Here is a 57671-nt window from a genome sequence, read left to right as displayed (position 1 = left end):
CTCCGAATTTCACGATCAAATTTAGCACATATCACATATCATGCCAAGTCTGATTGCGGAACGTCGGCTTTTTCAGACATTATCTTATCGATCACCTGAAAGGGGTGCGGCAGGCGCTTGTTGTCGATTTCCTTCACCTGCGAGCGGCATGAATATCCGGTGGCCATGAGGTTCTCGGTGTCGCCGGCGGCATCGACCTCCGGCTTCCAACTCATCGCATAGAGGCGCTCGGAGATCTGCCGATTGCGGGCCTCGTGGCCGAAGGTACCGGCCATTCCGCAACAACCCGTTTGGGCCGTTTGCAGGTCGATGCCGAGGCTCGCGAATACTTGTTTCCATTGCGCAACGGAGGCCGGCGCATTGGTGCGTTCGGTACAATGGGCCATCAATCGGAAGCTCTTGCCTTTGATGGCGGAGGGTGAAGCGGCAAGGCGGCCGAGGTTGGCGGCCAGCCATTCCTGCGGAAGGAGGATGCTCGCCTTCAGCACCCCCTTGTATTCGCTGCGGAACGCAAGCGTCATCGAGGGATCGAGCCCGACAAGCGCCACGCCCGCATCATCCAGCCGCTGAAGATAGTGCGCGGTCCGCCCGGCGGCAGCCTCGAAACGTCCGAGATAGCCATGCACGTGCAGGGCTTTGCCGTTGACGTGGGATGCGGCGAGGAAGGGCGATAGCCCCATTTTCCGCGCAAGCCCGATCGCGGCGAGGGCGACCTCAGGATCGAAATAGGCGGTAAACGCATCGGCGACGAAGATGACGCTCTGCTCCCTCTCACGCGGCGACAAGGCCTCGATCCGCCGAGGGGTCGCAAGCGGCACGCCAAGGCGGGCGACTTCCTTCGCCAGAGAGATCTGCGGCAGGCGAGGCAGGGACGTCAGCCCGGCAACGCGCATCAGCATCCTGCCGGCTCGCGTGCCGACGACCAGGTTGTAGGCAGGTCGTATCCGGTGGACCAGGGGCAGGGTGGTCTCGATGGCTGCGACCAGCGGATCCTTCAGCGGGCGGAGGTAGCGTCCGTAATAAAGTTCCAGGAATTTGGAGCGGAAGGCCGGGACGCTGACTTTCACGGGACATTGTCCCGCGCAGGCCTTGCACGCCAGACAGGTGTCCATCGAAGCGCGGACCTCGTGGGAAAAGTCATCCCGATTTTGAGGGTTCAGCGAGTTGAAGACGCGCCGAGCGAAGCTCGCGAGAGGAACGCTCTGCCGCAGGCGTTTTGCCTCCTGGCGGGGATCGATGCCTTTCTCGGCAAGCAGCCTCAGCCATTCCCGCATCAAGGCGGCGCGGCCCTTGGGCGAAAAACGCCGGTCGCGTGTCGCCTTGTAGGAGGGGCACATGGGGCTCGTTTCGTCGAAATCGAAACAGGCGCCGTTGCCGTTGCAATAGGCAGCGTTGTCGAAGGCTGCGCGGATCTCGTTGCCGATGATGCGGTCGATATCTCCCCGCAGCGGAACCTCGTCGATCTTCAGCAGCGCTTGGCCGCCGGAAGGGGTTGCGATCTTGCCCGGGTTGAGACGGTTTTCCGGATCGAAAGCCCGTTTGATCTCCTGCAGGCTGGGATAGAGGTCGCCGAAAAAATCAGGCACATATTCGGAACGCACTCCCTTGCCGTGCTCCCCCCAGAGCACGCCGCCATATCTGCGCGTCAGCGCCACGACGGCGTCGCTGACCTCCCGGACCAGCCGGACATGGTCATTGCGGGTGAGATCGAGGGCAGGCCGCACGTGCAGGACGCCGGCATCGACATGGCCGAACATGCCGTAGGAAAGGCCCGCGCCATCAAGCAATGCGCGGAACTCGCGGATATAGGCCGCGAGGTTTTCCGGCGGCACGGCGGTGTCCTCGACGAAGGCGACAGGCCTGACCGGTCCGTCCACATTGCCGAGCAGGCCGACCGCCCGTTTGCGCATCGACCAGATCGCCTCGACATCGGCATGATCCCGCGCGATCGTATAACCCAGGTGACGGGCATTCGCGCCCGCGGCAAGCGCGGCGGTCACCTCGGCCAGTTTGCGTTCGAGTTCGGCTTCATCGTCGGCGAGCACTTCGGCGATATTGATGCCATTCGTGGTTCGGCCGGCATCGTCGGGAAAAAAGCGGGCAATGCCCATCCAGACAATGTCGCCCCTGGCGAGCCCGAGAACTTTTTCATCGACCGTTTCCACCGAGGCGACCTTCAGCGCCACGAGCGTGCGGGCATCCTCCAGTGCGGTGTTGAAGTCCCCGTAGCGAATATTGATCAGTGCCGCATGGGCGGGGATCGGCAAAAGGTTGAGCTCGGCTTCGGCGATCATCGCCAGCGTTCCCTCCGAGCCGCAGAGGATGGCATTGAGGTCAAAGCGTCCGTCGTCCCGCCGGATGTGAGCGAGGTCGTACCCGGTCATATAGCGGTTGAGTTTCGGAAAAATCTCGGTGATCCGATCGCGTTTTTCGCGCGCGATGCGGTCGATCGTCCTATGGATTTCGCCGACGCGGTCCCGACGCGCGGTGATCTCCTTGAGTGCCTCCGCATCGAGCGGGCGCGACCACCAGTCGGTCCCATCCGCAAGCACGATGCGCAATCCCAGCACATGGTTGCTGGTCTTGCCGTAGAGGCATGAACCCTGGCCGCAGGCATCGGTGGAGACCATGCCGCCGATGGTGGCGCGATTGGAGGTGGAGAGTTCAGGCGCAAAAAACAGGCCGTAGGGCTTCAACGCCTGGTTCAACTGATCCTTGACCACACCCGCCTGGACCCGCGCAATTCTCCTGATCGGGTCGATCTCGAGAATGGAATTCATGTGTCGCGAGCAGTCGACGACAATGCCTGAGGTGAGGGATTGACCGTTCGTGCCGGTTCCGCCGCCGCGCGGCGCGACGGTGATCCCGCGAAAGGCCCGTTCCGACAGCACGGCCGCCGTAATCTGCAGGTCTTCGATGCCCTTGGGGAAGAGGATACCGGTCGGCTCGATCTGATAGATGGAATTGTCGGTCGAAAAAACGGTCCGGCTCGCCGCGCCGGTTTCGATGTCGCCGTCGAACCCTGCCTCGATGAGCCGCGGGAAGAATCCCACAGCGGGAAGGGGGATTGAACCGTTCGGCCGGAGGCGTGGAATCATTTCGAGACCTTCAGAATGCACTTGAGCTTTGTCGAAGTTGGCATATAAGTGATAACATACAATGCTAGCGGCGTAACTGAAAATACTGAGGTGGAACTTTGAAGAACCAGACCGCAATCATCGTCGGCGGCGCTTCCGGGCTCGGATTGACGACGGCCAAGCTGATGATCTCGCATGGGGCGACCAGGATCGGGCTGATCGATCGCAATGAGCATCTGCTTACATCGTCGGCCGAGGCGCTTCGCGCTCTCGGCGCCGAGGTGGCAACGGCCGTTGCCGACATCTCCCGGGCCGAAACGGCTCATCGCGGGTTCAACGAAATCGCCGGCAAGCTCGGTCGGATCCACGTGCTCGTCAACAGCGCCGCCATCTATCCGAGACGCCCTATCCTCGAGATCACCGACGAGGAATGGGACCTCGAAAATGCGATCAACGTGAAGGGCACCTATCATATGATGGTGGCCGCCGTTCTTCATATGCGCCAGCACGTGAACGCGCCTGCGGTTACCGGGCGGATTGTCAACGTGACCTCGGTCGATGCTTTCAAGGCTCATCCCCAGAATGCGCATTATGCCGCAACCAAGGCGGCTGTCGTCAGTCTGACGAAATCCTTTGCCCAGGAATGCGCCAAGGACCAGATCCTTGTCAATTCCGTCGCCCCTGCCGGTTTCGCGACGGATCGCGCCAAGGAGCTGGGGTTCCTTCCGGAGCTGGCCAAGGCCAGCGCGCTTGGCCGTGCAGCCGAGCCGGTCGAAATGGCGGAGTGGATCGTCATGATGGCATCGAGCCGCAACACCTATGCCACCGGCGAAAACGTCGTCGTCAGCGGAGGCTACATCTATGTCTGAGCCGCTGCCCTATCAGGTCGCCGTGGTCACCGGTGCGACGAGCGGCATCGGTCGCGCCACCGTCGGCAAACTACGCGAGATGGGGCTGACGGTTTATGCCGTTGGCCGAAACGCCGAGGCGCTCGAGGAACTCGAGCGGGAAAGCGGGGCGAAGCCCGTCCGTGCCGATGTGCGCGATACCGCCGAAATCGTCAAGCAGCTTCACGGAACAGACGTCGACATCCTGGTCAACAATGCCGGCATTCTCTCGACACGGGCGACATTCAGCGAGATCGAACCGTCCGAGATCGATGCCATGATCGACATCAATCTCAAGGCGCCGATGCATCTGACCCGCGCATTCCTGCCTGCTATGGTCGAGCGAAAGCGCGGCCACCTGATCTATATCGGTTCGAGCGGCGGCCAGGCGGCGTATCCGAACATGGCGGTCTACGGCCCCACGAAGGCCGGGCTCAGCCTGTTTTGCGACAATCTGCGCTGCGACCTGCTCGGGACCTCGGTTCGTGTGACCGAGGTGGTGCCGGGCCGCGTCCAGACGGAGCTTTATCGAACCGCGATGGCGGGCAACCAGGCGCGGACCCTGCTCTATGACGGCTACCGTCCGATACAGCCCTCTCACATTGCTTCGATCATCTCGAACGCCATCGAGCTTCCCGTCTTCGTCGACGTCGCCCGAATTGAAGTCTTCCCGACGGACCAGGCAACCGGCGGCGGCAGCATGGTCAAATTCCCGGAGCAGTAGGCAGGTGCTCGCTCGTTTCGAGGAGGCCGCGGGCCGCCTCGACCATCGATTGCAGGTGATCGGGGTCGCGCACGCCCTGTCGGTAGAGCTCGATGATGATGCTCGCCATTCGTTCGGCTTCGTCGCTGTCCCTTGCCACCCGGTAATCGGCGCTGAGCTTGTCGAAGACGCGCTGGCAGGTTTCAAGATCGCGGGAGTCCAGCGGCACCTGCGATCGGTTTTTGATCGTTTGAACCATCTCTATTCCCTCGGATGAGGCCCGCCCGGCGGGGCCGGCGGGCCGGCAAGCGCCTTAGAAGTCCATGCCGTGGCCGGCGGGCAATGGTGGCGGCGCGTCCTTCTTGGGTTTCTCGGCGATCATGGCTTCCGTCGTGACGAGAAGGCCGGCGATGGAGGCCGCATCCTGCAGCGCGGTGCGAACCACCTTGGCTGGATCGATGACGCCCTGCGCATAAAGGTCGCCATATTCGCCCGTCTGAGCATTCCAGCCGTAGGAGAACTCGCTTTTCTCGCGCAGCTTGCCGACAATGACCGAGCCTTCTGCTCCGGCGTTTTCGGCGATCTGGCGAGCCGGCGCCTCGACCGCGCGGCGAACGATGTCGACGCCGACCCGCTGGTCACCATTGGCGGTCTTGACGGTGTCGAGCGCCTTGACGGCGCGCAACAACGCTACACCGCCGCCCGGCAGAATGCCTTCCTCAACCGCCGCTCGGGTTGCATGCAGCGCGTCGTCGACGCGATCCTTCTTCTCCTTCACCTCAACTTCCGTCGAGCCGCCGACGCGGATGACGGCAACGCCGCCGGCAAGCTTGGCAAGGCGCTCCTGCAGCTTCTCGCGGTCGTAGTCGGAGGTGGTTTCTTCGATCTGGGCCTTGATCTGGGCCACACGACCTTCGATGTCTGACTTGGCGCCCGAACCGTCGACGATCGTGGTGTTTTCCTTCTCGATCGAAACCTTCTTGGCTCGGCCGAGCATGTCGAGCGTGACGGATTCAAGCTTGATGCCGAGATCTTCGGAAATGACGGTGCCGGCGGTCAGGATGGCGATGTCTTCGAGCATGGCCTTGCGGCGGTCGCCGAAGCCGGGCGCCTTGACGGCGGCGATCTTGAGGCCACCACGCAGCTTGTTGACGACGAGCGTTGCGAGGGCCTCGCCTTCGACGTCTTCAGCGATGATCAGCAGCGGCTTGCTGGACTGGACGACGGCTTCGAGAACCGGCAGCATCGATTGCAGGTTCGAGAGCTTCTTCTCGTGGATGAGGATATAAGGGTCTTCGAACTCCACCCGCATCTTGTCGGCATCGGTGACGAAGTAGGGGCTGAGATAGCCGCGATCGAACTGCATGCCTTCGACGACTTCGAGCTCGGTCTCCGCAGTCTTTGCTTCTTCGACGGTGATGACGCCATCATTGCCGACCTTTTCCATGGCTTCCGCCAAAAAGCGGCCGATTTCGGCATCGCCATTGGCGGAGATGGTGCCGACCTGGGCGATTTCGGAATTGTTGGAGATCTTGCGGGCGTTGGCCTTCAGTTCCGCGACGATGGCGGCGACCGCAAGATCGATGCCGCGTTTCAGATCCATCGGGTTCATGCCTGAGGTAACCGCCTTGGCGCCCTCCTTGACGATCGCCTGGGCCAGCACCGTTGCCGTCGTGGTGCCGTCGCCGGCGACGTCGCTGGTCTTCGAAGCTACTTCGCGGACCATCTGGGCGCCCATGTTTTCGAACTTGTCTTCGAGTTCGATTTCCTTGGCGACCGATACGCCGTCCTTGGTGATGCGCGGGGCGCCGAAAGATCTTTCGATCACGACGTTGCGGCCTTTGGGGCCGAGGGTCGCTTTCACGGCGTTGGCTAGGATGTCGACGCCACGCAACATCTTCTCGCGGGCTTCGGTGCTGAATTTGATTTCTTTAGCAGCCATGTCCTCACTCCTTCATAGGCAGCCAGAGCAATTCCAGGAAAAGTACGAAGGGGTTTTCCCCAGGCAAAGCGCGAAGCGGTTTTACCGGAATTGCGTCAGAAATAAAATGTTGGAGCGGTTCTGCGTTTCCATGAAAAGCTGAAGCGCTCCAGCGTGGACGGATGTCAGCAGGGACCTTAGGCGGCCTGCTTCTTTTCGCCCCGGGTTTCGATGATGCCCATCACGTCGCTTTCCTTCATGATCAGCAGATCCTCGCCATTGATCTTGATCTCGGTGCCGGACCATTTGCCGAACAGGATGCGATCGCCGGGTTTGACGTCGAGCGCCTGGATCTGGCCGGCGTCGTTGCGTGCGCCGGGGCCGACGGCGAGGACCTCGCCTTCCTGCGGCTTCTCCTTGGCTGTGTCAGGAATGATGATGCCGCCCTTGGTCTTTTCCTCTGAATCGACCCGGCGGACGAGAATGCGGTCATGAAGCGGTCGGAACGACATGTCTTCCTCCATCGACAAACAATGATGACGTTGTTCCCTAGCCGGACCGGATGACCAATCCGGGCGGGTGCGCAGCGCTCGCGCCTTGCGAGAATGATTTGGTTCGACGGTTTTGCAATTCAAGAGGGGATGGAAGAAAAATTGGCACTCCCTGCCCGTGAGTGCTAACGCCTGGCAGGGAACAGAAAATCGCCTCCCGCGTTCGAATAACGAAGGCGACGGCGTGGTGCCGGAGGCGAGTTCGAGCAGGATTGAGGCTTGAATCCGGATTTCGGCATTCCCAACTCTTTTTTGATCGAGGCTCAAATGAGCTCGGTCATCGTCCCACGTCTTTTTGGAGTGAGTGACATGGAAGAGAAGACCAATATAATCAAAGACCTCAGTATCGAGGAACGCGAGGAAATCCTCGTCGATATCGCTCGTACGCTGGAGGACACGGCGCGTGAGGCCTATGTCGAAGGCAACACGCAGTTTGCTGCACTTTCCAACAACATGGCCGAAGCGATCCGCGTCAACGCCGATGAACTCGCCCGTGACGATCCAGAAAATGCCGAGCTCGTATTTCAGCAGGCGACGGCGATGATCTCGCAATTCGAGGCCGTGCACCCCTATCGAATGGTGAGTATGGCCGTCCATTGATCGCCGGATGCGTGGCCCCGCTTCGATCCCCCGCTCAGATCAATCGCCCGCCACGCGGAACTCTCACTGTTTGCGAAGGTTATTGGATCACAACATCGAAAGGTGATCCATGAAGACTTTCAAATCCAGCGTGCCGCCCGAGAGCGGCACCGACGACGCGCGGTCCGCCGATACTGAACGGGCCGAGACCGATCGCAAAAGGGCATTGGAAACTGCCCGACGCAACGCCAGCTCGGCATTAGATCGTGATAGCGGCACCGAAACCGAAACCCCAAGCCTGAAGCTTGCAAAGGAATATCTCAGCCTCGGCGGCCACCGCCGGTCCATGATCGACGACAATATCACCGATGTTCGCCAATGGGACGAGGATCCGCCGGAGGCCGAACGGTTCTGGAGGGAACGGGTGGAGACGCTTCCAAAGGATCAACGCAAGCAGGTGGAGGATTTTCTTCCAACCATCAACACGCCCTGAAAGGGCGGCCGAGCCGCTCTTCGGACGGCTCATTCCAATGCGCGGAGCAGATCATGGCTATAGACAAGCACGAGCAGATACGCCAGCGCGCCTACGAAATTTGGGAGGCCGAGGGCCGCCCGGATGGCGCCGACCAGCGCCATTGGCTTCAAGCCTGCGACGAACTTGCCGGCGAGGATGAGCATGAGACGCTGCAGAACCTGCTCGATGAAGACGACAGGGATGATGCAGCGCTGCTTCAAGGCGCCGGTGAGAGCGGCGATCTCGATCGGCGGCGGGCGAGGCCTGTCCAGGCCGCCGTGGCTCCCGTCCCTGACATCGAGATGACGACGGGCGAAAAGCCTTCTCGACGAAAGATCAGGAAGACCGAGGGACCGTGATCGCCATGCAGCATCTCGACCATGCCATCCAGATCGCTCTTACGGCCCATGAAGGTAAGGCGGACAAAACCGGTCGGCCGTTCTTCGAGCACTGCCAGCGGGTAGCCCTTCTGGTTTCCGGTGACGAGACGCGAACGGTCGCCTACCTTCATGACGTCGTCGAGAAGGGAAACGGCTGGACGCTCGACAGGCTGAGGGAAGAAGGCTTTCCGCCGGCGATCATCTCCGCGGTGAATGCGTTGACACGGCGGCCGGACGAGCCGGATGACGACTTCGTCAGACGTGCGGCATCAAACCCGCTGGCCTTGCCCGTCAAACGGGCCGATCTTGAAGATAATCTCCGGCAGGCCGAACAAGCTGGCAAGAAAACGGAAAAATACCAGCGCGGCCTGGATCTCCTGCGCGACATCAGGAACGGATAATAGAACTCGGACTAGAGCGGTTCAGCTTTTAACGGAAGCGCAGAACCGCTCTATCCTTTTGTTTTTACGCAATTCCGGACGGAAAACCGCTTCGCACTTTTCCTGGAATTGCTCTAATTTGCGCAGTTCGCCTGCAACTGCCACCAAGGTCGGCAATCGGCGCAGGGGCGCACTACTCGGCTTCCATGTCATGTGCCGAGCGCGACCGCAACCTGGCCTCCCGCTGTGCAGCGGCGGAGGCCGTTTGGCCTATTTCATGCTTTGTTGGTAAACCACACCGTCGGCGCGCCGAGCACGCCTCCCGTGCGCATCGCCGTCTTCAGCTCGTCCAGCTTGCTGAATGCCTGCGCCGCTTCAAGCGTGGCAAACTCGTGGGTGACGGTAATATCGTTCGGATTGTCGATGGCTCGATAAACGGCTTGCGCCGTCACCCCATTGGCCTTCTGCACCGGCGAAAAGCCATCATATATCTTGCGCCAGGCAGCATAATCGGAGACCTCGTGCCTCACGAATAATGTCGTCATGTCATCCTCCCGCGTTGTATTTCCAAGTCTCGTCGAGATCCGTGTTACGATTGAACGAGGAACGTCATGGTCTCGGGCAAGACGCCGTCACTCGCCATCGCATCGGCCGCTGCCTTGGTCTGCATGAAAGCCATCAACTTATCCATATCAGCAACGTCCATGACCAGGCCGACGCGGTTGGACGTCTGAGGGTCTGTAAACGTGCGAATGTTCGTGACGCCAACGGGTTCCAATACCTGCTTGCGAACAGGTGAAGCGAGCCAGTGTTTCGTGTCTTTTACGTCGTGATAGATCATTATGGTGGGCATTGCGTGCTCCTCTCAAGGCCTCAAATGAAACCCGAGTATACCACGACGTTTGCCTGGATCTTAGTTCAATAATATTGCATGGAATGGGTTTTATGATCCGCTGGTCGAGAATATAAATGTAATTATTATAAGTAATCCGAAAATATTATGTTCTTCATCTGGTTTTGACACGCCCTATTTTCGGGAATGGCTTTTGCTGTAGTTCCGGAAGTTTGCGTCCGCCATTGGAGTGTTTTCAATCGCCTCTATGATGCCTTTGGCGTCAAGCGACGCGGCCACGTTCGAGCCGTTGCCTTAGCTTGCGGACTCCCCAATATTGGTAATCCTACAATCGAACACGCCTCGGCGTGTGAGATGGCAGAGGTTTGGAATGATGGAACGCCAACCATTTGATCTCAACGCCTATGTGCACGACATCGGAACAAGGCCATGCTTTATCTGCGGCTTGGTCTCTAATGACCCTGACTTCTTTCATCATCGCGTTTTTGAAGACGACGAGACGATCATCTTCCTTAGCAAATATCCCACTCTGCCTGGCTATTGCCTTGTCTGTCCGAGGGAGCACCTCGAGGATCTCGCGCGAGACATGTCGACCGATGAATATCTTCGACTACAGGAGAAGGTGCATATTTTGTCTCGCGCGCTCAAAAGCGTGTTCGACGCCGAGCGAATTTATGTGCTTTCGCTCGGCAGCCAGCAAGCCAATAGCCACCTGCATTTTCATGTCGTTCCCTTGCCCTCTGGTGTACCCCTTGAAGAGCAGCAATACCACGCGCTGATGGCGGAGCACGGGGTTCTGCAGATACCCGACGATCAAATGGCACAGCTGGCGCACCGCATTGCCGAAGCATACCGTTCCGAACTGACCGCACGATAGTCAACCGCCTGGCCCGCAGTCGAACCCCGGAAGCCAATGCTCCAAGCTACGTCCCGAGGGCGAATGCCGGCACCCGTAGGCCGTTCTCACGAAAGCGCTGCTCGACTTCGTCGAGGCGGGGGCAGGCGGGCGGGTTATCGAGCGCTTTTGCCCAATTCTCGCGACTGGGCAGGGCCATCGCGGCGGTCACGAGCACGGTGGTTCCGGGGCCGATTTCGCCGCGCAGCTGCGGCAGCAGGGTCTTGGCGTGGATGAGATTTGTGTTTGGTATCGGGCTCATCGCATGACCGGCCCTCGGGTTGGGCGATAGATCGACGATGGCACTGACGTCGGTCTGTCCGTACCAGACGGCCCGGCCATCCCTCACATCGGAGCGGTCGGCATTCAAATCCGCACGCTCGATCGCAAAGCCGCCCTCGATGGTGCTGAGGGCACGCGGCGTAGCGATGCGGTGCATGCGGATGTGCCACGGATTTGCAGGAAGCAGCCAGGTTTCGACAACGGCATCGCTCCAGGGGCGCCAGCGCGAATAGAGCAGGTCGCCTGTTATCAGCGCCTCTTCGAGCTTTTCCCGCATGCGGAAATGGACGCCGTCTTCGGAGAGGCCGAGCATGCCGTCGAAGCTTGCGGCGGAAAAATTCCGGTCGTCGGCTTCGATGTTGAAGGCGTAGCGCGTGGAGTAGACGAATTTCGAATATTTCTCGTTTGCGCCGAGCATCTTGTCGTGCTGCTGCCCTGAGGAGAGCACGACCACGTTTCCCGGCGTGTGCATGGCGACCATTCCCGCCGGCTTCAAGGCAACCGGCTCCGGAAATTCCGGCTGCGGCGCCTCCTCGGCGGTCCAGAATGGATGATCCCCCGCAAGGGCGAGCGGCAGGAAGAATTTCAGCGCCCAATAGGGCGACCCGGGCGAGTTGTAGCTCTCGCTCATGAAGAGGTTCGGATAGCCGTAGCCGACGGAGAGAACGCCGTCGCGATCGGCAATCGGCATTGCCGACCACCAGCGGATATGGCGCATGTAATAGCCCTTGATCTCCGTCCAGGGCAGGGCTTCGACGCCGGCAAAGGCAAGCGCGCCCCAGAAACCGCCCGCCGCGAAGCGGTAGGTCTGGCTACGGCCGAAGGCGAGTGCCGCGCCATCGGGGCCGAACCAGTGGCGAATATCCCCGGCAAAGGTCTGGGCGCGACCCCGGAAGCGGTCCTTGCGCGCCTCGTCGCCCTTGGCCAGCACGGCATAGATCAGGCCGTAGAAATGCATGGCGAAGGGAATGTAATGATCGACCCGCCGGACTGGTCCGTCGCGATACCAGCCTTCCCCGAGGTCGAAAGTCTCCAACTCGTCGAGATAGGCGAGGGTTTTCCGGTGATCGAACGCCGCGCTCACGCGTTCCAGCCCGAGATCGATGAGCACACGGAAGAATTTCCAATTGTTGTCGATGAATTCCAGCTCGCGCGCGCAGAGAAGATAGGCAGCGACCGTCTTCTTCTCGCTGTCGCCAAGCGGTTCCCAGATGTGCTCGGGGACAAGCGCCAGGGCGAAGCCGACGGCGGCGAGCTCGACCAGCCGCTGATTGCGGTCGGCAAGATCGCCCCAATATTCGGGATGAGCAGGATTGGTGCCGTTTGCGAGCCCGCGCCGATAGAGCTCCCAATGCGGGAACGCACCGCCGCCCGCAGCAAGCGGAACAATTCCCCAGAGCGGCCGCGCAAATCCTTCCAGATCCGCTGCTGCCCGGTCGAAGATCGCGCCGGCTGCACCGAGGCGTACACGGGCGCCGCCTTCGGAAAAATACGGCAGCAGCGGCTCGAAGAGATCGATGACGGCCTTGGCGAGGTCGTCGCGTGTCTTCAGGGGATTGCCGAAAAGCGGATTGGCCCGGGCGGGATCATATATCATTGTCAGGCTCGAATTCATAAGAACAGGATCGGCCGCGGGCAGATGGTAGCCCGCGGCCGTCGATATCTCGTGGGCCTACTTGATGGCCTTCACGCCTTCGGTCATTTCCTTCAACCCGTCGTCGACGGAGGTGTTGTCGGTCATGATCGCGTCATGCACACGGTTGAGCACGACCTCGATCTTGGCGGCGTTCGGGTTGACCGCCATCTCAAGGAAGGTTTTCAACGGCTTCAGCGCCTCCTTGCTGGCCGCATCCTCAGGAAAGCCGGGCGTTGCCGCGATCTTGGCGCTGACGTCATCCGTCTTGAGCGCGGGGAAGGTGCCCGTCGACGCGATAACGGCCGCGCCCTCAGGACCGGTGACGAATTTGATGAAATCGAGAGCGGCATCCTTGTGGTCGGAATTGGCGTTGACCGCCAGGCCGGAAATCTGCGCGGCCGTCGTACCGGCCGCGACCCCGTCGGGATGCGGGAACTTCACGATGCCCCAGTTCTTGCTCTTCGATTCACCCGATTTCACCTTGGTGATCTGGGTGCCGACGAACCAGGTTCCCATTGGCAGCATGCCGATCGTGCCGTTGAAGAAGAGCGCCGAATAATGCGTGTTTGACGTCTTCAGGAAGGCGTAGGAAGGAATCGCGCCATCCTTCTGCAGGGTGAGCGCCCTCTCGTACCACGGCTTCAGGAACTCGTAGTCGCCGTCGACCAGCGTGTGTTTTCCGTCGAGGACGCCGGGCAGCTGAACGGTCGACCGCCAGGTATGCAGGAGCGCACCGTAAGTCTTGTTGGTGCCCATGCCGCCTGAAAGCTTCTCTGCGGTCGCGTCGAATTGCGACCAGGTCATGTCATTCGTGGGGTAGGGGACGCCTGCTTTGTCGAATATGTCTTTGTTGTAATAGACGATCCAGAAGTCGGAGCGGAACGGCAGCGAATAGATCTTGCCGTCGATGGTCAGTTCCTCGATCAGGCCGCCATAGGGAGCCGGGTCGATCTTCTGATCCTTCACGAAGCTGCTGAGATCGGCGATGTTGCCGGCGCGCACCAGATTGGTGTAGCCCGGCACGTCCTTGATGGTGACGATGTCGATATCCTTGGAGCCGCCGGTCAGCTGCGTCGAGATCATCTGCTGATAGTCCTGCGAGCCGAGGTCCATCGGCTCGAACTTCACATTGGGGTGTTTGGCCTGATAGGCCTCGATCAGCGGCTTGTAATAGGCGGTCTTGTCCCAGTCCCACAAAGCCCATTTGAGCGTCACGGCGTCCTCAGCAAGCGCTGCGCCGGCAGTCGTTGCGGCCAAGGTGAAACCTGCCAAGGCAAGTCTCATCGTCCTCCCGAATTTATCCAAATACATTCCCGTTCTCCTTCCCTGGATCATCTCTGGATCAGTTGTTTTATGAAGCGTCTCGTGCATGCGGTTCGCGGTGCGGCTGCGTTGCGTTTGGCAGGTCTAGAACCGTCACCGCCGCCCGATGGACGCCGAATGCGACGGCGAACATTCCGAGTGAAAAATTGAAGGTTGCCGGCATGAACACCGAAACCGGATAGAAGAGGATATGCGCCAGCCACAGGCAGGCGGCGAAGGCGAGCGCGGCAAGCGCCGGGAGCGGACGGATGACGGAGGCGAGCGCGGCGAGGCGCAGCAGCCTCAGAGCCGGCAGATCGCGCATCACCATGAGAACGATGAGATGGCAGGCGAGGACCGCGATGAAAGCGGTGGCGACGAGGGCGATCGTCAGTGGTGCGCTCAGCAACAGATTGTCGCGTGCGCCGGCGGCATAGGTGACGATCGCATGGATGCCGATTGCGAGCGCGCCGCACAACGCCAGGCCCCAGGCGGTGGCGCGCCAGAAGTAGCGCAGAAAGGCTTCCGTGAAGTCCCGCAGCAGATAGGTGTTGCGATCTTCCACCAAGGCGACCGAGACCCGGGCCATGGCGGCGAGGGCTGCCGGCAGGGTCACGACGAAGAGGCCGGCCAGGATGAAGAGGATGTTCAGCTTGACCATCTCCCACCATTCGCGGACGAGGATCTCGGCGAACAGAGCAAGGCCGGTCCTCTTCGGCGCATCCTTCGCAATGCCCGGTCCCTCCCTCGTCCACATGTCCCGCAACCACTGCATAGCCGTCTCCCGCACGCGCCTCAGTATAGAATCGAGCGTTCCGTTTCCTTGTCGAACAGCTGCGCATTGGTCATATCGGCGACCAGCGTCGCCTCCTCGCCGATATCAGGCCGGTAGCGCGGCGACACGCGGGCGATGAGATTGCGCCCGCCTGCCACCATGTTCAGGTGCACTTCCGAGCCCATGGGCTCGGCAAGTTCCACGACCGCCTTGAGGGGCGCCAGGTTCTCCGGTGCGATGTCGGCCGGCGGCAGCTCGTGGAAATTCTCCGGACGGATGCCGAGCACCAGTTCGCGGCCCTCGTAGGGGGCGATCCTGCTCTTGTCGAAATGGGCAGGCAGCGGCAGTTCCCGGCCGTCGAAGACGGCGACGTAGCCATCGCCCCGGCGCAAAATGGTCGAGGGCAGCATGTTCATCTGCGGCGCGCCGATGAAGCCGGCGACGAACATGTTGACGGGACGGTCGTAAAGGTTCTGGGGCGTATCCACCTGCTGGATATGCCCGTCCTTCATGACGACGATCCGGTCCGCCATGGTCATGGCCTCCACCTGGTCGTGAGTGACGTAGATGAAGGTGGCGTTGAGGCGCTTGTGGAGCTTGGTGATTTCGGAGCGCATCGTGCCGCGCAGCTTGGCATCGAGATTGGAAAGCGGCTCGTCGAGTAGGAAGACCGCCGGATTGCGCACCATGGCGCGGCCAAGCGCGACGCGCTGGCGCTGCCCGCCCGAAAGCGCCTTCGGCTTGCGGTTCAGGAGATGAGAGATGTCGAGGATCCTCGCGGCGTCCTGCACCTGGGCATCGATGAAGTCGCGCGATACCTTCCTGAGCTGCAGGCCGAACGCCATGTTCTTGTAGACGGTCATGTGCGGGTAGAGCGCATAGTTCTGGAAGACCATGGCGATATCCCGATCCTTGGAAGGGACGTCGTTCATGACGTCGCCACCGATCTTGAGCTCTCCTGCCGATATCTCCTCGAGGCCGGCGATCATCCGCAGCGTCGTCGATTTACCGCAGCCGGAGGGGCCGACCAGGATGATGAATTCCTTGTCAGCGATTTCGAGGTCGATGTCGTGGACGACGGTGAGCGCGCCGTAGGATTTGTTCAGCTCTTTAAGCGAAATGCTGGCCATCGGGTCCTCCTGAATTCACCAATAGGAAGACCAGCTGCGCGAAAGGCGCGTCAAAGCTTCCATGTAATAATAATCTCCCCAGGAGACGCATTCATCGACACCCTCGCCGCGGCAGGTGTTGAACGGCGATTTCTTCGAATAGGTGGCGTGCAGCACCAGGCCGTTGGAGACGGCGGGATCCTTGACCGCATAATGATCCGCAAGGCTCTTCATCATGCGGCGCGCCAGCGTGCGATAGCGTGCGGCCGGTTCCGGCTCGACGAGATCAGCCATCTCCAGAAGGCCGCAGGCGGCGATCGACGCCGACGAGCTGTCGCGTGGCTCGCCATCGCCGTCCGAAAAGACGAGATCCCAATAGGGCACCATGTCGGCCGGCAGGCGGTTGAGATAGAAGGCGAGTAGCCGGTCGAAGGTCCTGATATATTCCTCGATCCGCTCATAGCGATAGGAGAGCGCCATTCCTGAAATGGCCCAGGCCTGTCCGCGCGCCCATGCGCTGTCGTCCCTGTAACCCTGCTTGGTGGCGCCGCGCACCGGCGCTCCCGTGACCGGGTCCATGTAGAAGGTATGATAGGTGGAATCATCCGGCCGAACCGAGTTGGCGAGCGTGGTGCGGGCGTGAATGAGAGCGATCTCACGGTATTTCGGATCGCCGGTCTCGCGGCTCGCCCAGTAGAGAAGCGGCAAGTTCAGCAGGCAGTCGATGATGTAGCGGTATTCTTCCGCCACTCCCTTGCGGCCCCAGGCCTGGATGAACTGGCCGATGGGCTGGAAACGCTCGATCAACTGGTCGGCGGCGAGCAAGGCGGCCCTGCGGCCATCCTCATCTCCGACGAGCTTCCAGGCGGCGATGCAGGAGGGCGAATAGAGAAAGCCCATGTCGTGATGATCCGTCTCGATGCGGTTCACGATCCGATGCAGGAACGACTGGACCTGGATCTGCGCGGCATTCCGGAAAACCGCCTCGCCGCTATGCTCGAAAGCGAGCCACAGCTCTCCGGGCCAGAAGCCTGCGGTCCATTGATCGTTCGCCACCGCGGGATAGAAATTTCCGACACTCGAATGGTTCTGTGAGGCATGGGTGAACTGGGGGAGGTTGCGCCTGATTTGCCCGACGGCAAGATCGAGCGCGGCTTTGACCTCCGGATCGGTGATCGGCTGCGGGGCGACGGACGAGACGGCGTTCATGGATTTAACCCTTCAGTCCCGTCGAGGCGATGCCCTCGACGAAGAAGCGCTGGAGAGAGAGGAAGACGACGAGAACGGGAATGAGGGCGACGACGGAGGCTGCCATGATGAGCCCGTATTCAGCCGAATATTGCGAGATGAACATGCGCAGGCCGATCTGGACGGTCTTCAGCTCGGTCTTGGTCAGGTAGATCATCGGCCCGAGAAAATCGTTCCAGGTGGTGACGAAGGTGAAGATCGTCAGCGTCGAGAGCGCGGGCTTCGACAGCGGCAGCATGATGCGCGCCCAGATCTGATACTCGTTCATGCCGTCGATGCGGGCCGCCTCGCAGAGTTCGGTCGGGATCGACATGTAGAACTGCCGCATCAGGAAGACGCCGAAGGCGGTGAAAGCCTGCAGGCAGATCAGCGCCAGATGCGTGTTGTTGAGGCCGAATTCGCGCATTAACAGGAATTGCGGCACCATATAGACCTGCCAGGGCATGGCGATGGTGGCGATGTAGCCGAGGAACAGGGTGTTCTTGTAGGGGAAATTCAGCTTGGCGAAGGCGTAGGCCGCAAAGCTGGAGGTCAGAAGCTGCAGCAGCGTGACGATGATCGTCAGCTTCGACGTGTTGTAGATGAAGAGCGCAAGCGGGATCTTCGTCCAGATATCGACGTAGTTATGCCATTGCGGCTCGGACGGTATCCACTCGATCGGGAAGGAGAAGACGTCGCGGCTGAGCTTCAGCGATGCCGATAGCATCCAGGCAAAGGGCATCAGCATGATGAGCGTGACGGCGATGACGATGGCGTAGATCGCGACCGATCTGACGGTCACCTTGCGTCCGGCGATCCTCATTCGCCATCCTCCCTCTGGCGCCGGAACTGGAAGACGGTGACCGCGAGCACGAGGAAGAACAGAACGAGCGCAACCATGCTGGAATAGCCGAGATCCCAGGAAATGAAGGCCTCGTTGTAGATGTGGTAGACGAGGACGAGCGTCGAGGTGCCAGGCCCACCCTGGGTGATCATGTAGATCTGGTCGAACACCTTGAAGGACTGGATCGTCAACATGACGGTGACGAAGAAGGTCGTCGGCCCAAGCTGCGGCACGGTGACATGGATGAACTTCTGCCAGGAATTGGCGCCATCGAGATCGGCGGCCTCATAGAGCTCCGAATTGATGCCCTGCAGGCCGGCCAGATAGATGACCATGTAATAGCCCATGTTCTTCCAGATGCCGAAGAGGATCACTGTCACCATCGCCCAGTGGCGATCAGCCGCCCATCCCGGCATGTTCTTGGGATCGAGGCCGAGCGTGTAGAGGATCATGTTCACCGGTCCCATCTCGGGATTGAAGATCATGTTCCAGACGACCGCGACGGCCACCAGCGAGGCGACATAGGGGAAGAACATCGCCGTGCGGAAGAAATCGCGCCCCGCGATCTTCTGGTTGAGAAGAACGGCGAGGCCGAGCGCACATATGAGCGTCGCCGGCACGGAAGCGACCGTATAGATGACCGTGTTCCAGAACGCCGCGATGAAGGCCTTGTCGTCGAAGAGCCGCCAGAAATTGTCGAAGCCGGCGAAGGTGATCGCATTCGAACCGTCCCAATGCATGAAGGCGAGCACGAAGGCGAACAGGATCGGGCCGAGCGTGAAGACGGCAAAGCCGAGGAAGTTCGGCGCGATGAAGGAATAGGCGACGAGCGCGTTGCGTATCCTGCGCTGGCGCTTGGACAGGACCGCGACCTTCCGACCGGAGGTTGCCAGAGCGCCATCCGTCGCGATGACCGAATTCGATAGGGACACCGATGCCTCCTCTTCCTCCCGCAACGACATAGCACATATCCGGTATTGGTCAAACAAGTTCTGAACAGGTCATACGAATTTTATGGAAAGCGCAAAATACATATGATAGGTGAGCATGCAGACCAAACGGCCATCGATGCTTTTCCGGTACGGGGAGAGACATGTTCAGCGAGATTTCAGGGGAGCTGCCGGATGTGCTGGGCGATTTCACGCCCGTGGCGGTCTGCTCCGATCGCGCCAGATGGAGCGCTGTGCCGCAAGCGGTAGGGGATCTGGTCATTCAGGAGGCCGAAGAGACGCTTGCGCGCGCCTGGCCGCTGATTGCGGCCTCGGATTACCGGGAGTTCACCGCAACGGGCAACCGCTCGCGCTTCGAGGAGCTTTATTTCACGCGGCGGCGGATGCTCAACAATCTGGTGCTCGGCGAACTCATCGAAGGCAAGCTGCGGTTCCTGCCGAAGATCGTCGACGGCATCTTCCTGATTGCGGAGGAGAGCGGCTGGCAGCTTCCGGCGCATAACGCCTATGAACGAAGCGGCGCGCGCCTGCCGCTTCCCGACACTTCGCAGCCTGTCGTCGATCTCTTCGCCGCCGAAACGGCAGCCCTGCTTGCCACCATAGTCGCATTGCTTCGCGACGAGCTCGACCGCATCAACCCCGAGATTGCGGCACGCATAGAGCGCGAGATCGAGATCCGCATCCTTTCGCCCTATCTCGGCCGGCATTTCTGGTGGATGGGTCGCGGCGAGGAGCGGATGAACAACTGGACGGCATGGATAAGCCAGAACGTCCTGTTGACGGTCTTCTCCCTGAACACAGGTCAACCCACGCGTCACGCCGTCGTCAAAAAGGCGCTCGGCAGCCTCGACGCCTTCCTGAAGGATTATGCCGAGGACGGAGCCTGCGAAGAGGGTGTGCTCTACTACCGCCACGCCGCACTCTGCCTGCATGGTGCGTTGACCATCCTGGATGCCGTGGCGCCGGACCTGTTTGCCGGGGTCTGGCAGCAGCCGAAGATCCGCAACATGGCCGAATATATTGCCCATATGCATGTGGCCGGCCGCTATTATTTCAACTTCGCGGATTCCTCCGCTGTGGTCGAACCCTGCAGCGCGCGGGAATACCTGTTCGGACGGGCGGTCGGCTCTGAGATGCTGGCTGAGTTCGCTGCATCCGACAGAGCCGCTTCCGACAATCCGCATCTGCCGGGGGAATGGAACCTCTGGTATCGCGTGCAGGAACTGCTGGCCGGCCCGACGCCTCCCATTGCCGCCCCGCCGCATCCTGCGTCCGGGCGCGATATCTTCTATCCCGGCATCGGCCTGTTCATCGCCCGCGACGGGCAGTTTTCGCTTGCCGTCAAGGGCGGCAACAATGGCGAGGGCCACAATCATAACGATGTCGGAAGTGTCACGCTTTACAAGAACGGACGTCCGTTCCTGATCGATGTCGGCGTCGAGATCTATACTGCAAAGACCTTTTCGGCGCGGCGCTACGAGATATGGACGATGCAGTCGGCTTTCCACAACCTGCCGACATTCGCAGGCGTCATGCAGTCGGCCGGCGAAGCCTTTGGCGCCCGCGATGTCGAGGTCGAGTTCGACGAGGAGCACGCGCGCATATCGCTCGATATATCAAGCGCCTATCCCCCCGAAGCGCAACTGCACAGCTACTGCCGCGTCGTTTCCCTGTTGCGCGGCCGCGATGTCGAGATCGTCGACACCTATGACGGGGGCAAGCCGGCGGTCCTGTCGCTGATGACATGCCTGGCGCCGACCGTCAGCCCGGACAGGATCGATCTGGCCGACCTCGGCAGCATTTTCGTCGAGGGCGCCGGCGAAATCGAAATCGACGAAATCGTCGTGGACGACGCCCGGCTGAGATCGGCCTGGCCCGAGAAAATCTACCGGCTGCGCGTGCCGCTTGCCGGCAGGCTCCTGAGATTGCGGATCGTCTAGAACAGGATGATTTAGGCCGGGTCGGCCTGAGGTCTGAATCCTGTTCTAAATTAAATAGTTAGAGCATGATGTCGTCCGAAAATCACTCACACTTTTCGGCATCATGCTCTGGGGAGGACGAGCATGGAATTGACGCTGAAGATCGTGGATGCCGATGGGGCAGTGCTGGCGAGTTCCACAGGCCGGGACGAGACGTTCCTGGTCTATCGCCAGAGCTATCGCGAAGGCGATCGCGTGGTCGTGGAGGTCTCCGAGCCCGGACATGTCTTCCTCGCCCTTGATGGCGCGATCCAACCCGGCCTGGTCTATATGAAGGAATGCGCCTATTCGCTCGCCGTGCCCTTCGGCGACAAGCGCAAACCTTATTCGCCGAATGCGTTCAGGGGCGATATCCACCGGCTTTCAGTGCGTAGCACGCGCTCTGACGAGATTGTCGATCGGCGCAATCTCGCCCTGAACCCCTGGGACGATCACGCCAATCGGGTTCTGTTTCCGCATGCGCGCGCCAATGTCGAGACCCGGGGCGAAGCGGTCTTTGCCGCGCGCAATGCGATCGACGGCGAAAAGGCCAACGATGATCACGGCTTCTGGCCCTATACGAGCTGGGGCATCAATCGCGATCCGCAAGCGGCGCTGACGGTGGAATTCGGCAGGCCGGTCAGGATCGACGAGATCGTTTTCTATCTCCGGGCCGACTTCCCGCATGATTCCTGGTGGGAAAAGGTCAGCGTCACCTTCTCGAACGGCAAGACCGCCTGTTTTCCGCTGGTGAAATCGGGCGTCGGCCAGGCCTTTCCGATAGAGCCCTGCATCGTCGAATGGGTGGAACTGCACGGTCTGATCAAGGCCGAGGACGCCTCGCCCTATCCGGCGCTGACCCAGATCGAAATCTGGGGAACCGAGCCGCCGGAGACCGGGACGTCGCGGTTGCAGTCGAAGACCATTCCGGAAGCGCCGACGGGGGCGCTCGTTGACGACGCTTAGGGCAATCGCAGGTGATAGCATCTCTTTCTGCTTCGGTCGGGAATAAAGGCCAAGCATCAGTTGTGGAAACCGTGTCGCGCTTCCGCCGGACCGCCTGCGCATGCTAAGGAGGTCGGATGCGACTGCTTGTGGTGGAGGACAACAAGGATCTGGCGGCCTGGCTGGGTAAAGCCCTGCGACAGGCGCAATATGCTATCGACATTGCCCATGACGGCGAGGACGCGGAGCATATGCTCAAGGTCGCCGAGTATTCGGCGATGATCCTCGACCTGGCGCTGCCCAAGCTTGACGGATTGACGCTTTTGAAGCGATTGCGGCAGTCCGGAAACAAGCTGCCGGTCATCATCTTGACCGCGAATGCGAGCCTGGACGGCCGTGTTGCAGGGCTTGACAGCGGTGCCGACGACTATCTCGCCAAACCCTTCGAAATCGCCGAGCTCGAAGCGAGGATTCGTGCAGTGGTCCGCCGCGGCCAGGACCGGGCATCATCCGAGATTACCGTCGGCAACCTGCGCTTCTCCGGCGGGACGCGGCAGTTTTTCGTCGCAGGCGAGCTGCTGCAACTGACGCCGCGCGAATATGCCGTTCTTGAACAGCTCGTCATGAAGCTTGGCAACACCGTCTCGAAAGCCGCCCTTTCAGAAAGCGTGTTCGGGTTCGACGACGAGGCGGATCCGAGTGCCATCGAAATCTACGTCCACAGGCTGCGAAAGAAACTCGAGAGCAGTACGGTTCAAATCGCCACGTTGCGCGGACTTGGTTATCTCCTCAGACATGTCCAGTAGCCTCGTCACCACGGTGGGCGCGACGATCGCGCGGCTCAGCCAGAGCCTGAGGGTGCAGCTGCTCTGCTGGGTGCTGCTGACCCTGTTCGGCGCGATCGGCTTCAATCTTTACGACAGCTTCTGGACGGCTGACGCCACAGCAAAGCTGGTGACGGATCGAACACTTCTGGCATCGGCGCGCGTCATTGCCGAAGCCGTCCGCGTCGACGAGGGCGGCAATGTTCAGGTGGACGTGCCGCCTTCCGCGCTAGAGATGTTTGATACGGGCTTCGGCGACCGGGTGTCCTATCAGGTCATCACGGCATTTGGCAGTCTGGTCAGCGGCTTTCCCGACCTGCCGTTGCCGGCCGTCCAACTGACCGGTGAGAATCGTGCCTTCCACGGTGCCGATGTGCGCGTCCTGATGCTCGATCATCCTGTCGTCGGCCTTCCCGATGACGGCGCGATCTCCGTGACCGTCGCCGTTACGCATAACAGCCAGTATGCGATGCGAAGGCAATTGTGGCTCTCGGATTTTTCGAAGCAGTTCGTGCTCGTCTTCGTCGCAAGCCTGGTGACCATCCTCGGCCTTCAGCGGGGCCTGGCCCCTGCGCTGAGACTGCGGGACGCCCTGCGCCAGCGCGGGCGCAACCGTCTCGATCCGCTGCCGCCGGAGATGGTGCAGAGCGAGCTGCAACCGCTCGTTCACGCCCTGAACGACTACATGGAGCGCGTCCAGAACCAGATGGCCGCGCAGCGACGGTTCGTATCGAATGCTGCGCACCAACTGCGAACCCCCCTGGCGCTGATTTCGACGCAGGCGAGCGTGGCGGCCCGCGAAGCCGATGCGGCCCGCCGTGACGAGGCGCTTGTCGCCCTTCGCACCAGCACGAAGCAGATTTCGCGTCTTGCCAGCCAGCTCCTCACCTTGTCGCGGGCCGAGCCCGGAAGCCGGCGCCCGCGCAGCGATGCGACCGACCTTACGAAGGCTGCCCGCGAGATCCTGGAAGCGCATGCCGAAGAGGCGCTGAGGCGCAACATCGACGTCGGCCTGGAAGCCGTCCGCCCGGTCATTGTCGACGGCGACGCGACGATGCTGCGCGAGATGTTGGTCAACCTCATAGACAATGCGATCCGCTATACCCGCCCGAATGGACGGGTGACCGTCGCCGTCGGGCAGGCGGACGGCAACGCCGTGGTGACCGTCGAAGACAACGGGCCGGGTATTCCGAGCGAGGAGCGCGAGCAGGTTTTCGAACGATTCTACCGGGTCATGGGGACCGAAGGCGAGGGGAGCGGTCTGGGGCTTGCGATCGTTCGGGAGGTCGTCGAAGGCGCCGGAGGTTCAGTCTCGCTCGACGATGCGGAAGGTGGTGGGCTCATCGTGACCGTGCGGATTCCGCTCACGTGAACCGAAGTATCGCTCGTTTCAATATTGCTCCCACATCAAGTAACAGAAGGCCGGGTATGCACCCGGCCTTCTGTTCGATCTGCCTTACAGCGCCGCGCGTCTTTTCAGACGCGCAAAGGACGCTGTAACACTTTGAATCGTTGCATAATTTTATCCTGAAATCGATTCCGATTTAAGGAATTATGCAGTGGGAGGAGGTCGATTTGATCACTGGGTATCGAGGTGCTGCTGCGGGCGCCATTTCGCCAGGCGGTTCTCGATCAATGTCATGATGTATTCGGCAAAAAGCGTGACGACCATGACGAGGAGGATTGCCGCGAACATGCCGGCGGCATCGAAGGTACCCTTGGCGATCGAGATGAGCTGGCCGATGCCGAAGCGGGCACCGACGAATTCGCCGACGATTGCGCCGATGATCGCGAAACCGAAGGACACGTGCAGACTGGCGAAGATCCAGCTCATCGCCGACGGAATGACCACGGTGCGGGTGACCTGCCAATCCGAGGCGCCGAGAATGCGGGCATTGGCGATCATGTTGCGGTCGGCCTCGCGCACGCCCTGGAAGGCGTTTGCAAAGACCACGAAGAACACCATGATGAAGGCGAGAGCAACCTTGGAGGGCAGGCCGAGACCCATGATCATGATGAAGATGGGGGCGAGAACGACGCGCGGTATCGAGTTGATCGCCTTGATATAGACGGAGAAAATGTCTGACAGGAAGCGGTTGCGGCCAAGACCAATGCCGACGAAGACGCCGGTGATCGAACCCGCGAAGAAGCCGATCAAGGCCTCCTCCATCGTCACCCATAGATTATACCAGAGCGAACCTTCCGTGGTGCCTTCGGTTGCCCATTCGTAGAGGCGCTGAACGACGCCGCTTGGGCTCGAATAGAAGAATGGATCGATCCATTGCATGTTGGAAGACAGCTCCCACATGCCGATCACGAAGACCAGGATGGCGATCTGCCAGAAGCGCACCAGCGTCTTGCGCCGGCGCATTGCCTTCAGCGCCGATGCCTCGATTTCTGTGTCCGACGTGCCCGGCCGAAACATGGTGGCCGAACCGGCCTCAAGTGTGGTGTTTGCCATGATATCCTCCCTCAGGCCGCTTCGCTCGCGCGGCGGTAGCTGGTCTCCACCTCCTCGCGGAGGTCCTCCCAGATCGTCTTGCAGTAGTCGATGAAGCTCTGCTCGTAGCGGATTTCCGACACGACGCGCGGGCGGGGGAGATTGATCGTGTAGACCGACTTTACCGTCGCGGGGCCGGCGGTCAGGACATAGACCTTGTCGGCAAGGGCGACAGCCTCTTCGAGGTCGTGGGTCACGAACACCACCGAGGCCTTGCGCTCCGCCCATAGCTTTAAGAGCTCTTCATGCATGACCGTGCGGGTCTGGACGTCGAGGGCCGAAAACGGCTCGTCCATCAGCAGAATCTCCGGCTCGTTGATGAAGGTCTGTGCCAGGGAGACGCGCTTGCGCATGCCGCCAGAAAGCTGGTGGGGGTAATGATGGAGAAATTTCGAAAGGCCGACGCGGGCCAGCCAGTCGCGTGCGCTCTTTTCCGCTTCAGTGCGCGACTTGCCCCGAAACAGCGGACCGGCCATGACGTTGTCGATCACGTTCTTCCAGGGAAAGAGTGCGTCGGTCTGGAATGCGAAGCCGACACGCGGGTCGATGCCGGTGATCGGACCGCCCATCAGCCGGACTTCACCGGCGCTCGGGCGTGCGAGACCCGTCACAAGGTTGAGCGTCGTCGATTTGCCGCATCCGGTAGGGCCGACGACGGCGACGAACTCTCCGCGGGCGACAGTCATGTTGAAATCGCGCAAGGCCGTAAGGGACTTGCCGGAGGGTGAGACGAAGCGGCGGCTGACGTTGATCAGCTCGATCGCCGGGATCTGGTTCTTGTCATGTTGCATGATGATACCTGAGGCGTGCTTTGGGCGCGTGCACGCAATGCCCATGGATCGATCGGGAGGCCGCTTCCGGTTGGGACCGGAAGCGGCGCGACGCCTTACTTGACGTTCTTGACGAATTCCGTCGTGTAGGTCTTGGAAAGGTCGATCTGCTTGCCCTTGACGTTCTTGGAGAACTCCGAGAGCACGGCAAGCACGGTCTTCGGACCGTCTTCCGGCATGACGCCATCAGGTGTGAACATGCCCTTGCCCTCGTCGAGAGCCTTGATGTAGCCGTCCTTGTCGCCGACGTAGAAGTCCTTCGGCATCTTGTCCGCGATCTCGGCGGCTGAATGCGTGTTGATGTAGCGCAACGTCTTGACGAAGGCGTTGGCGAGCTTCTGTGCCTCTTCCTTGTGCGCGTCGACCCAGGAGGCTTCCATGTAGAGTGAGGCGGCCGGATAGGTGCCGCCGAGCGCCTGACGGGTCGACTCGACCGTGCGCATGTCGACGAGCACGCTCGCCTCGCCGGTCTTGATCATGCGCGAGATCGTCGGCTCGGTCGTCATGCCGGCCTGGATCTGATCCTGTTGCATGGCGGCGATGAAGGTGCCGCCGGCGCCGACTGGAATTGTCACGACGTCGCCGGACTTCAGGCCGGCCTTCGAGGCCATGAAGAGGGTCAGGAAGTTGGTGGACGAGCCGAGACCGGTGACGCCGAGGCTATTGCCCTTGAAGTCGGCCGGCGACTTGATGTCAGGATGCTTGCTCGAAACCATCTCGACTTCGCCCGGCGCCTGGCTGAACTGGACGATGGATTCGACGAATTTGCCTTTGGCCTGCAGGTCCACACAGTGGTCGTAGAAGCCGACCACGCCCTGGACGGCGCCGGCCAGAAGCTGGTTTTCGGCGTCGACGCCGGCAGCTTCATTCAGCAGTTCGACGTCGAGACCCTCGTCCTTGAAGTATCCGAGCGATTCGGCAAGCTTGGCGGGCAGATAGATCTGCTTCTCATAACCGCCGACCATGATGGTGATCTTATCGGCCGCATGTGCGGCGCTGGTAGCGAAAGATGCTGCGGCGAGAAGCGTCGAAAAAGCGACGGTGTGAAAAAGGCTGCGTGAAGAACGCATGGAAATCTCCTCCTGTGGTTTGTCAGCATCGTCGTCTCGCCACCTTGACCGTGTCTCCTCCACGATGCTGCCCCTTCCTATGACGTCGAAGCTTTCAACTAGCTTTCAGTCGTGAATGGGTCAGCAACTCGTCGAATTCCGTCGATACATCCTCCATCGCGGGAGCGACACGACGCAACGGGCGTGCAGTCATTTCTTAAGCCAGATGCGCCGTGCCTTCCACAGATGTCTGCCCCAGACGGATCTCTTACCGAGCATGCAGCATCAAGCCATTGCGGCAAGCGCTTCAACGTGAAAATAGGGAGAGAATATGTCCACGACCGTCTTCGCGATCTGGTGACCGGTGGCGAGCAGTCTATGAATCTGTGGGCAGCATTGCCCGCGCCGCGCTCGGCGGGCCGTCATTCAGACGGTTCCAGGCGCGGCGTAGCTGCCGCGCCGAACCGAAGCCTGCCCGCATCGCGACGGCCTCCATGTCCAGCCGCGAACCGGAGAGCATCTCGCGGGCAAGAGCCACGCGCATACGGTTGACGAAATCCGTAACGCTCATGCCCGTCTGCTCGTTGAACAGTCGTGAAAGGTTGCGCGGGCTGGCACCGCTGAGGCGGGCGAGGGACGCCACCGACCAGTCCTCAGAGGGGTTGGCGACCACTGCATCCTGTGCACGGTGAATGACCGGGTGAATATGGTTGCGACCTTCAAGCCAGGGCGAAAGCTGCGGATCCGAGCCGCCGCGCCTGAGATAGACGACAAGATATCGCGCCACCGCAAGCGCGCAGGCATGTCCCGCCGCTTCGGCAACGATATGCAACATGAGGTCTATACCGGCGGTGATGCCGGCGCTCGTGAGGCGGTCTCCGTCCTCGACATAGAGCCGGTTGTCCCGGACGCGCGCGGTGGGCGCGAGCCTTGCCAGATCCTCTATGCAGGCGTGATGGGTGGTGCACTCGCGGCCGTCGAGCATACCTGCCTCGGCAGCGAGCAATGCGCCCGAGCAGATCGAAGCCAGTCGAATTCCCGGACGGATGGCGCGCTTCAACCATGCGACAATGGCAGCCTGGTCGGCGCGTTCCTGTTCGTCCCACGGGTGGCTGTTTGCCATCGGCGCGTCGGCGCTGCCGGCAATGATGACAAGCGCGTTGTCGGGCAAGCGCTGCGGCAACGCTGCGACGCCTGTGACGGCAAGGCCGATCGAACTGCCGACCGTCGCCGATGGGCCGATATAGGTGGCGGTAAAGCGCACTGCGCGCTGTTCGAGGTTCGCCTTGCGCAGCACTTCGATCGGGCCGGCGACGTCGAGCAGCAGCACGCGCGGCGGAACGACGACGAAGACCGGAATATCGAAGGGCTGCGCGGCGTCTGTCATGCGGCGAGCGACTTTTCGCGCCCGGCCAATGCCTGTTCGACGGTCGCGATCCGAGCGAAACGGTCTGAGAGAACCAGTTCGGTCCGGTCCCGGATTTCCCTGGCGCTCCAGGTGCGTCCCGTTGCGTCGGTCATCGGGAAGGTCAGGGTCGCTTCGCCGACATAGTCGACTTGATAGCCGAGATCGGAGGCATGGCGGGTCGTGGTCTCGCAGCACTGTTCGGTGCGGATGCCGGAGACGAGGATACGACGGACGCCGTTCTCGGTCAGCCACACGTCGAGACCCGAGCCGACGAGGGCGCTATGACGATTCTTCCTGAACGTCGCCTTGGGAGCGATCCTGAGCGGGGCGAGCGTGCTGACGAGCCCGGATGCTTCCGAAAACGGCCCGTTTTCATCGACATGGAAGATCTGGATGATGGGTATTCCATCGGCTTCCGCGCCGTCGATCAGAGCCTGCTGACGATCGATATAGGCGGAAACGAGGTTTTCGTCCCAGTAATCCCGGTGTCTGAAGGACTCCTGAGCGTCGATAACGAAAAGGACAGTATCATGGCCGGACATTTTTTACTCCATGCGGGTTGATCATGAAGTCATATTCGGCGATTTGAAGACAGGGGAAAATGCGCGCGCCGGACAAATAGCGGACGATTCGCGCCAATATCCCCACTCGGGGGCGAACTTGCCTCAAGAGCCTCGGGCCACATCCAGCGCCTGCCGGCTGGGCGTACATAATCGGCCCGACTTCCACGCAATTCCGGATCAGGTGTCAGCTGGTAAAGCTTCGCAGATCTCTCAGCAGGTTGCGGTACCTGGCCTGGCTGCCGACCAGATGCTCGCGCATGGCGTTGCGGGCGGCGTGATCGTCCCTGTCCGAAATGGCGACGACGATCGCTTCGTGCTCCCTGTGGATCAGCTTTCGGTAGGCGGTCTGTTCGGCTGTTCGCGATTCCGGGACGAGCCTCGACTGCGGGATGATCGCCGACCCCTGGGATTCCAGGAACTGCCTGAACAGCGGATTATTCGTGGCTTCGGCGATTGCGGCATGGAGCTCCAGATCCGCATCGCGAATGGATTGATCACTCTCGATGCATTGGAGGATTTTCCGGTGGCATTCGAATATCGCCTCCTCCTGTGCCGGCGAGCGGCGTAGGGCCGCGAGGCCCGCCGCTTCGATTTCGACAGGTGTTCTGATCTCCAGTACTTCAAGATCGGAGGCGACGCGGGCCTTGTCGACTTTCCGCGCGGAGAGCGCCGGATCGGCGCCGAGCACGAAAATTCCGGCCCCCTGGCGCACCTCGACAAGCCCGTCGGAGCGAAGTGCAGCCACGGCCTCGCGCACGACCGTCCGGCTGACTCCGTGTATTTCGGTCAACTCGTGTTCACTCGGAAGCTTGTCACCGGCAGAATATTGGCCGCTTAATATGGCTTGCTGGAGGCTTTCGCCGACCTGTGTGACCAGCGACCCGGAGCCTTTGCTGCGATCCTTCATCTGCATAGCCACGCCTGCCCCCGCATCGGCTTTGATCCGAATGCCGTCCAAACGCTCGGCACTGCGAAACTCATGATTCATCACACATGTATGACAAATTTCGCGCTCTTTCAATGGCCGTGGCAGTCGGGCTTTTTCCTTGACAGTTTTTGCTTGAAAATCAGGCGCTGCGCTTTATCGCAAACTCTCGACATTCCGTCAGTCCGCCGACATGTTTCGAGCTTTTCTGAGATATAGGTGACTGGATATAATCAGAATTAATCGCTATGATTATAAGTGATTGATATGGAGTTTTCGATGGAGACCAAAGTTCTGACTGCCCATGTTCCATTGCCGCTTGCGCAGAAGGTTGATCAACTTGCATCGCGGCTCGAACGCTCGCGCGGCTGGATCGTCAAGCAGGCACTGACTGCATGGATCGACCAGGAAGAGGAGCGTCGGCGTTTGACGCTTGAGGCGTTGGCCGACGTCGATAGTGGAAACGTTGTCGATCACCAGGCTGTTCAGGCCTGGGCTGATAGTCTTGATAGTGACGAGCCGATTTCGTTGCCCCGGTGATGGAAGTCAAATGGACGAGCAAAGCGGTTTCGGATGTTACCCGCTTATACGACTTTCTCTCTCCGGTCGACCGGCGGGCTGCGGCCCGAACCGTACAGGCGCTGACGGCAGCCCCTGCGCGGCTGCTTGAGCAGCCACGTCTCGGCGAGCGACTCGAGGAGTTTGATCCTCGAGAGGTTCGCCGCATTCTCGTCGGCCGTTACGAGCTACGCTACGAAATCCAGCAGTCGACAATCTATGTATTGCGGCTTTGGCATACGAGGGAGGATCGGTAGAAGCCCTCACAGCCGCCTGGTCGATTCCCCGCGCACGAATCTCGGCGTCAGGATGAAATCTTCAGGCGGCGCGGCGGCGCCCTCCGGGCTTGCTATTCTTGTCAGCAGACGTTGTGCCGTCAATTCCCCGAGCTTCTGCGCATCCTGCACCACCATGGTGATGCGAGGCGTGATGACATTGCTCCAGGGCACGTCGTCGACCATCGCCAGCGACACGTCGTCAGGACAGCGGAAACCCATCTCCTGCATCACCTGAAGTGCTGCGAGGCCCGTCATGTTATTGGCGCCGATGATGGCGGTCGGCCGGTCGCGACGGGTCAAGAGGCGCATTGCCTGTGCATGGCCGCCGGTCCTGGTGTAGCCGCCTTCGACCACCAGCGAAGGATCGATGTCCACACCGGCGCCGGCCATCGTGTTCATGAAACCCTTCAGGCGCTCGTCGGCAGTGTGCAGGCCGCTCGGCCCGGAGATGAAGCCGATCCGCCTGTGGCCGAGCTGCAGCAGATGTTCCGTCAGGATAGTGGTGGTCAGCGGGTTGTCGGAACCGACAAAATCACGCTCGGCGCCTTCCACCTTCTGGTCGAACATCACGATCGGGGTTTTGAAGTCGCGCAGGAACGTGGCGTATTCCTCGCCGCGCCCGTTTGCCGCCAGCGCAATGCCGGCGATCTTCTGCGCCTCCAGCCGCTCCAGCAGCGCCCGTTCGAGATCGGCCCTGCCGGAGGAGTCGGCGATCAGGACGAAATAGCCGTGATCGAGCGCCTGGTGCTCGATCTCTCTACGGATATCGCCGAAGAACATGTTGCCGAGATTGGCCGAAACGAAACCGATCAGCGAGCTGCGTCCGCGCGCCAGCGTCTGGGCCACCGGGTCGATGCGGTAACCGGTCGATTTTATTGCCTGCTGGATGCGGTCAAGCGTCTCGGCGCCGACCCGCTTCGGGCTGTTGAGTGCCAGCGAGACGGTCGAGATTGAAACCCCCGCAAGGCGCGCGACATCTCGTATGGTGGTCATGACTATCGAACCGGTTCTAATGTCTTGTTATGTCCGATTTTATTGATTGGTGCAACATGTATGCTCCAAATCAGCTGCTTTGCTGGGTTTGCCTTTCTGATCTTGTGATCATGAATTTCGGCTTGACAGACGCCGGATCAGGCGAGATGATCATTTACCGAACCGGTTCGATATGACGTTGAACCGGAAAACAGGGAGGAGAAACCTGTGACGAGTTCGGAACGCCAGCCGGAAAATCCGGCATTGGGAGGGGCGGGCAAACACGCCTGGTTCAGCCAGGATCGCCTGGGCATGTTCATCCATTGGGGCCTCTATGCCTTGGGAGCCCGGCACGAGTGGTTGAAGAACCGCGAAGAGCTGACCGACGACCACTACCAGCGCTATTTCGACAATTTCGATCCTGATCTCTACGATCCCAAGGAGTGGGCGCGGCGGGCGCGTCTTGCCGGCATGAAATATGTCGTGGTGACGACCAAGCATCACGAGGGTTTCTGCCTCTGGGACAGCAAGGTGACCGACTACAAGGCGCCGAACACGCCCTGTGGCAAAGATCTGCTCACGCTACTGGTCGACGCCTTCCGCGCCGAGGGGCTGAGGATCGGCTTCTACTATTCGCTGCTTGACTGGCACCATCCCGATTTCCCGATCGACGTTCACCATCCGCTGCGCAACCATCCCGACGCCAAGGCGCTGAACGCCGGCCGTAACATAGCCAACTACGCTGCCTATATGCGCGAACAGGTGTGCGAGCTTCTGACCGGCTTCGGCCGCATCGACATCATCTGGTTCGATTTCAGCTACCCCGGGCGCGAATATCGCGGCCTGCCCGGCAAGGGGCGTGCCGACTGGGAGAGCGAGCGCCTGGTCGATCTGGTGCGCGAGCTGCAGCCTGAAATCATTGTCAACAACCGCCTCGATCTGCCGCCCGGCAACCTGCCAGACGTGACGACACCGGAGCAATATACGCCGCGCGTGGCCCCCGCCATCGCCAGCCAGGGGGTACTCTGGGAAGCCTGCCACACCTTCAGCGGTTCCTGGGGTTATCACCGCGACGAGGATACCTGGAAGAGCCCGGAACAGATCATCCAGCTGTTGATCGATTCCGTCGCGCTCGGCGGCAACCTGCTGATGAATGTCGGCCCGACCGGCCGGGGCACGCTCGATGCGCGCGCCATCGGTGCGCTCGAGGTCTATCAGAGCTGGATGGAAGTCAACGGGCGCTCCATCTATGGGGCAGGGCCATCCGGCCATCCGGTGCCGGCTGGCTGTCGTTATACCCAGCGTGGCAACCGCCTTTATCTGCATGTTTACAACTGGCCTTACCGCCACATCCACATCGAAGGTCTCGCCGACAGGATCGCCTATGCGCAGTTCCTGCACGACGCCAGCGAGGTGCACTGGCTGAGCCATGCCAAAGATGTGGATTCCAATATCGGCGTGACGGTGCCGGAAGGCATGATCACGCTCGAACTGCCGGTCCGGCGCCCGGACGTTACCGTGCCGGTGATCGAGATCGTCCTGAAGGCGTGATCTCGATCACACTCGCGTGTCCTTTGCGTTCATGGAGGGAGGAGAAACCCATGAAGGTTCTGAAGAAAACGCTTTTGCTTGCCGCTATCGGCAGCAGTCTTTTTGCCACAGCCGCATCGGCCGAGCAGGTCAACCTGACCTGGCAGATGTGGACCGGCTCCGAAACCGACACCAAGAGCTGGCAACACCTGGCAGAGATGGTGACCGCCAAGTATCCCGACATCAAGGTAACGCTGACGACGACGGGCTGGGTCGATTACTGGACGCGGCTGCCGGTGCTGGCGGCATCGGGACAGCTCGCCGACATCGTTTCCATGCAGTCGCTGCGCATGCCGAACTTCTATTCGCTGCTCGAGCCCCTGAATGACCGGGTCGAGGCTGATAAGTTCGACGTCGGCGCCTTCACACCGTCGATCATCGGCGGCATGTCCGTCGATAAGCAGCTTTACGGCTTGCCTTACGATGTCGGTCCGTGGGTCATCTACTATAACCAGGACGCGCTCGAAGCCGCCGGCGTTCCGCTGCCGAAGCCGGGCTGGACGCTTGCCGAGTTCACCGATGCCGCCAAGAAGCTGACGAAGGACGGCAAGTATGGCTTCGGTATCACTCCGACCAACTATTCGGTCCTGGCCGCGGCCTGGGGCGATAAATACGTCAACGACGCCGGCGAGCTTGACTTGACCAGTGCGAGCGCAGTTGCCGCCGCCGAGAGAGTGATCGGTTTCGCCGCCAAGGATAAGATCGCGCCGCTGGTTCCTTCGGGTGGCGCGGATCCCGGTGATGTCGTCCAGGGGCGGTTCAATTCGGGCAATGTCGCCATGTATATCGACGGCCCCTGGTCGATCATCGGCATGAAGGACCAGGCCAAGTTCAAGATCGGCCTCACCACCCTGCCGCGCGACGAAGGCGAACTCTCGGCCGTCACAGCAGGCTCCGGCTTCGGTATTTCCACGTCAAGCAAGAACAAGGATGCGGCCTGGAAGGCCATTCAGGTGCTGACAAGCCCCGAAGCGCTGACCTATCTTGCCGAAGGGGGGCGCGCCTTGCCGGCGCGCACGGCGGCGCAATCCGCCTGGTACAAGGTGGCGGCCAAGGACATCACCAATGGTGGCGAGGCCATTGACTATTCCCTGGCGCATTCCGTGCCCTACGTGATCACCAACAACTGGGCGGCGGTGGAAAACCTCTTCAACCAGTATTTCCCGCCGGCTTTCGCCGGCAGCGCCGATGCCAAGCAGACGATGGAGTCCATCCAGAGCCTCGCGCAGCAATAAAGCGAGCGCGTCCGACAGGACGCGCTAGTGCCCGCCGCGGCAGGACCTGCCGCGCATGGAGGAAGACATGTCGCAAAGCGCTGTTGCCGAAGTTCCCTTGCAGCCCGGTTGGCCCCGGCGCTTCCTGAAGCCGGAGACGCAGACAGCCATGCTGTTCCTGTTGCCGAGCTTCCTCGGCTTCATGGTCTTCATGGCCTTGCCGATCGTGGCGTCGCTGGCGCTCAGCTTTACCAATTGGCAGCTGATCTCGACGCCGTCCTTCGTCGGCTTTCAGAATTATATCAGGCTCTTCACCGTTGATCCGGCGTTCTACACAATATTGCGCAACACGCTGTTCTTCGCCGTCGAGTATCTGGCGCTGAACCTCGTCATCTCGTTGACGCTGGCGGTCTGGATATCGAGCCTGAAGCGCGGCAAGGCGATCTTCCGGGTAATCTTCTTCCTGCCGACCTTCACGCCGACGATCGCGGCGTCGGTAGTGTGGCTGCTCATCTTCACACCGGACGGGCTGGCCGACACCATCATCCGCGCGCTCGGCCTCGGCCTGCCGAATTTCCTGCTGAGCTCGAGCTGGGCCATGCAGGCGATCGTGCTCGTCACCCTGTGGGCGAATGTCGGCTACAACGTCGTGATGTTCAACGCCGCGCTCGACCTTGTGCCGAAGCATTATCTCGAGGCGGCGACGATCGACGGCGCCAATGCCTGGCAGCGCTTCTGGCGCATCCGCCTGCCGCTCATATCGCCGACCATCTTCTTCGGCACCGTGATGACGGCCATCACCTCGCTGCAGATCTTCGACGAGATCTTTGCGATGACGCGCGGCGGGCCGGGCTCGGCGACGGCGACGCTTGGCTTTGCCATCTACCAGAAGGGCTTCACCAATTTCCAGATGGGCTATGCCTCGGCTCTCGCCTGGGTGATGTTCGTCATGATCATGGCGCTCACCATCCTGCAGTTCCACATGCAGCGCAAATGGGTGCATTATGACGACTGATCCGACCTCACGGCATCCGCATTCCGTGTCCCAGCATCGTCACCGCCTATTGCGGCGCATCGGCTCCTTCGCCAGTTGCACGGGGCTTTCGGTGATCGCGCTGCTTTTCCTCTTCCCGTTCTTCTGGATGGTGTCGAACGCGGTGCGCTCCAATGCCGAGGTGATGGCCGTGCCGGTCCGCATCTTCCCCGAGGAATATCATTGGGGAACATTCGTCGAAGCCGTGGTTTCCCTGCCGTTCGGAACCTTCCTGTTGAATTCCTTTGTGGTCGCCTGTGGCGTCACCGCGATCGTGATTGCGGTCTCCTGCCTGTCTGCCTACGCTTTTGCTCGGCTGAAATTTCCCGGCCGGGAGGGGCTGCTGCTCACCTATCTCAGCACGCTGATGATCCCGCAGGTCATGCTGGTCATCCCGCTTTTCCTCATCGTCAGCAAGCTCGGCTGGATCAACACCTATCACGGCATGATCCTGCCGGTCGCCTTCAGCTCCTTCGGCACGTTTCTGCTGCGCCAGTTCATCCTCGGCATTCCCAAGGATCTCGACGAGGCGGCGATGATGGACGGGGCTTCGCGCCTGCGCATCCTGGTCACGGTCATCGTTCCGCTTGCCATGCCAGCCATCGGCCTCTTGTCGCTGTTCACCTTCATCGCGCAGTGGAAGAGCTTCCTCTGGCCGCTGATCGCCACCAGCGGCATCGAAAAAGCCACGCTTCCGCTCGGGCTCACCCTGTTCCAGACACAGCAAGGCACCGCGTGGAACTACATCATGGCCGGCGCAACGATCTCCATGCTGCCCGGCGTCATCCTGGCCATCGTGCTGCAGAGGGTGATCTACAAGGGTATCACCGTCAGCTCCGGCTTCGGCGGACGCTAGAGCATGATGCCGAAGTGTGAGCGGTTTTCGGACAACATCGTCATAAGAACAAAGATTTAAGCGCATCGCATCAAGTTTGATGTGATGCCCTTCAAGTCCGGGCGATTGCCGCCGAAGACGGCGCGCCTGCCGCCCAAGATCATATCCTCGCGCTTAACTTTTGCTTCCGGTCGAAAAGTAAAATTTAACCAAAATTTGAAATAACGCATTTCATATTCGAATTGCGCAGGGGAATTCATGAAAACGGCCACGCTTGCATCCATCGCCTTGGCGATCTCGTTCTCTGCCGCCAATGCCCAGACGATCGGGGTTTCGATGTCCGATCTCGACAAATTCAGAACGGCGCTTCTCAACGGCGTCGTCTCGCATGGGCAGACGATATCCGGCCTCAAGCTCGTCACCGAGAACGCCAAGGGCGACAACGAACTCCAGAAGCAGCAGGTGCAGAAGCTCATTGCCGACAAGGTCGACGCCATCATCCTCGCCGTCTCCGATGGCGACCTCGGACCGCAAATGACCAAGATGGCGGCAGATGCCGGCATTCCGTTGGTGTACATCAACAACGTTCCTTCCAACCTGCTGGACCTGCCGGACAATCAGGTGGTGGTCGCCTCCAACGAGAAGGAATCCGGAACGCTGGAGACCAAGCAGGTCTGCGCGCTCCTTAAAGGCAAAGGCCGCGTCGTCGTGCTGATGGGCGAACCCTTCCACGCCGCCGCCCGTGCCCGCACCCAGGATATCTCCGACGTCATTGCCACCCCGGATTGCAAGGGCCTTCAGATCGTCGAGCGGCAGGCGGCCTATTGGTCGAGCGATTATGCCGACCAGCAGATGCAGGAATGGCTGTCGGCCGGCGTCAAGTTCGACGCGGTCATCGCCAATAATGACGAGATGGCGCTCGGCGCGATCCGCGCCATGAAGAAGAACAATATCCCGATGAAGGACGTCGTCGTCGCCGGTGTCGATGCAACCGACGATGCCTTGGCCGCAATGGTGGCCGGCGATCTCGACGTGACCATTCTCCAGAGCGCCGTCGGGCAGGGTGCTGCCGCTGTCGACGCCGCCGTAAAGCTGATCCGCAAAGAGAAGGTGCCGCGCGAAAACAACGTTCCCTTCGAACTCGTCACACCTGAGAACATTGCCACCTATCTGCCGAAGAGCCAGTGAGCATAAGAGGACTATGATGTTGCATTTCTGGAATAAATTCGGCATTCGCGCACAGATCACCTCCGGCTTCGTGCCGCTGATCCTGTTGATGAGCCTGCTCACGGTCAGCGCGATCTCGGGCATGAATGGGCTCGCCTCGATCTTCGCGTCTTATCGCGCCACGGTCGGTCAAAGTCTCGCCATCTCGGACTACAGCGACCAGCTCAACGAGATTCAGATGTCGGCGGAAGCCTTCCGCTCGACGCCGACACAGGCTGTCGTCGACAGCTTTCGCGCCGGCGTGAAGGCCTTCGAGGCGGAAGACCCGCGTTTTGCCGGCAACAAGGACCTGCAGTCCGGCCTTGCGTCGATCCGTCAGGAGATCACCGCCTATGGCAAGGCTTTCGAGCAGATCGTTTCCCTTCAGGCCCGGCGCGACATGCTGATCTCCAAGGTCACTGAATTCGGCCCCTGGACCAGCATCGCGCTCAACGACGTCGTGCGCAGCGCCTGGCGCCAGAACGACGTGGCCCTGCTGCAAATGACGGCGGCGACGCTGGAGGCCTTGAACCGCAGCCTCTATTTCTCCGAACGCTTCGTGCATTCCAACGATTTTGCCGCCTATGACACGGCGCAGGCAGCACTCGCCGAAGCGGTCGCGCTCAACGATGCCGCGGCCAAGGCCGCAAAGAACGAGCTGCAGAAGAAGCGCCTGATGGGCGCCGGCCAGCTCATGCAGAACTACACCGCGCGTCTCGGCGACATGAAGGAGGTGCTGCAGGCTTCCGGCAATATCCGCCAGACGCAGTTGAACGTGCTGGCGCCGAAGATATCAGGCGAATTCAAGGATCTGCAGGCGGCGGTGACCGGCGCGCAGAAGACCCTGGACGGTTCGGTAGACGCAACGGTTGCCTCCGCGACCAGTACGACGCTCGTCATCAGCGGGCTGCTGATCGTCATCGGCCTCGTGCTTTCCTATTTCGTCGGCCGGCTGATTTCCTCGGCGGTCCGTAACATGGCACAGTCCATGGAGCAGCTTGCCCGCGGCGAGGAAGGGATCGTGATAACGGGCGTCGAGCACCGCCACGAACTGGGAGCCATGGCGCGTTCGCTGAAGGTTTTCCAGGAGACCGGGCGTGCCAAACTGATCGCCGAAGCCAATGCCGAACGCGCCCGCCTGGCCGCCGAAGAAGAGCGACTCCGCCAGGAGGCCGAACGGCTCAGCGATGCGCAGGTGATGGAGCATGCCTTCCGGCAGATTTCCGTGGGGCTGGACGCGCTTTCCAAGGGCGATCTCACCGTCCGCGTCGGCGAAGTCGACCATCGCTATGTCCGGATCCGGGATCATTTCAACAATTCGGTCGCGAGCCTCGAAGAGGCGGTCGACTCCGTCATTCGCGCGGTCGCCACCATTCGGTCCGGCCTTGCGGAAATCTCCACGGCGTCCAACGATCTCGCCCGCCGCACCGAGCAGCAGGCAGCCTCGCTGGAGGAGACCGTCGCGGCGCTGGGTGACGTGACCCGCGGCGTCAACGGAACGGCGGAGGGTGCGAGCCGCGCCCAGGGTGTCGTGGCAACCGCCCGCACCAATGCCGAAAAGGGCGGCGAGATCGTTGCCCGCGCCATCGACGCGATGACGGAAATTCAAAATTCGTCGTCCAAGATCGGCAACATCATCAGCGTCATCGACGAGATCGCCTTCCAGACCAACCTGCTGGCGCTGAACGCCGGCGTGGAAGCGGCACGCGCCGGCGAGGCAGGCAAGGGCTTTGCCGTCGTCGCCCAGGAAGTCCGCGAGCTCGCCCAGCGCTCCGCCAATGCGGCAAGGGAGATCAAGCAGCTGATCTCCACCTCCTCGGCGCAGGTCAAGACCGGCGTCCAGCTGGTGGGTGAATCCGGCCTCTCGCTCGAACAGATCGTCGAGCAGGTCACCGCCATGAATGCGACCGTGGCCGAGATCGCCGTTGCCGCCCGCGAGCAGGCGACGAGCCTGCGCGAGGTCTCGGCTGCCGGCGACCAGATGGACAAGGTGACGCAGCAGAACGCCGCGATGGTCGAAGAGACCACGGCCGCCGCCCAGAGCCTGACACATGAAACCGAAAGCCTTGCCGAGCTGCTGCGGCGGTTCAGGACGGGCAGCGGCCGGGCATCGGAACATCGCCACTACGCAATGGCATCCTGAAGTTCGGATGCAGGCAAGCAAACGCCGCCGTCCGAAAGGGCGGCGGTGAGCGAGTGTCTGGCATGGCGTCAGTGGCTTCCTGATGCCGGACCGGCGGAATGGCCGGCAATGCTCTTGCGAACATGACGAACCGCTGTCCAGACGGCAAATAGCACGAGCGGGATGGCGCCGAGAACGGCGAGCTTCGCCACGTGGGGATCGACACCCAGTTCGGAAATACTTTCGAGACAGATCTTCGCCAGGCCGACGGTGTAGTAGGTGATGGCGATGACGGAGAAGCCTTCGACCGCCTGCTGGATATGCACCTGGATTCGCGCCCGTTCTTCCATCGACGTCAGCAGCGACGCGTTCTGATCTTCGAGCTGAACCTGCACGGTGGTTCTAAGGAGGTCTCCGGCCAGGCTCACGCGTTCGGCCAGTTCATCGAGGCGGCGTTCGGCGGCTTCGACCGAGCGGACGGCCGGTTGAAAGCGCCGATCGATAAAGGTGCCGAGCCTCTGGCGCTGCTCGACGCGTTCCTCGCGAAGCTCCGACACTCTGCTCGCCACGATCTCGGCATAGGCTTTCGTCGCGCCGAAGCGGTGGCGGGCGAGCGCCGAGAAGTTGAGAACGTCCGAAGAGAGCCTGGTCACCTCGGAAAGCAGTGCCTTGTCGACCTTGATCGCACTCTGCATATGCGCGATCAGCAGGTCGAGGCGCCGGTCGAAGACGGAGAGCTTCGAGACCGTCTCGCGCGCCATCGGCAACGCCAGCAGCGCCATCATCCGGTATGTCTCGATCTCCAGGAACCGCCTGACCATGCGGCCGGTACGATAGGCATTGAGGTTGCGGTTGAAGAACAGAAATTCGACGAAACCGCTGTCGGTCAGCCGGAAGTTCGAATGCACTTCCGCATCGCCGCCGCCGACCTGAGAGGCGACATAGTCGAGCCTCGGTTTTTCCGGACGCTGCCCGTCCTTCTCGTCCCGCACCAGCACCCGAACGGCCGCGATGATCTTCCCGTCGATCTGGCGGCAGCAGGCCTGAAAGGCTTCCGGCGGATTGCTGCCGGGTTCGGCCGATGCGGGAACGACGAAGGTCAGGGTGAGGAACTCGGTATGCGCCTCCCACTTCAGCCGGCCGTCGCCGATGCGGCCGATGCCGTGGTTGCCTTCGCGGGTCGTGGAGACATCCTCCAGTCCCGGCAGGGAATTTGGTATCTGAGGAGGAACATTTTCTCCGACGATAGCGACGTGCCACACATCCGTGTCGCCATCGAAGTAAAGCGACGGCCGCGCGTGGAGCTCGTTGTGAAGTTCCCTTCGCAGCGGATGCTCGGAGCCCATCGGCATGGAAATGCACCTCTATAAGGTAGACAGTCGCTGGGTCGCCGGACGTAACCGGGTTGCCGGCATGTGTGAGTTGACGTGGGCCCGCAGGCTGGCGCAGACCGACAACGCCTATAGCGTCTCCCGAAGCTCGTGTCACGACGCCTTCGAAGTGTTCGTGGGGAAAGAAAAAGCCACGGCCCTGTTGCGAGGCCGTGGCTGCAGCATGCGCGCATGATGCGGGACAATGCGTGACCGGTTACTTGGCGGCGAGCGCCTCGTTGACCTTGTCGACGTCGGCACTCATTGCCTTGAAGGTCTCGTCGAGGGAAAGCTCGCCGACGATCAGCTGGCTCATCCTCTGGACGATGAGCTGATAGATGGCGGAGGATCCCTTGAGACGTTCCAGGTCCCGGGCTGCCTGCGGCACGCTATTGCGGCTTCCGAGGAAGACGGCCATCGCTTCCTTGGCATTCTTGCTCTCGAGCTTGTATTGCGGGTCCTTGATGTCGGCGCCCGTCAGGATGACGTAGTTTTCAGCGATTTCACGCTGGACCTTTTCAGAGCCAAGGAATTCGATGAACGCGGCCACAGCCTCCGGAGACTTGGTGCGCTTGAAGCCGACGATCGCGGTGCCACCCGGCATCGCATAGCAGCCGGCATCGCCGCACGGCGCGCTGATCGCCGTCCAGTCGAAGGCGTCGCCGATCTTCTTCTGGAACGGATTGACCATCCAGTTGCCGGCGAGATAGGTCACGACGTTGCCGTTGACGAACTCGTCACCCATGTTCTTGTACTGGGTTCCGCCGGCAGCACCCCACATTTCCTTCGGGAAGGAGCCGTCCTTCGTCCAGCCGTAGAGATCCGTGACATAGCGCTTGGCGGCATCGTCGGGGAAGAAGAACTTGCCGTCCTTGACGTAGTTCGAGCCGTAGGAGAATGCCGCGCCGGAGAAGCGATGGCCCGAGCGATCCATCGTGAAGGGGATCTGAGCGCCGGTCGCCTTGGCGACGCGCGCCGAGGCTTCGACAATGTCCTTCAGCGTGGCGGTGGGCTTTGGAAGCGGTTCGCCGGCCTGTTCGAACAGCGTCTTGTTGACGAAGGGCAGGTTGAAGGTCTGCGACGCGATATAGCCGTTGATCGACTGCGGATCGTTGACGCCGGGGAAACGAAGCGTGTTCAGGCTGTCGCCGTGCAGCTTGGCGAAGCCATCCGGGTCTTTCATGTAGGGACGCATGTCGAGGTAATAGGGGGCAAGCTGCCAGTCGGTGATCTTGGCGATGTCAGGGCCTTCGCCGACGGCAAGCTGCACCGGCAGCTGCTTGGCGACCGCATCATAGCCCGAAGAGACGAAATTCACCTTGACGTCGGGATGCGCCGTCTCGAATTCCTTGCTGAGCGCTTCCATCCGCTCGACGTAACCCTGGTCGTCGTCGGTGAACAGAAAGGTGATTGTCTTGGTTTCCGCCATGGCCGCGCCGGACCATGCGAAAGAAACGGTTGCCAGCGCCACTGCGAGGGCACCTGAGAGATAGGTTTTCATTTTCATCCTCCCATGAAAACATTTTCATCAATCGCGGCCTCGGCCATCGATAAATGAATTTCATATACTTGACATTCGTCCCGTCAAGCTATTTTCTGAAGCAATAGCGATGGTCTTGAGCAATTTTCAAAAATGACGCGCCTGAATGACCTAATGAAAATATTTTCATAGGATTGCGGAGGAGGCGGTCTGTGAAAACGGAATGCATCAAGCAGCCGGACGATATGGCGCCAGCATACAGCGTGGCTGAGGGCCAGACGATAACGGCATGGGCCGTTTCCGGCCTCATCGCCAGCTATTTTCCCGGTGAGCCCGCGCCGGCCGAAGACCGCGTGAACTATCGTTTCATCAACGGTTTCGTCGATGTCGGCGACCTGCCCTGCCGCAAGGCCTTCTGGTCGACCATGGTGGGGCGGCCGCTCTCGCCCGATACCTCCTGGCCGACCGAAAGCCTCAATCTTCCCGGCTCGAACCGCCGCGTCGAGTTTACCGGCTTCTGGCATGTGCCGACGCATCTCAGGCGATGGCTGAAAGGCACGTTCAGGACGGAGACTGCGCGAACGCTCAATCTCAGACTGAAAACCTGCGGCGGCGTTCGCATATGGGTCAACGGACAAGAGACGGTGCGCTTCGAACCCTTCAAGCGTAACGTCGAGAGCGCAACCGACATCAGCCTGCCGCTTAAAGCCGGCGACAACCAGATTCTCGTTCACACCGAAGACCTGGCCGAGCGCGACACGACGTGGTTCTTCGAGCTCGAGATGCGGGACGAGGAGCCGCTCTGCGTGCTGCTCCCCGTATCGCTGGACCAGGATGAGGTCCGCGAGTTGGAAGCCCTTGCCCGCGGCGTGCGCCCGGCCCGCGACGTCTTCTTCAATCAGCCGCTGGAGATCATATTCGGCACCGCGCCCGAACGCGACTTGCCTGTCGAGATCAAGGTCATTGGCCATGGTCACGAACGGCCCGTTCTCGCGCACTCCCGATTGACGCTGCGCGCCCATCAGAGCAGCCTCACGGCCGACGATGTCTGCGGCATTGCGGACGGTTATCACGGCGTCCACATGACGATCGGCTCCGGCACGGGCTCGGTTACGCGCGTCATCGATGCCGCCTTCATGAGCAGCATTTCGCCGTTGCCATCAGAGGCGTCGCTCGCCGCCCGCAAGCGGCAGGCGCTGGAATACAGCGCCCGCTTCGGAGCCAACCGCGTCGGGCGCCTCATTGCGATGATGGAAACCGGTCACCACGACCAGGAAAGCTTCGACCGCATCATCGACGCGACGCTCGCCTCCATCGATGCGCGGGAGGATTGCTCGGATTTCATCATGGTGCCGCTCTTGTGGCTGCTCGGCGCCTATGCCGACCGGATGCCCGATGCCGTGGTCGATCGCATTCGGCATTCCGTCCGCTCCTATCGTTACTGGGTGGACGAGCCGGGCAACGACGCGATGTGGTTCTGGAGTGAGAACCATGTGCTCTGCTTTCACACGAGCCAGCTGCTGGCCGGACTTCTTCTGCCCGACGAGGTGTTTTCGGCCTCGGGCCGGACGGGCCGGCAGCAGGCGGAACTTGGCCGCGAGCGCCTCGGGCGCTGGTTCGACAGCGTCGAAGCCCATGGATTGGCGGAGTGGAACTCGGCGGCCTATTACCCGATCGATTTCATCGGTCTGCTGGCGCTGGAGCGCTGGGCCGAGACGGCGATGTCAGCACGCGCCCGCGCCCAGATCGATCTCATCTTCCGCATGATCGCCCTTCATACGCTCGCAGGCGTTCCGGCCGGATCGCAGGGCCGCGCTTACGACAAGGAGTTGCGCGCCGGCCCGCTGACCGAGCTTGCGCCCTTCGCCGAGGTCGCCTTCGGAACCGGCTGGCTGAACAACGGCGTCGCGGCATTGACGATGTTCTGCGCCGGCGGCTACGAGCCGCCCGCCGATCTGGCCGAGCTTGCGGCGCTCAACCGGTCAAGAAGCGTCGAGGCGCGCTACAGCCAGGGCCTCGAGAGCGGAAAACTCGTGCTGTTCAAGAACGAGGCGGCGCAGCTTTCGACGGTCGTCGATCACAAGACCGGCCAGAAGGGGCATCAGCAGCATGTCCTCGACATCCGGCTGGCAGGCCACCCCATGGCGAGGCTGTGGGTCAACCATCCCGGCGAGGACGATCCTTGGGGCAATCAACGGCCGTCCTATTGGGCCGGCAACGGCATCCTGCCGCGCGTTGCCCAGCATCGTGACGTCGCCCTCTTGATCGAGGACACCCGCGACGCACGGCATGCATGGACGCACGCCTATATCGGCCGCGACGGGCTGGATGATCTCATCATCGAAGACAAGTGGCTCATCGCGCGATCGGGCCGGGGATTTTCCGCCCTCTGGGCGTCGAACGGCCTGGAGCTGATCACCGATGGCCCGACCGCCGGCCGCGAGGCGCGCTCCCACGGACCGCTTTGCGGCTGGGCGGCCATCGTCGGATGCGGCAACGACGAGGCCTTCAAGGCGTTCATCGAACGCCTGTGCCAGACGACAGTTTCCTTCGATCCCGGGCTTCGGCGTCTCTCCCTGACACCGCCGGGCGGCCCGGCGATCTGCCTGTCCTATGCCGACGGTCTTTCGATCAGCGGCGAGGCGAGGCCCTTCACCCACGATCAGCCGCATCCGATCCTCACCCACGACAGTGCAGCCTCCGGCGCCGGCACTGACGGGCCGTTCTACTCCTGAAACATAGGTCTCCAGCATGAACACAACATCTGTCGATAACGCCGCCCTCCTGACGACGATCGATCGCGTGGCAACGGCTTTCAGCCGGCTCAGGGGCATCAAGGAAGGTCTCGTGACGGGAAATTCCGCCTCCGGAATCCAGTTCGACGAATGGGACTGGGAAGTCGGCGTCGGTCTCTACGGCTTCCTGCGGCGCGCCATTTCCACCAATGATCAGAAAGCGCTGCAGGAACTGGTCGCCTGGTATGCCGGACAGATCGAACGTGGCCTGCCGCCGCGCCAGATCAACAGCACGGCGCCGATGCTGCCGCTAGCGATCCTCGTCCAGCATGTCGACCGTCCGGATTTTCGCGCTCTCGTCGAGGACTGGGCGGAATGGCTCGTCAAGGAACTGCCAAAGACCGAAGACGGCGGCTTTCAGCACGTCGTCAAGGAGCGCCTCAACGACGGTGAATTGTGGGACGATACGCTTTTCATGGCCTGCCTGTTTCTCGCCCGGGCCGGCGTGCTCTGCGAACGCAACGAATGGATCGACGAGGCCGTCTATCAGTTCGTGATCCACACCCGCTACCTTTCCGATCCGGTCAGCGGGCTCTGGTATCATGGCTGGACCTTCAACGGGCGGCACAATTTCGCCAATGCCTTCTGGGCGCGCGGCAATGCCTGGATCACGGTCGCCATCCCCGAGCTCTTCGACCTCGTTCCGACGCTCGGCGAGAAGGACCGGCGTTTTCTGTCGAATGTCCTCGTCAGCCAGGTGCGCTCCTTGAAAGCATACCAGCGGCCGGATGGCATGTTCACGACGCTTCTGGACGATCCGTCTTCGCCGTTGGAAACCTCGGCCACGGCGGGCATTGCCTATGGCATATTGCGCGCCATCGATGCCGGCATTCTCGACAAAGACGACAGGGCCTATGCGGAGCGCGCGCTTGCGGCTGTGCTGGCGCAGATCGACGAAGAAGGCGTCGTCCACGGCGTCTCGGACGGCACGCCGATGGGCCATGACCTCGATTTCTACAGGCGCATCCCCAACGTGCCGACGCCTTATGGCCAGGCGCTGACCATGCTGCTCCTGACGGAAGTCTTTCTCGAGAACGGCGAGCGCCAATGAGCCCCGTATCTCTTGTCGTGATCGAGCCGGCGGAGGGCGACCATACGGTCCGCCTGCAGTCGGCCATCGACGGCCTGTCGGCTTCGGGCGGCGGACGCTTGGAGCTGATGGCGGGCATCCACGTCTGTCGCGGGCTCCAGCTCAGATCCGGCGTCGACCTTCATTTGGCCGCCGGTGCGATCCTGCGTCCCGTTCCGGATTACGAGGCCTATGCGCATACGATCGTTTCGGTGATCGCCGAAAAATCGGACCGCGGCATGATCGTCGCGAGCGGTGCGCGGCGGATCAGCCTGACGGGGGCGGGCCGCATCGAAGCCGGTTGCGACAGCTTCATCGTGGGAGACGACGAGACAGTCGGAACCTTCATCCCGGCCGAATTTCGGCCCCGCGTCGTCGTCTTCGAGGGTTGCGACGAGGTCGAGATCAGTTCCGTCCATATCAGCCGTTCGCCGATGTGGACGCTGCACTTCGTCAACTGCACCGATGTCGCCGTCAGGAACGTGACCATCGACAACGACCGCCGCCTTCCCAACACGGACGGCATCGTGCTGGATGCCTGCCGCGGCGCCGTCATCGAGGACTGCCGGATATCGACGGCCGACGATGGCGTATGCCTGAAGACGAGCATCGGTCCCGACCGTGTTGCCATCGGGCGGTGCGAAAACATTCTCGTCCGCCGCTGCTCCGTTCAGAGCCTCAGCTGCGCGCTGAAGATCGGCACGGAAACGCATGGCGACGTCACCAATGTCGTGTTCGAGGATTGCAGCGTCTCATCCTCCAACAGGGCGCTCGGCATATTTTCCCGCGACGGCGGCCGGATATCCAACGTGAGGTTTTCGAGAATAGCGGTAGAGTGCCGCGAGACCCCCGATGGTTTCTGGGGCTCGGGGGAGGCGCTGACCGTCAATGTTGTCGACCGCATCTCGGAACGCACGGCGGGCGCCATCGAAAATCTCATCGTCGAGGACATAACCGGGCGGATGGAAGGGGCGATCACCGTCATTTCGACCTCGTCGGCCGGCATCGGCAACGCATCGCTGGCGCGCATCTCCATAGACCAGCAGCTCGGCCAGCTCGGCACTGCGCGGTCCTACGACCTGCGTCCGACGAACGCGGACCTTTCCCCGAAAGCCGATGGCGGCGGCCGCGCCAATGCCTGGACCCGCGGGTCGGACGGCCGGGTGATCGGTCTTGAGCACTATCCGGGAGGAATGCCGGCCGTCTACGTGGCGGGAGTGACCGGGATATTGATGAATGAGGTGCGGATCAAAAGGCCGACACCGCTGCCGGAAGGCTGGAACAAAAACGACGCCGTTTTCGAAACGGCGGCACCTGATGGGAGTGGGGCATGGCAGAACTGAAACTTTCCAACGTCAACAAGTCGTATGGCTCTGTCAAAGTCCTGCATGACGTCGAACTCGATATCAAGGACGGCGAGTTCGTCGTCTTCGTCGGCCCTTCGGGATGCGGCAAGTCGACCCTGTTGCGCGTCATCGCCGGCCTCGAAGAGGTGACGTCCGGCGCAATCGCGATCGGGGCCCGCGACGTCAGCGCGCTCTCGCCGGCCGAGCGCAAGATTGCAATGGTCTTCCAGTCCTACGCGCTCTATCCGCATATGAGCGTTCGCAAGAACCTCGCTTTCGGCCTGGAGAACCTGAAGTTCAAGCGCGCCGAGATCGAGGCACGGATCGCCGAAGCTGCCAGGATGCTGGCGATCGAGCCCTATCTGGACCGGCGTCCGAAGCAGCTTTCGGGCGGCCAGCGCCAGCGCGTGGCGATCGGCCGGGCCATCGTGCGCGAACCGGATATTTTCCTCTTCGACGAGCCGCTGTCCAATCTCGACGCGGCGCTGCGCGTCCAGACCCGGGCCGAGATCACCAAGCTCCACCGCGACATCAAGACGACGATGATCTATGTCACGCATGACCAGGTCGAGGCGATGACGATGGCCGACAAGATCGTCGTGCTGCGCGCCGGGCGGGTCGAGCAGGTCGGAGCACCGCTGGACCTGTTCGATAGCCCGCGCAATCTCTTCGTCGCGGGCTTCCTCGGCTCGCCGCGCATGAACATCATCAAGGGCAAGGTATCAGGCGTCGGCGAAAGCGGCGTCGCCATCGATGTCGGCAACGGCGGCAAGATCGTCAGCGATGTCGATTTCGCCGGCATTGCGGTCGGCCAGGCCGTTCTCGCCGGTATCCGGCCCGCGCATTTTTCACGGTCCAGCGAGCAAGGCCTGCCGTTCATCGTCCAGTATCACGAGGGACTCGGGACCGAGACCTATGTCTATGGCAACCTTGCAGGGCAGGACGAGCAGATCATCATTCATGAGGCCGGTCATTTCGCGCCGGCGCCTGGAGATCACATCCTGATCGACGCCGCCCCGGGGCGGGTTCATCTGTTCGATCCCGAAAGCGGCCTGGCTTTTGCCCGGCGGCCCGGACAGGGGAGGCGCTGAACATGGCGGCGCTCAAGGCAGGTGCATTGCTGTCCCAGGCAGGCGAAGCGGCGATGAGGGTGGTCGAAGCCCCTATGAATGCGATCGAGCGCATCTTCGGCCGCAAGCGCATGCCATGGCTGTTCCTGGCGCCGAACCTCGTTCTGTTCGCCATCTTCACGTTCCTTCCCATCGCGATCGCGATTGGTTACGCCTTCACCGGCGGCACCAATCTTTTCGTGTCGGAGCGCCCCTTCGTCGGCTTGGACAATTTCCGCACGCTGCTTTCCTGCGGCAATTATCTACAGCCGGGAACCTGCCAGGAATCGCTGTTCTGGACGGCTGTGTGGAACACGCTCTGGTTCGTGGCCTTCAATGTCGTCGCCACATTGCTCGTGGCGCTGATCACGGCGCTGATCCTCAATCGGGCGATCGTCGCGCGTGGCTTCTTCAGGGCGATGTTCTTCTATCCCGTCTTGCTGTCTCCCGTCGTCATCGGTCTCATCTGGAAATGGTTCCTCGATCGCAACGGGCTCCTGAACGCCTTCTTCCAGATGATCGGCGTCCCCTCGGAGATCTTCCTGCTCGACGTCGGCTGGTCGCGCTTCTTCGTCGTCGTGGTGTCGGTCTGGTTCCACATGGGCTTTTACACGCTCATTCTGCTCGCCGGCCTCCAGGCCATTCCGAAGGAGCTCTACGAGGCTGCCTCCATCGATGCCGCCTCGCCACGCCGCACGCTGTTCAGGATCACGCTTCCCCTGCTGGCCCCGAACCTCTTGGTCGTCTTCATTCTTTTGATGATCAAATCTGTCCAGATCTTTGACGAGGCCTGGGTTCTGACCAATGGCGGCGGTCCGGGCACGGCCAACAGCTTCATTGTCCAATATATCTACCAGATGGCATTCGGCAGCGATCTTCGCCTGTTCGGTCTTGCATCCGCGGCATCGGTTCTCATGGGGCTGGTGCTTCTGGTTCTCACCCTCATACAGCTGCGCATCGGCAAGCGAATGGAGTCCTGAGATGAACCCGATCAGCTTTTTCACGCGCACACGCCGGGCCGGACGCATCGATATAACCGACATATTATCATGGGTCTGGCTGATCGGCGGAACCTTCGTGGTGTTGCTTCCGGTCCTCTGGGCGGGCCTCTCCTCGCTGAAGCCGGCCGCCGAGATCACCCGGTTTCCGCCGACGCTGCTTCCTCGGGCCGCCGTCGAACAGACCGTGCCCGGCTTCGACAAGCCGCTCAGCCTCTGGCAGGTCAACGTCGACGGCCAGCAGCGCGAAATGGCCATGGTCCGCCGCATCGGCCTCAAGGCCCAGATGGTCGACCCCGCAAATCCGGGACCACCCGTCAGCGTCGACGTGAAGGGGATGACGCCGGTGCAGAAGCTGACGGTCGCCACCCAGAACTACACCGATCCGCTGACGCGCTTCAACTTCCTGACCTTCCTCAAGAATTCGGTGTTCGTCACCTTCGTCGCAACGCTTCTGACGCTGATCGTCAACGCCATGGCGGCCTTCGCCCTGTCGAAATACAAATTTGCTGGTGATACGACGGTCTTCGTCATCATCATTTCGACGCTGATGATCCCGCTCGCCGTCGTCATGGTGCCGGCCTATCTCGTCATCGTCGGGGTCGGGCTTGCCGACAATCTCTGGGGCGTCATCCTGCCGACGGTCGCCTCTCCGACCGCTGTCTTCCTGCTGCGGCAATATATGCTGACCATACCCGACGAGCTGATAGAGGCGGCGCGCGTCGATGCGGCAAGCGAATTCTGCATCTTCTGGCGCATCATCATGCCGCTGACGGCGCCGGCTCTCGCGGTGCTGGCGATCTTTTCGGTGCTCTGGCGTTGGAACGACTTCCTCTGGCCGCTCATCGTCCTCAATAGCCGCGAGAATTTCACCCTGCAGGTCGGTCTGAACGCGTTCCAGGGCGAGTTCTCGGTGCAGTGGCACTATATCCTGGCAATGACGTTCCTCAGCCTGCTGCCTGTCACCGTCGTCTTCCTGTTCCTGCAGAAGTACATCACCACGGGCATCGCCGGAACGGGCATGAAGTGAACGGCAAGGCGGGGAGAAAGATCTCTTCGCAACCGCCGAAAGAACCCATATCGCCTCTTCCTCCCGGCTGAAGCGCGTCGCATTGAACTTGTTTCATGCGGCGCGTTTTGGTCGTTGTTTTTCCACTTTGAGCGAATGCACCCTTGCGGGGGCACTGAGGTTCACACCTGATCGCCTGGACCTCTCCAATTCCGTTTTACGAAAATGCCGGGAATTCAGCATAACGCCCGGAACTAGACATCTAGCGCGGCGGCGCGACGCTGCCGCGCAGGACGAGGTGGCATCCGAGTTCCAGGCGATGGGCCGGCCGCTGCGGATCGTTGGCGATCAGCCGCTGTTCGATGAGCGCCAAGGCGGCAGCGCCGAGCCTGTCTGTGGGAACGCTGATCGTCGAAAGCGGCGGACGGCTGAATTCGCCGGGGACGATGTCGTCGAACCCCAGGACGGAAATCGCTTCGGGCACGCGAATGTCGCGATCGGCCAATGCCTTCAGACAGCCGAGCGCCAGATTGTCGGCCGCGCAGAAGACGGCGGTCGCCCCTTTCATCGTGGGATCGCGGTCGAGCAGTGTGTTGATGGCAGCCTCGCCGTGCCGGGGCTCGTATCCCTCTGCCTCGACGATCATATCGTCAGGCACGGGAAGCTGCGCGGCGAAATAGGCATCGGAAAAGCCATCATATCGGCGCTGGATCGTCGTGCGGCCCTTCCAGGTCAGGTGCAGGATGCGGCGATGCCCGAGGGCCAGCAGGTGCTCGATGCCGAGCCTTGCCCCGAAGCGGTTTTCCGGCGTGACCGTATCGACCAGCATGGCCGGGTCCTCGCCGTTGACGATGACGACGGGCATATCAGGGGAGGCGAGGCTACGGATCAGTTCCGGCTGATCATCGTTCAGGACCACGATGCCGTCGGCGCGCTCCGACAGCGCGATCTGCCTGACCTGGGCGCCGTCAATGCGCCGGCCGGTGCTGACAAAGGGCACGATCCTGATGCCGCGGCGCTCGCACTCCCTGCGAAGGCCGTTGAGGATCGTCCAGCTCACCAGGTTGAGGTCGCTCTCCGGCGCGGCATCGTCGGGAATGGCGAGAAGCAGGACGCGTAAGGTCGCGATCGTCGCCTTCTTCCTGCGGCGGTCGAGGTAACCTAGGCGTTTTGCCGAATCCAGAACCCTCTCGCGCACCTCGATCGTCAGCGGCGCGGTTCCGTTCAGTGCGTGCGAGGCCGTGCTCAGCGATACGTCAGCATCGCGCGCGACATCCTTGAGATTGACTTTGCGTTCCAATTTTTCCGCCACGAATTGAGGCCGTGCCTTCGAAGGCGTGGCTAACTCGATGTTTTTACATAAAAACTTGAGAAAAGCTACGTGCCTGGCGCGGTATTTTTCGTCATTCGGCGATCAGTTCTTGGCAAGCAGGCCGTTGAGCAGCAGGTCGAAATAGGCCCGCAGGAAGGCCTCCTTGTTGGGAGTGGGCACGCGGCGGTCGTCGAATATCAGCCGCAGAACCGTCGTCGTCAGGATCGGCGCGACCACGATTTCGGAGAATTCCACCGGAATTTCGCGAAACTCCCCCGACGCCACACCCTCCAGAATGAGGGCGTCGACCTTGGCGATGATCGGCTCGATGAACTGATCGTGGTGGCGGTCGATCAGGTCGGGGAACCGGTGTCCTTCGGCAATGACGAGCCGCGTCAGCTCGCGGGTCGTGCGATCCTCGGCGATTTGTTCGTAGAGCAGGCCGAGAATGGAAAGCAGCCGGTCAGTGGCGCTGCCGCTGAGGCCCTCGGTGATCCCCAGCAGTTCCTGAAACGGCACGGAGAAGTGGTGGATCATGGCTTCGAAAAGCTTCTCCTTCGTCTCGAAGTAGACGTACACCGTACCCTTGGTGACGCCGACCCTTTCGGCGATGTCTTCGACGCGCGTGCCGGTGAAACCGCTTCTCACGAATTCCTCGAAGGCGGCATCCAGGATCTGGATGGGCCGCAGCGCTTTCTGTTCCGCGCGCGTGATCTTCTTCTGAGCTGCCATTTGCCTCGGCTCCCTAGTTGCGCACGCCCTCGTTCCTGCGGCACAAAGTTTCATTGACTAATGCGTCAGTCAATTATATAGGAGCTGCCGTTGAGAGCAAGAGGTCAACTATGAGAACCATTCTGGTCGCCACAGCAATCGCATGCGCCATCGGTCTCGGATCATGCAGCGATGAGCGCGGGCCGACTGAGCCAACCCCACGGCAGGTCGGCGTCGTCGTCGCCAAGCCTGAACCGCTGGTCCAAGGTGGCGCGATCACCGGAGAAGTCCGCGCCCGTGTCCAGACCGATCTGTCCTTCCGCGTCAGCGGCAAGATCATCGAGCGGCTGGTGGAAGTCGGACAATCCGTGAAGGCGGGGCAACTTCTCGCCCGCATCGATCCGGAAGAACAGAAGGCAGACCTGGATGTGGCGGCAGCCAATCTTCAGTCGGCTGAGGCGCAGCAGACCCAGGCGCAGCTCGCATATGACCGCCAGCAGAGCCTGTTTCGAACGCAGGTGACGACGCGTGCGGCACTCGACCAGGCGCAGGAGGCGCTTCTGACCGCGCAGGCATCGACGAAGTCGGCGCAGGCGCTCTTCGAAACCGCCCAGGATACTTTGTCATATACGGAGCTGAAGGCGGACGCCGACGGGGTGATCACCGCCCGCAATGCCGAGGTCGGGCAGGTGGCGCAGGCCGCCCAGGTCGTCTTTACCCTTGCCCATGACGGCGACCGGGATGCCGTCTTTGAGGTGGTCGAAAGCGCGTTCCTGCGCCCGATCGACGGCGACGGAACCGTGACCCTTCTGTCGAACCCGACGCAAAAGATCGCGGCGAAGGTGCGCGAGATTTCGCCGACGATCGATTCCTCTACCGGAACCATCAAGGTCAAGGTCGCGATATCGAGCGACGCTCCGATCCCTCTCGGCGCCCCCGTCGTCGGAAGATTCAATTACGTCTCGCAGGACGTCATCCAGCTTCCCTGGTCGACCATGACGTCCAAGGGCGGCAAGCCGGCCGTCTGGATCGTCGATCCCGCATCGTCTGCGGTTTCGGCAAGGGCAGTGGATGTCGCCGGCTACGAGACCGGCAGCTTCATCGTGAAGTCAGGCGTGTCGGAAGGAGATGTTGTGGTGACCGACGGGACCAAGTTCCTCAGGGCGGGTGAAATCGTGTCTTATGTCAAGGAAGCTTCCAAGTGAGTATTCGTCTCAACATAGTCGCACTGATGGTGGGCACGGCCCTGATCTCCTCCTGCGCGCCGCAGGAAGAAAGCAAGGAGGAAGCGCCCCGTCCCGTGCTGTCGATGACAGTCAAGCAGACGCCCGCTACGAGCCTGGGCCTGACCGGCACGATCGAACCGACGATCGAGACCGAACTCGGTTTCCGGATTCTCGGCCGGATGATCGCCCGCAACGTCAATGTCGGAGATCTCGTTAAGAAGGATGACGTCGTTGCCGCGATCGATCCGCTGGCGCTGGAGCTTGCCGTGCGCAACGCCCAGTCGGACGTGGAAAACAGCGACGCCCAGCTCAGAAACGCGGTGACCACCGAGCAGCGCCAGCGCGCGCTGCTGGAGTCGCGCTCCGGCACCGAAGCCTCGCTCGAAGAGGCCGAGCAGGCAAGGCGAACCGCCGCAGCCGCCGTCGCCAAGGCGCAGGCCAATCTCGACAAGGCCAAAGAGCAGCTCGGTTATGCGCAGCTTCGGGCGGAATTCGATGGCGTTGTGACGGCGACCTCGGCCGAGGTCGGCCAGGTGGTGTCGGCCGGCCAGACGGTCGTGACCATCGCCCGACCGGACAAGCGCGACGCCGTGGTCGACGTGCCCCAGGCCGCCGCCCAGAAACTGAAAATCGGCGCGCCCTTCGAAGTGACGCTGCAGCTCGCTCCGACGATCCGCACGTCGGGAGTCGTGCGCGAGATCGCCCCGGAGGCGGAGACCGCTACCCGTACGAGCAGAACCAAGATCGCGCTCGCTGATCCACCTGAAGCCTTCAGGCTCGGCTCCGTCATCTCAGCCTCGGCGACCATTGCCGCCGACCTGCAGATCGTCCTGCCTTCCTCGGCAATCCTTGTCGGCAGCGATGGCCCGAGTGTCTGGATCGTCGATGCGCCTGCCAGGAAGGTATCGCTTCGCCGCGTGAAGATCGACGGCGACGTCGAAGACGGCGGCACCGTTCGCGTCACCGAAGGGCTCTCCCCCGGAGAAAGGGTAGTCGTGGCAGGCGTGCATAAACTTGAAGATGGCCAGGCCATCAGGATCGACCAGGAGATCAGCCAGTGAAGTCCTTCAATCTTTCCGACTGGGCGCTCGAACACCGTTCGCTCGTCTGGTACTTCATGATCGTCTTCATTCTCGCAGGCGCCTTCTCCTACGTGAAACTCGGCCGCGAGGAAGATCCGAACTTCACGATCAAGACGATGGTGATCACCGCCCAGTGGCCCGGCGCCTCCGCCGAAGAGGTGACGCGGCAGGTGACCGACAGGATCGAGAAAAAGCTCCAGGAACTGGAATCGCTCGACTACACCAAGAGCGAGACTGTTGCCGGCCAGACGACCGTCTTCGTCGAGCTGCTGCCGACGACCAAGGCAAAGGATGTCGCGCCGACCTGGCTGCGCATCCGCAACATGATCGCCGACATCAAGGGCGACTTCCCCACCGGGGTCGTCGGTCCCTTCTTCAACGATCGCTTCGGCGACGTCTTCGGCAACATCTACGCCTTCACCAGCGACGGGCTTACCCAGCGTCAGCTTCGCGATCTCGTGGAAGACGCCCGTTCCAAGGTTCTGACCGTGCCCAACGTTGGCAAGGTCGATGTGGTCGGCGCTCAGGACGAGGCGATCTATCTCGAATTCTCCACACGCCAGATCGCCGCCCTCGGGATCGACCAGCAGTCGGTCATCCAGACCCTGCAGGCGCAGAATGCGGTCACGCAGTCCGGCTTCGTTGACGCCGGGCCGGAGCGCATCGCATTGCGGGTCAGCGGACAATTCACCTCCGAGGACAGCCTGAGATCGATCAATCTCAGGATAAACGACCGCTTCTTTCCGCTGAGCGATGTCGCCACGATCAAACGCGGCTACGTGGATCCGCCCTCGGCGTTATTCCGCTTCAACGGCCAGTCGGCGATCGGCCTTGCCATCGGCATGAAGCAGGGCGCCAATCTTCTGGAGTTCGGCGAGGGGCTCGACGCGCAGATGAAGCGGGTCGTCGCTGATCTTCCGATCGGCGTGGACGTCCACCGCGTTTCCGATCAGCCGGCCGTTGTCGACGAAGCGGTGTCCGGATTTACCCGCGCGCTCTTCGAAGCGATCGTCATCGTCCTGATCATCAGCTTCATCAGCCTTGGTCTTCGCGCCGGCATGGTGGTGGCGATCTCCATTCCGCTCGTTCTGGCGATCACCTTCGTGGTGATGGAATATTCCGGCATTTCGCTTCAGCGCATCTCGCTCGGCGCGCTCATCATCGCGCTCGGGCTGCTTGTCGACGACGCCATGATCGCCGTGGAGATGATGGTGGCCCGCCTGGAGGCGGGCGACGATCTCAGGAAAGCCGCCACCCATGTTTATACATCGACCGCCTTCCCGATGCTGACGGGAACGCTCGTCACCGTTGCCGGCTTCATTCCCGTTGGTCTCAACAACAGCGCCGCCGGTGAATTCACGTTCACGCTTTTCGTGGTCATCGCAGTTTCGCTGATCGTCTCCTGGGTGGTGGCGGTGCTGTTCACGCCGCTTCTCGGCGTCACGATCCTGCCGAAGACGATGAAATCGCATCACGAGAAGAAGGGCCGCTTCGCTTCCGTCTTCTCCTGGCTTCTGGGGCTGGCGATGCGCTGGCGCTGGGTCACCATCATCCTCACGGTCGGCGTTTTCGGGCTTTCGATCGGCGGCATGGGGCTGGTGCAGCAGCAGTTCTTCCCCAGCTCGGACAGGACCGAGCTCGTCATCGACTGGAACCTTCCCCACAACAGCTCGATCGCCGAAACCAACAGGCAGATGGCCAGGTTCGAAAAGGAGATGCTGGCCGGCAACAAGGATATCGATCATTGGACGACCTATGTCGGCCAGGGCGCGCCACGCTTCATCTTGTCCTTTGACGTGCAGACCCCCGACGTGTCGTTCGGACAGACGATCATTGTCACCAAAGGGCTCGACGTGCGTGACAAGGTGCGGGCGGAACTGCAGGCCTATCTGACGAAAACCTTCCCCGGCACCGACGCCTTCGTCAAGCTTCTCGACATCGGTCCGCCGGTGGGCAAGCCGGTGCAGTACCGGATCAGCGGCCCCGATATTCAAAAGGTCCGCGATCTCTCGCAGCAGTTTGCCGGCGTCATGGGATCACACCCGCTTCTGGCAAACATGGTCCTGGACTGGAACGAGCCGTCCCGCGTGGTGAAGGTCGATGTCCTGCAGGACAAGGCGCGCCAGCTCGGCGTATCCTCCGAAGACATCGCTACCGCGCTTAACGGCATCGTCGAAGGCTCGACGGCCACCCAGGTTCGAGACGACATCTACCTGGTCAACGTCATCGGCCGCGCCAGGGCATCCGAGCGCGACTCCATCCAGACGCTTGAGAATCTGCAGCTCTCCACCTCCAACGGCAAGGTCGTGCCTCTCTCCGCCGTGGCGAATTTCCGCTACGAGCTCGAGCAGCCGACGATCTGGCGTCGCGACAGGCAACCCACCATAACGGTCAAGGCAGCCGTCGTCGGTCCGACGCAACCGGCCACGATCGTCGCCCAGCTGAAGCCCAAGGTGGAAGAGTTCCAGAAAAACCTTCCCGTGGGATAC

General features: G+C 61.3%; 52 protein-coding genes (1 of these 52 running past the window's edge). 28 read left to right on the top strand and 24 right to left on the bottom strand.

Annotation, left to right across the window (positions count from 1 at the left end; genetic code table 11):
* Nucleotides 1-38: 38 nt before the first annotated feature.
* On the bottom strand, nt 39-3098 hold the full coding sequence (gene ydiJ / locus ELH03_RS26315; protein ID WP_130766915.1) for a D-2-hydroxyglutarate dehydrogenase YdiJ: 3060 nt from the start codon (nt 3096-3098) through the stop codon (nt 39-41).
* Nucleotides 3099-3196: 98 nt separating this feature from the next.
* On the opposite strand from ydiJ, the gene ELH03_RS26310 reads away from it, so the two are divergent.
* Together ELH03_RS26310 and ELH03_RS26305 are read left to right on the top strand one after the other, a co-directional pair.
* Nucleotides 3197-3946 (top strand): SDR family NAD(P)-dependent oxidoreductase, encoded by a 750-nt coding sequence (locus tag ELH03_RS26310; protein WP_128405091.1) that lies wholly within the window; start codon nt 3197-3199, stop codon nt 3944-3946.
* Nucleotides 3939-4688, top strand: coding sequence for an SDR family oxidoreductase (locus ELH03_RS26305; protein ID WP_130766914.1), 750 nt, complete (start codon nt 3939-3941; stop codon nt 4686-4688). The genes ELH03_RS26310 and ELH03_RS26305 overlap by 8 nt, the downstream gene beginning before the upstream one ends.
* Here ELH03_RS26305 and ELH03_RS26300 read toward each other — a convergent pair.
* From ELH03_RS26300 to ELH03_RS26290, 3 genes are all read right to left on the bottom strand, one after another.
* Nucleotides 4669-4926: a hypothetical protein gene (locus tag ELH03_RS26300; RefSeq protein ID WP_128405093.1), complete on the bottom strand. Its 258-nt coding sequence runs from the start codon at nt 4924-4926 to the stop codon at nt 4669-4671. The two genes, ELH03_RS26305 and ELH03_RS26300, sit on opposite strands and share 20 nt — an antisense overlap.
* 54 nt (nt 4927-4980) lie before the next feature.
* Entirely contained in the window at nt 4981-6609 is a 1629-nt protein-coding gene (gene groL, locus ELH03_RS26295) for a chaperonin GroEL (protein ID WP_128405094.1), read from the bottom strand.
* 176 nt (nt 6610-6785) lie between these two features.
* Nucleotides 6786-7100, bottom strand: coding sequence for a co-chaperone GroES (locus tag ELH03_RS26290; RefSeq protein ID WP_130766913.1), 315 nt, complete (start codon nt 7098-7100; stop codon nt 6786-6788).
* A 348-nt stretch (nt 7101-7448) separates the two neighbouring features.
* On the opposite strand from ELH03_RS26290, the gene ELH03_RS26285 reads away from it, so the two are divergent.
* From ELH03_RS26285 to ELH03_RS26270, 4 genes are all read left to right on the top strand, one after another.
* Entirely contained in the window at nt 7449-7739 is a 291-nt protein-coding gene (locus ELH03_RS26285) for a hypothetical protein (protein ID WP_062942856.1), read from the top strand.
* 109 nt (nt 7740-7848) lie between these two features.
* Entirely contained in the window at nt 7849-8211 is a 363-nt protein-coding gene (locus ELH03_RS26280) for a hypothetical protein (protein WP_128405096.1), read from the top strand.
* Between the two features lie 53 nt (nt 8212-8264).
* A complete protein-coding gene (locus ELH03_RS26275) occupies nt 8265-8591 on the top strand; it encodes a DUF2934 domain-containing protein (protein WP_128405097.1) in 327 nt (108 codons plus the stop codon).
* Between the two features lie 5 nt (nt 8592-8596).
* Complete coding sequence (locus tag ELH03_RS26270; protein WP_128405108.1) at nt 8597-9013, top strand: HD domain-containing protein; 417 nt, start codon at nt 8597-8599, stop codon at nt 9011-9013.
* A gap of 254 nt (nt 9014-9267) precedes the next feature.
* Here the strand turns inward: ELH03_RS26270 and ELH03_RS26265 are convergent, their stop codons facing one another.
* Both ELH03_RS26265 and ELH03_RS26260 read right to left on the bottom strand, forming a co-directional pair.
* Nucleotides 9268-9537, bottom strand: a complete 270-nt coding sequence (locus ELH03_RS26265) for a cyclase (protein ID WP_128405098.1) — start codon at nt 9535-9537, stop codon at nt 9268-9270.
* A gap of 44 nt (nt 9538-9581) precedes the next feature.
* Nucleotides 9582-9845, bottom strand: a complete 264-nt coding sequence (locus ELH03_RS26260) for a hypothetical protein (protein WP_128405099.1) — start codon at nt 9843-9845, stop codon at nt 9582-9584.
* Between the two features lie 370 nt (nt 9846-10215).
* Here ELH03_RS26260 and ELH03_RS26255 point away from each other — a divergent pair, with 370 nt between their 5' ends.
* On the top strand, nt 10216-10722 hold the full coding sequence (locus ELH03_RS26255) for an HIT family protein (protein ID WP_128405100.1): 507 nt from the start codon (nt 10216-10218) through the stop codon (nt 10720-10722).
* Nucleotides 10723-10768: 46 nt separating this feature from the next.
* Here the strand turns inward: ELH03_RS26255 and ELH03_RS26250 are convergent, their stop codons facing one another.
* From ELH03_RS26250 to ELH03_RS26220, 7 genes are all read right to left on the bottom strand, one after another.
* On the bottom strand, nt 10769-12619 hold the full coding sequence (locus ELH03_RS26250) for a DUF2264 domain-containing protein (protein ID WP_130766912.1): 1851 nt from the start codon (nt 12617-12619) through the stop codon (nt 10769-10771).
* A gap of 75 nt (nt 12620-12694) precedes the next feature.
* On the bottom strand, nt 12695-13969 hold the full coding sequence (locus ELH03_RS26245) for an ABC transporter substrate-binding protein (RefSeq protein WP_130766911.1): 1275 nt from the start codon (nt 13967-13969) through the stop codon (nt 12695-12697).
* 40 nt (nt 13970-14009) lie between these two features.
* Nucleotides 14010-14735, bottom strand: a complete 726-nt coding sequence (locus tag ELH03_RS26240) for a DUF624 domain-containing protein (protein ID WP_047620766.1) — start codon at nt 14733-14735, stop codon at nt 14010-14012.
* A gap of 20 nt (nt 14736-14755) precedes the next feature.
* Entirely contained in the window at nt 14756-15865 is a 1110-nt protein-coding gene (locus tag ELH03_RS26235) for an ABC transporter ATP-binding protein (protein ID WP_128401462.1), read from the bottom strand.
* A 15-nt stretch (nt 15866-15880) separates the two neighbouring features.
* Complete coding sequence (locus ELH03_RS26230; protein ID WP_130766910.1) at nt 15881-17053, bottom strand: glycoside hydrolase family 88 protein; 1173 nt, start codon at nt 17051-17053, stop codon at nt 15881-15883.
* A gap of 4 nt (nt 17054-17057) precedes the next feature.
* Nucleotides 17058-17894 carry a carbohydrate ABC transporter permease gene (locus ELH03_RS26225; RefSeq protein WP_130766909.1) on the bottom strand — a complete coding sequence of 279 codons (837 nt, stop codon included), beginning with the start codon at nt 17892-17894 and terminating at the stop codon, nt 17058-17060.
* A complete protein-coding gene (locus ELH03_RS26220) occupies nt 17891-18877 on the bottom strand; it encodes a carbohydrate ABC transporter permease (protein WP_128401460.1) in 987 nt (328 codons plus the stop codon). The genes ELH03_RS26225 and ELH03_RS26220 overlap by 4 nt, the downstream gene beginning before the upstream one ends.
* 131 nt (nt 18878-19008) lie before the next feature.
* Between ELH03_RS26220 and ELH03_RS26215 the strand changes: the two genes are divergently transcribed.
* The 4 genes from ELH03_RS26215 to ELH03_RS26200 all read left to right on the top strand — a co-directional run bounded on the left by ELH03_RS26215 (nt 19009) and on the right by ELH03_RS26200 (nt 23964).
* The gene (locus ELH03_RS26215; protein ID WP_128401459.1) at nt 19009-20805 is read left to right on the top strand and encodes a heparinase II/III domain-containing protein; all 1797 of its coding nucleotides are present in this window, start codon (nt 19009-19011) and stop codon (nt 20803-20805) included.
* Between the two features lie 123 nt (nt 20806-20928).
* Complete coding sequence (locus ELH03_RS26210) at nt 20929-21789, top strand: carbohydrate-binding protein (RefSeq protein WP_128401458.1); 861 nt, start codon at nt 20929-20931, stop codon at nt 21787-21789.
* A 116-nt stretch (nt 21790-21905) separates the two neighbouring features.
* Nucleotides 21906-22574, top strand: a complete 669-nt coding sequence (locus ELH03_RS26205) for a response regulator (RefSeq protein ID WP_128401457.1) — start codon at nt 21906-21908, stop codon at nt 22572-22574.
* Nucleotides 22564-23964 (top strand): sensor histidine kinase, encoded by a 1401-nt coding sequence (locus ELH03_RS26200; RefSeq protein ID WP_128401456.1) that lies wholly within the window; start codon nt 22564-22566, stop codon nt 23962-23964. Before ELH03_RS26205 ends, ELH03_RS26200 begins: the two co-directional genes overlap by 11 nt.
* A gap of 207 nt (nt 23965-24171) precedes the next feature.
* Here ELH03_RS26200 and ELH03_RS26195 read toward each other — a convergent pair whose 3' ends face one another.
* The 6 genes from ELH03_RS26195 to ELH03_RS26170 all read right to left on the bottom strand — a co-directional run bounded on the left by ELH03_RS26195 (nt 24172) and on the right by ELH03_RS26170 (nt 29855).
* Nucleotides 24172-25053 (bottom strand): ABC transporter permease, encoded by an 882-nt coding sequence (locus ELH03_RS26195; RefSeq protein WP_128401455.1) that lies wholly within the window; start codon nt 25051-25053, stop codon nt 24172-24174.
* An 11-nt stretch (nt 25054-25064) separates the two neighbouring features.
* On the bottom strand, nt 25065-25883 hold the full coding sequence (locus tag ELH03_RS26190) for an ABC transporter ATP-binding protein (RefSeq protein WP_130766908.1): 819 nt from the start codon (nt 25881-25883) through the stop codon (nt 25065-25067).
* Nucleotides 25884-25978: 95 nt separating this feature from the next.
* Nucleotides 25979-26992: an ABC transporter substrate-binding protein gene (locus tag ELH03_RS26185; RefSeq protein ID WP_128401453.1), complete on the bottom strand. Its 1014-nt coding sequence runs from the start codon at nt 26990-26992 to the stop codon at nt 25979-25981.
* Nucleotides 26993-27347: 355 nt separating this feature from the next.
* Entirely contained in the window at nt 27348-28358 is a 1011-nt protein-coding gene (locus ELH03_RS26180) for a GlxA family transcriptional regulator (RefSeq protein WP_128401452.1), read from the bottom strand.
* Nucleotides 28355-28921, bottom strand: a complete 567-nt coding sequence (locus tag ELH03_RS26175) for an isochorismatase family protein (protein WP_128401451.1) — start codon at nt 28919-28921, stop codon at nt 28355-28357. Before ELH03_RS26175 ends, ELH03_RS26180 begins: the two co-directional genes overlap by 4 nt.
* 205 nt (nt 28922-29126) lie before the next feature.
* Nucleotides 29127-29855: a FadR/GntR family transcriptional regulator gene (locus ELH03_RS26170; protein WP_128401471.1), complete on the bottom strand. Its 729-nt coding sequence runs from the start codon at nt 29853-29855 to the stop codon at nt 29127-29129.
* 291 nt (nt 29856-30146) lie between these two features.
* Between ELH03_RS26170 and ELH03_RS26165 the strand changes: the two genes are divergently transcribed.
* Nucleotides 30147-30407: a CopG family ribbon-helix-helix protein gene (locus ELH03_RS26165; protein ID WP_047618843.1), complete on the top strand. Its 261-nt coding sequence runs from the start codon at nt 30147-30149 to the stop codon at nt 30405-30407.
* Entirely contained in the window at nt 30407-30682 is a 276-nt protein-coding gene (locus ELH03_RS26160) for a type II toxin-antitoxin system RelE/ParE family toxin (RefSeq protein ID WP_029733073.1), read from the top strand. Before ELH03_RS26165 ends, ELH03_RS26160 begins: the two co-directional genes overlap by 1 nt.
* A 6-nt stretch (nt 30683-30688) precedes the next feature.
* On the opposite strand, the gene ELH03_RS26155 is transcribed toward ELH03_RS26160, so the two are convergent.
* Nucleotides 30689-31696, bottom strand: coding sequence for a LacI family DNA-binding transcriptional regulator (locus ELH03_RS26155; RefSeq protein WP_128401450.1), 1008 nt, complete (start codon nt 31694-31696; stop codon nt 30689-30691).
* A gap of 207 nt (nt 31697-31903) precedes the next feature.
* Here ELH03_RS26155 and ELH03_RS26150 point away from each other — a divergent pair, with 207 nt between their 5' ends.
* From ELH03_RS26150 to ELH03_RS26125, 6 genes are all read left to right on the top strand, one after another.
* On the top strand, nt 31904-33226 hold the full coding sequence (locus ELH03_RS26150) for an alpha-L-fucosidase (protein ID WP_130766907.1): 1323 nt from the start codon (nt 31904-31906) through the stop codon (nt 33224-33226).
* A 50-nt stretch (nt 33227-33276) separates the two neighbouring features.
* Nucleotides 33277-34500 carry an ABC transporter substrate-binding protein gene (locus ELH03_RS26145; RefSeq protein ID WP_128401448.1) on the top strand — a complete coding sequence of 408 codons (1224 nt, stop codon included), beginning with the start codon at nt 33277-33279 and terminating at the stop codon, nt 34498-34500.
* A 67-nt stretch (nt 34501-34567) separates the two neighbouring features.
* Nucleotides 34568-35494, top strand: coding sequence for a carbohydrate ABC transporter permease (locus ELH03_RS26140; RefSeq protein WP_128401447.1), 927 nt, complete (start codon nt 34568-34570; stop codon nt 35492-35494).
* Nucleotides 35484-36368: a carbohydrate ABC transporter permease gene (locus ELH03_RS26135; protein WP_130766906.1), complete on the top strand. Its 885-nt coding sequence runs from the start codon at nt 35484-35486 to the stop codon at nt 36366-36368. Before ELH03_RS26140 ends, ELH03_RS26135 begins: the two co-directional genes overlap by 11 nt.
* A gap of 237 nt (nt 36369-36605) precedes the next feature.
* Nucleotides 36606-37535, top strand: a complete 930-nt coding sequence (locus tag ELH03_RS26130) for a substrate-binding domain-containing protein (protein ID WP_128401445.1) — start codon at nt 36606-36608, stop codon at nt 37533-37535.
* A gap of 16 nt (nt 37536-37551) precedes the next feature.
* A complete protein-coding gene (locus ELH03_RS26125) occupies nt 37552-39696 on the top strand; it encodes a methyl-accepting chemotaxis protein (protein ID WP_128401444.1) in 2145 nt (714 codons plus the stop codon).
* A 68-nt stretch (nt 39697-39764) separates the two neighbouring features.
* Here the strand turns inward: ELH03_RS26125 and ELH03_RS26120 are convergent, their stop codons facing one another.
* Nucleotides 39765-41027 carry a DUF3422 domain-containing protein gene (locus tag ELH03_RS26120; protein ID WP_128401443.1) on the bottom strand — a complete coding sequence of 421 codons (1263 nt, stop codon included), beginning with the start codon at nt 41025-41027 and terminating at the stop codon, nt 39765-39767.
* 235 nt (nt 41028-41262) lie between these two features.
* Entirely contained in the window at nt 41263-42546 is a 1284-nt protein-coding gene (locus ELH03_RS26115; protein WP_164902051.1) for an ABC transporter substrate-binding protein, read from the bottom strand.
* A gap of 191 nt (nt 42547-42737) precedes the next feature.
* Here ELH03_RS26115 and ELH03_RS26110 point away from each other — a divergent pair, with 191 nt between their 5' ends.
* From ELH03_RS26110 to ELH03_RS26085, 6 genes are read left to right on the top strand one after another with little or no spacing between them, the layout of a single operon-like run.
* Complete coding sequence (locus ELH03_RS26110) at nt 42738-45260, top strand: hypothetical protein (RefSeq protein ID WP_128401442.1); 2523 nt, start codon at nt 42738-42740, stop codon at nt 45258-45260.
* A 16-nt stretch (nt 45261-45276) separates the two neighbouring features.
* On the top strand, nt 45277-46371 hold the full coding sequence (gene bglB / locus ELH03_RS26105; RefSeq protein ID WP_128401441.1) for a beta-galactosidase BglB: 1095 nt from the start codon (nt 45277-45279) through the stop codon (nt 46369-46371).
* On the top strand, nt 46368-47732 hold the full coding sequence (pglB, locus tag ELH03_RS26100; protein WP_130766905.1) for a polygalacturonase PglB: 1365 nt from the start codon (nt 46368-46370) through the stop codon (nt 47730-47732). Before bglB ends, pglB begins: the two co-directional genes overlap by 4 nt.
* Entirely contained in the window at nt 47720-48826 is a 1107-nt protein-coding gene (locus tag ELH03_RS26095; protein WP_130766904.1) for an ABC transporter ATP-binding protein, read from the top strand. The genes pglB and ELH03_RS26095 overlap by 13 nt, the downstream gene beginning before the upstream one ends.
* A 2-nt stretch (nt 48827-48828) precedes the next feature.
* Nucleotides 48829-49824 (top strand): carbohydrate ABC transporter permease, encoded by a 996-nt coding sequence (locus tag ELH03_RS26090; protein ID WP_130766903.1) that lies wholly within the window; start codon nt 48829-48831, stop codon nt 49822-49824.
* A 1-nt stretch (nt 49825) separates the two neighbouring features.
* Nucleotides 49826-50872: a carbohydrate ABC transporter permease gene (locus ELH03_RS26085; protein WP_128401438.1), complete on the top strand. Its 1047-nt coding sequence runs from the start codon at nt 49826-49828 to the stop codon at nt 50870-50872.
* A 241-nt stretch (nt 50873-51113) separates the two neighbouring features.
* Here ELH03_RS26085 and ELH03_RS26080 read toward each other — a convergent pair whose 3' ends face one another.
* Both ELH03_RS26080 and ELH03_RS26075 read right to left on the bottom strand, forming a co-directional pair.
* Entirely contained in the window at nt 51114-52151 is a 1038-nt protein-coding gene (locus ELH03_RS26080; protein ID WP_128401437.1) for a LacI family DNA-binding transcriptional regulator, read from the bottom strand.
* 114 nt (nt 52152-52265) lie between these two features.
* Nucleotides 52266-52895, bottom strand: coding sequence for a TetR/AcrR family transcriptional regulator (locus ELH03_RS26075; RefSeq protein WP_128401436.1), 630 nt, complete (start codon nt 52893-52895; stop codon nt 52266-52268).
* Between the two features lie 110 nt (nt 52896-53005).
* Between ELH03_RS26075 and ELH03_RS26070 the strand changes: the two genes are divergently transcribed.
* The 3 genes in view from ELH03_RS26070 to ELH03_RS26060 are tightly spaced (each overlapping or abutting the next) and all read left to right on the top strand, a layout consistent with a single transcriptional unit that may run on beyond the window.
* Nucleotides 53006-54079 carry an efflux RND transporter periplasmic adaptor subunit gene (locus ELH03_RS26070; protein ID WP_128401435.1) on the top strand — a complete coding sequence of 358 codons (1074 nt, stop codon included), beginning with the start codon at nt 53006-53008 and terminating at the stop codon, nt 54077-54079.
* Complete coding sequence (locus tag ELH03_RS26065) at nt 54076-55161, top strand: efflux RND transporter periplasmic adaptor subunit (protein ID WP_128401434.1); 1086 nt, start codon at nt 54076-54078, stop codon at nt 55159-55161. Before ELH03_RS26070 ends, ELH03_RS26065 begins: the two co-directional genes overlap by 4 nt.
* Nucleotides 55158-57671 carry the 5' portion of an efflux RND transporter permease subunit gene (locus ELH03_RS26060; protein WP_128401433.1) on the top strand. Its footprint extends 558 nt past the window's final position, so the window shows 2514 of its 3072 coding nt (coding positions 1-2514); its start codon is at nt 55158-55160; its stop codon lies beyond the right edge, outside the window. The genes ELH03_RS26065 and ELH03_RS26060 overlap by 4 nt, the downstream gene beginning before the upstream one ends.

It is taken from the genome of Rhizobium beringeri (assembly GCF_004306515.1).
Lineage (GTDB): Bacteria > Pseudomonadota > Alphaproteobacteria > Rhizobiales > Rhizobiaceae > Rhizobium > Rhizobium beringeri.
Note: the sequence above shows the minus strand (reverse complement) of the source record. Positions and strands in the feature narration are given on the sequence as shown.

Coding starts and splice junctions, on each gene's coding strand:
- ELH03_RS26260 (WP_128405099.1), bottom strand. CDS start 9,845: ATGCCCACCATAATGATCTATCACGACGTAAAAGACACGAAACACTGG.
- ELH03_RS26115 (WP_164902051.1), bottom strand. CDS start 42,546: ATGAAAACCTATCTCTCAGGTGCCCTCGCAGTGGCGCTGGCAACCGTT.
- ELH03_RS26075 (WP_128401436.1), bottom strand. CDS start 52,895: ATGGCAGCTCAGAAGAAGATCACGCGCGCGGAACAGAAAGCGCTGCGG.
- ELH03_RS26180 (WP_128401452.1), bottom strand. CDS start 28,358: ATGACAGACGCCGCGCAGCCCTTCGATATTCCGGTCTTCGTCGTCGTT.
- ELH03_RS26140 (WP_128401447.1), top strand. CDS start 34,568: ATGTCGCAAAGCGCTGTTGCCGAAGTTCCCTTGCAGCCCGGTTGGCCC.
- ELH03_RS26145 (WP_128401448.1), top strand. CDS start 33,277: ATGAAGGTTCTGAAGAAAACGCTTTTGCTTGCCGCTATCGGCAGCAGT.
- ELH03_RS26185 (WP_128401453.1), bottom strand. CDS start 26,992: ATGCGTTCTTCACGCAGCCTTTTTCACACCGTCGCTTTTTCGACGCTT.
- groL (WP_128405094.1), bottom strand. CDS start 6,609: ATGGCTGCTAAAGAAATCAAATTCAGCACCGAAGCCCGCGAGAAGATG.
- ELH03_RS26090 (WP_130766903.1), top strand. CDS start 48,829: ATGGCGGCGCTCAAGGCAGGTGCATTGCTGTCCCAGGCAGGCGAAGCG.
- ELH03_RS26285 (WP_062942856.1), top strand. CDS start 7,449: ATGGAAGAGAAGACCAATATAATCAAAGACCTCAGTATCGAGGAACGC.
- ELH03_RS26095 (WP_130766904.1), top strand. CDS start 47,720: ATGGCAGAACTGAAACTTTCCAACGTCAACAAGTCGTATGGCTCTGTC.
- pglB (WP_130766905.1), top strand. CDS start 46,368: ATGAGCCCCGTATCTCTTGTCGTGATCGAGCCGGCGGAGGGCGACCAT.
- ELH03_RS26175 (WP_128401451.1), bottom strand. CDS start 28,921: ATGTCCGGCCATGATACTGTCCTTTTCGTTATCGACGCTCAGGAGTCC.
- ELH03_RS26275 (WP_128405097.1), top strand. CDS start 8,265: ATGGCTATAGACAAGCACGAGCAGATACGCCAGCGCGCCTACGAAATT.
- ELH03_RS26240 (WP_047620766.1), bottom strand. CDS start 14,735: ATGCAGTGGTTGCGGGACATGTGGACGAGGGAGGGACCGGGCATTGCG.
- ELH03_RS26250 (WP_130766912.1), bottom strand. CDS start 12,619: ATGATATATGATCCCGCCCGGGCCAATCCGCTTTTCGGCAATCCCCTG.
- ELH03_RS26265 (WP_128405098.1), bottom strand. CDS start 9,537: ATGACGACATTATTCGTGAGGCACGAGGTCTCCGATTATGCTGCCTGG.
- ELH03_RS26210 (WP_128401458.1), top strand. CDS start 20,929: ATGGAATTGACGCTGAAGATCGTGGATGCCGATGGGGCAGTGCTGGCG.
- ELH03_RS26165 (WP_047618843.1), top strand. CDS start 30,147: ATGGAGACCAAAGTTCTGACTGCCCATGTTCCATTGCCGCTTGCGCAG.
- ELH03_RS26290 (WP_130766913.1), bottom strand. CDS start 7,100: ATGTCGTTCCGACCGCTTCATGACCGCATTCTCGTCCGCCGGGTCGAT.
- ELH03_RS26125 (WP_128401444.1), top strand. CDS start 37,552: ATGTTGCATTTCTGGAATAAATTCGGCATTCGCGCACAGATCACCTCC.
- ELH03_RS26195 (WP_128401455.1), bottom strand. CDS start 25,053: ATGGCAAACACCACACTTGAGGCCGGTTCGGCCACCATGTTTCGGCCG.
- ELH03_RS26200 (WP_128401456.1), top strand. CDS start 22,564: ATGTCCAGTAGCCTCGTCACCACGGTGGGCGCGACGATCGCGCGGCTC.
- ELH03_RS26270 (WP_128405108.1), top strand. CDS start 8,597: ATGCAGCATCTCGACCATGCCATCCAGATCGCTCTTACGGCCCATGAA.
- ELH03_RS26070 (WP_128401435.1), top strand. CDS start 53,006: ATGAGAACCATTCTGGTCGCCACAGCAATCGCATGCGCCATCGGTCTC.
- ELH03_RS26215 (WP_128401459.1), top strand. CDS start 19,009: ATGTTCAGCGAGATTTCAGGGGAGCTGCCGGATGTGCTGGGCGATTTC.
- ELH03_RS26255 (WP_128405100.1), top strand. CDS start 10,216: ATGATGGAACGCCAACCATTTGATCTCAACGCCTATGTGCACGACATC.
- ELH03_RS26205 (WP_128401457.1), top strand. CDS start 21,906: ATGCGACTGCTTGTGGTGGAGGACAACAAGGATCTGGCGGCCTGGCTG.
- ELH03_RS26225 (WP_130766909.1), bottom strand. CDS start 17,894: ATGAGGATCGCCGGACGCAAGGTGACCGTCAGATCGGTCGCGATCTAC.
- ELH03_RS26305 (WP_130766914.1), top strand. CDS start 3,939: ATGTCTGAGCCGCTGCCCTATCAGGTCGCCGTGGTCACCGGTGCGACG.
- ydiJ (WP_130766915.1), bottom strand. CDS start 3,098: ATGATTCCACGCCTCCGGCCGAACGGTTCAATCCCCCTTCCCGCTGTG.
- ELH03_RS26120 (WP_128401443.1), bottom strand. CDS start 41,027: ATGCCGATGGGCTCCGAGCATCCGCTGCGAAGGGAACTTCACAACGAG.
- ELH03_RS26135 (WP_130766906.1), top strand. CDS start 35,484: ATGACGACTGATCCGACCTCACGGCATCCGCATTCCGTGTCCCAGCAT.
- ELH03_RS26300 (WP_128405093.1), bottom strand. CDS start 4,926: ATGGTTCAAACGATCAAAAACCGATCGCAGGTGCCGCTGGACTCCCGC.
- ELH03_RS26190 (WP_130766908.1), bottom strand. CDS start 25,883: ATGCAACATGACAAGAACCAGATCCCGGCGATCGAGCTGATCAACGTC.
- ELH03_RS26130 (WP_128401445.1), top strand. CDS start 36,606: ATGAAAACGGCCACGCTTGCATCCATCGCCTTGGCGATCTCGTTCTCT.
- ELH03_RS26085 (WP_128401438.1), top strand. CDS start 49,826: ATGAACCCGATCAGCTTTTTCACGCGCACACGCCGGGCCGGACGCATC.
- ELH03_RS26245 (WP_130766911.1), bottom strand. CDS start 13,969: ATGTATTTGGATAAATTCGGGAGGACGATGAGACTTGCCTTGGCAGGT.
- ELH03_RS26170 (WP_128401471.1), bottom strand. CDS start 29,855: ATGCAGATGAAGGATCGCAGCAAAGGCTCCGGGTCGCTGGTCACACAG.
- ELH03_RS26280 (WP_128405096.1), top strand. CDS start 7,849: ATGAAGACTTTCAAATCCAGCGTGCCGCCCGAGAGCGGCACCGACGAC.
- ELH03_RS26230 (WP_130766910.1), bottom strand. CDS start 17,053: ATGAACGCCGTCTCGTCCGTCGCCCCGCAGCCGATCACCGATCCGGAG.
- ELH03_RS26160 (WP_029733073.1), top strand. CDS start 30,407: ATGGAAGTCAAATGGACGAGCAAAGCGGTTTCGGATGTTACCCGCTTA.
- ELH03_RS26235 (WP_128401462.1), bottom strand. CDS start 15,865: ATGGCCAGCATTTCGCTTAAAGAGCTGAACAAATCCTACGGCGCGCTC.
- ELH03_RS26155 (WP_128401450.1), bottom strand. CDS start 31,696: ATGACCACCATACGAGATGTCGCGCGCCTTGCGGGGGTTTCAATCTCG.
- ELH03_RS26220 (WP_128401460.1), bottom strand. CDS start 18,877: ATGTCGTTGCGGGAGGAAGAGGAGGCATCGGTGTCCCTATCGAATTCG.
- bglB (WP_128401441.1), top strand. CDS start 45,277: ATGAACACAACATCTGTCGATAACGCCGCCCTCCTGACGACGATCGAT.